We start from the raw sequence: 57,671 nt of genomic DNA, 5'->3' as shown, positions 1-57,671 counted from the left end.
AGTACTGGATAACCGCCGATGGTTATGATTTCGACCATACAAATAAATACGAGACTAGGTAAAAAGGTTTAGATTATCCCTTATTGTATCACGTATCAAATCACAGTGAGTACGTAGACTTCAGCTTTATCTAATATCTTTTTTATATGATGCCTAATACTTTATACAGACAACAATGTCTTTTGTCTCTCCTTATTACATCCTTGTTTTGTTTAATTTTACTAGCTTGATTGTAGTGTACTTTCTAAGCGGGAACACATCCCACCTTTTGGTAGGCCCCCTTATAAGTGGTTAATATGAGCGGTGCCGTCTACGAGAATAGGTTCTATTCTGGGTATCGCATAGTCACATTGACGTCTCCTCGTCATGGAAGTAAGAAATGTTGCCTTCTAAATAATCTTTCCCACTATCAATTCTGTTACCATTTGATGAGCAGTCGAGTGGATCAGAAGATTACTTGTCTAAAGAAATGGGGTTTTATCAACAGGTACGAGCTCTACTTTAAACCTTGTGGTTTTGACATCTTCTATCATTAGTAACTAACCGCATAACCTTCTTTACGTATTATAATCTTGAAGCAACCCAGAAAAGAATTACTTTCATTATAAAAGTTTATATATTTGTCTGGAAATTATTTGAGTATGGTTACTAAAGATGATGTAATAAATATTATAACGAAATACACCGGTGGAGATAAGAAAAAGGAGTTTGCTAAGACTACGTTAGCCGAATTTCTTGGTATGAAGAATAAAAGAAGTGCTTTAAAGGAGTTGGATAATATACTCGACGAGCTCTTGAAAGAGGGTGTAATTAAGTTAAGCAGAACTCGAGGTAAGGCTAAGTATTATACTTTAGGTGATGGAAAAAAAGAAGAAGTAACAACTCTCGAAAGCGGTGATTTTAAGGATTTGAAAAAAGTTGTCGGTGAGGCTGTGAGGGAAGTTTATGAAGAGTATTATGATGCTATTAAAAAGCTTTTCGAAGAGTATTTCGGTAAGCCAAAAACTATTGCTGATTTCGACCGTGTTTATGATTTTGTTAAAGACGACTTGGGGCTTGCGTCAATTAGAGACATCAGGGAGCAGTTGGGGATGACTATAGAGCAATTCATGGATAAGTTCCGTGACTATATCATACAAAATTATGAACTACACAGCGGCGGTAAGGAGGGGATTGTGAAGGGAGGTATACTATATGGGATAATAAGGAAGAAGAGGTGAAAGTTACGAACTGTAATTTCCAAGAGTATACTGTAGTCAAATACAATGACACCGAAGTAAAAATTGCGGGCAAAATATGGGTTGAGGCTGTAAAGCTAATAGAGGACTACATAGTTACTGGAAAAGACGTCGTGATAACAATAGTTGGAGAGCCCGGGATGGGAAAAACTACGATATTAAAGGCTATTAAAAAGGATTTAAGTGAAAAAGTTTTCATAATTGACCTTGAATTAGTAAATTCCGATTCCCTTTCCACAGTAGCTTGGAAGCATATGAGAAATCCTTATGAAGGTAACACTAGCCTTTACGAAAAAGTAAAGGGAGCAGCCTACAGTATATTGGAAAGTAATAAGGAGAATATAGGTTATACCGGCTGGGCTAGGATAAGTAAGGAGTTCAGAAATTGGTTGAAACACGTATGCGATAAAAGAAAATGGGACGAGAGACTTGGATACGCGGAAAGGCTCTATTGCATGAGTTATGAAACTAACGTTGACGGGTTTATACAGTTCCTAAATGATTTAGCTAAGATCGGGAAAATAGGACTTCTCGTGGACGAAATCAAAGCGTTAGATGGACACCTCCAAGAACTGCATAAAATGATAAACGAGAGCAGAATCCCGATCGCTGTTACAATGACTACTGATGTGTTCAATGAAATAAAGGATAGAGCTTTAAAAAGGAGGTTAAGTGAAATTAAGGTCGAGCTAAAGCTGAATAATGAGGACAAGCTAGATATTCTTAAAGCCTACTGTCCAGATTTAGCTGAAGAGTTGATAAACTTAAAAGATATAAGGGACGCTGACACTGTTAATAAACTCCTTGACATCGCTAGGGATACCGTTAAAATTGCTCTTGAGAAGTGTAAAGAAGCCTATAGGGTATTGGAGTGTGTGAAAGACAACGTAAAAGATAGTTGGAATATAGAGGACATTAATGAGGTATCCGTGAAGCTGGAGAAGGCTATTAGGGAGGGGCTTTTGGAGCTTAAGGATATTTATAAAATCACATATGTCCATGATAAGGGTAAGGAAATTAAGGAAAGACACGTAAGGGTCGATATTTTCTTTATATGGAACAACATGGAGTTTATAGGCGACATTAAGCTGAGTAATATGGAGACGTTAGAAGAAGGTAATATTAAGAATATAAAGAAATTAGAGGATTTCGATAAGGACGGTAACATAAAGGTTGTTAAGTTTATAGTGACAAACGTGAATAACGTTAACCTTCCGAAATTCAAAGTAATCCTTGTTGATAATAAGACTATCTATAAGATCGTTAACGGAGATAAAGAGACTAGGGATAACTTCATAAAGAGAATGTTAAGCGAGTTAACTACATGAGAATCAGGGAATAAAGAGAATAAGGAATATAGAGTCGCAAAGAAACGTTATAGGAATTAAAAATGAATGAGACAAGGAATAATATATTGTTGTTTATACATATTATGTAAAAATTTTCTCCTTGTAGCTGGTGTTAGGCCTCCGAGTATATAGAGGCACATACTTCAAAATGATAAGCATTCCATTTAGGATCGAAATTTTGACACATGAAGATTTAAACGAAACTCATTGTCTTAATGATTAAACCTCATAGAAACCCATAAAAAAGCCTCTCTAAAGATTAAGCTGTGATAAAAGTTGAAATGGGTTAAACTCGGGCTCATAACTCTCTTAATACTCCCGTCACTTTATCCGATATTATCAGCTTTTATAATCCCAATCCCAGAACCGTTTGATGTAGTCAACGTAACACCGTTTAACCACGGCTTTTTGATAGCCGGTTATAGAGTTAATAGTGTTTTAGGAGTAACATTCTTAAATAATAATGTCAATTTAACCGCCAACCTAAACGTCAGTATATTTTACACTAACTTATCATCATATCAACTATTATTTACACAAAACATTCCGAACATCTTTTTAGTCAACAATTCACCGTTAATTACAATACAACTAGATGGTAATGAACTTCTAATACACTGGGTTTCGTTATTTAACACGTCAAACACGCTTTACGAAAACTCTTACGTTACTGTGTACTCGATAAGTGATAACGGAGTTAGACAAGTTTATTCTACTAATCTAACATTATTCTCTACCCAGATATTCTACCCTTCACAGATATTTCAGCTTCTGCCCTACTTTATCTTACATGCGGTGGTCACTGCCTCAATATTTCAAAAATTCGGGATATATTTTATTGAAATTACAGCACTATCATCCGTGAAAGAATACACAACCATAATTAATAATACTAAGGTAACCGTAGAAATGCCAATAATAGGAGAGGAGTTACTTTACAGCCTAAATGGTGAATATAATTTGAGGTTAATGAATACTACGGTCACCGAGGTCATACCTCAGAGATTAGTAAATAATACACTCTGTGTTGCCGAAATCGGATTAGAGCAACTAATAATCGGAAATATGACTATGCAACAGTCTGAAGCAAATAACGTAATCCAGGCAGAAAATATAACTTATGTTGATATAGGTAACGGTAAGGTTTCATTTATAAACTCTACAATACTTTACCACCCTTACTTGATATTTGATAATGTTTTCTACATGATAACCCCAACAAAAACGGTTAACCTCTATAATTATAACACGACATTTGAGATCGTTAATAACAGCCTTAAGATACTCTCACAATACGTAATAACGCCGAAAGGAGAAGTACGACTCCCAATCTTCCCAGCAACTCTTGTAGTCGGTGGTAATTACGGATATTTTCTTGGTTATCAGAACGGGACTTATTATCTAGAGACCGAAGGAGGACAAATTCTGCTCGCTACTCATAATAAAATCTACGTGATAGGTAACTTGGGTTTTGAGAACTACATTGAAGTATCATTTAACAACGGGACAAATGAGATAATATACAATAACGGTAGCACGGTGAGTTACTTTTACAATTTCACTGCATCTAGCGGAAATGCTCAAGTACTTAATACTAGTTACGCCTTACTACCCTTGGGTAATACATCCTACTTAGTACTTAACCAAAGCGGGCTACCTTACGGTTTGTTCATAGCTAAAGGGGGCTACACACTGTTTTACAATAACATAGCATATACTTTTAACGAGACAATTTACGGTTTGAATATAAGCCAATTATCCCTTATTCCAGTCAAAGTGGTCGTCCCTGAATACAGCTTAAGAGTAATATTATTATCGACAAACGGTGTACCGATACAAGGGCTTGTGTTCATTAACGGTGAGGAGTTTAAAGTAGGCTTAAACGGCTTATCACTTACCGCGTCTGGAAGTTTAAAGATAACGGCTGAGGCTAACGGTTACTTACCGAATACTACTACGCTGTTCGTCAACTCTAACGGGAGTTTAGTAATTTATTTGAAGCCGGTTAGCTTTAATGTAACAGTCAACGGGTCTAGAGTAAATGTAACTCAGATAGCTCAAGGAATTTATTCCTTTAATGCCACTCAAGGAGAGGAAATTAGTATTAGCTTAAGGGTTTCGAATTACACTGCCTACCTTAACGGTAGTGAGGTAAGCGAACTGACATTCAACTTTACTAAACCAGGGGTTTACAACTTGACTATAGTATACAATGACCCAGAAATGACATTCCTAATCCACGTGAACAAAGCCGAAACTATTACGACAGCAATATCGACGAATACTACATCAGTGACTACAAGTTACAACACTTCGACAACTACAAGTACTTCAACAACAAACAGTTCTCCCTCAATAACTACAACTTCGACAACTACAAGCTTTACCCCAACGACGGGTACACAAGGTAGTGTAGTAGTCCCTCCACCCGTCGTTACTACGACTTCAACACCGAACTTACTTCCGTTAGTGGTTATCATCGTTATACTGTTAGTTTCAATAGTAGTTGCCTTAATTATTATTAGAAGAAAGTAGCTTTTTTGTTTGTGTATGTATATATATATAATTCATTTAACTTTTTATACTCTTCACATTATCCTTATGAACACTAAATAATGATTATCACGTGCTACAAAAGATCTTTTCAACCCTTTATAGACCAAAGAAATTTTTGATGCATAGCACAGTCATTATTAACAACCGCAATGTGAGTATCTGTTAATAGCTACGATCTATCCTCAATAGGTCCAATTCCCGACTTTCATAATGATCTACTCGTGTTGGCAAGTATCCCTGAATTTATAAATTTGAGGGTTAAGGAAGCAAAAAGCTTCACCCTTCAAGGCAGGGAAGAAGTCAGAACAAAATAAATAGACACTATAATACACGCTCTAATATAACAGATATAGCCCTTTGACTCTGTTATTCATTAAAGTTTATTTTCCTATAGCATGTATATATGATATATGAAGACGATAATGATAAAGGATGAGGTGTACAAGAAGTTAGTTGAAATAAAAGGTGATAAAAGTTTTAGTGATGTAATTGAAGAGTTAATCGAGGAATCCTTAAGTTTAAGGAAGAAAAGGTTAGAAAGATATTTCGGTATACTCAGTAAGGAAGATGCTGAAGAATTAATGAAGAAGATTAAGGAGATGAGGGAGAAAAACGATGAAAGTATTAGTAGAAAGCTCAGCGATTATTGAGTATTTAAAGGGGAATGAAAAGGTAAAGGAAGTTATTTTTAAGGCTGAGGATTTTTACGTGAGTTCTCTAACAGTCTTTGAGGTTTTATTAGGTAAGATTGAAGAAAGTAAAATTCTTGATTTCTTATCGGCATTTAAGATCCTGAATCCCACTAAAAGGGATTCAGTAATTGGTTCGAGAATTTATAAGAGGTTAAAAGATAAGGGTAAGCTAATAGGAAGTTTCGACATATTGATTTCCGCTCAGGCTATTAATAAGGGCTTAACTTTGGTGACTAAAGATTCTGACTTCTTAAAAATTAAAGAAGAATTTAATGAATTAAACCTATTAGTCCTTGTTAACTGACTCCCTCTTTACCTTGGGAGGTCTATGATTCCCTCTCATCGATTTGTTATTGACAACAGTTTCAGATAAACCGTGAATTTTACGCCATTTGATATTATTTAACATTCCTAATCCCTTTAATGCTATTAAGTAAGCTGAGGCTGTGTGCTTGTCGAATCCCTTCTCCCTCATCACCCTATCGTGATCCTCAGAATTTGTAGTACCCTTAGGATCAACTAACACGACGTTAAAACATAACCTAAGTGCTTTAATAACACCGTGAATTAACATTTGCCTCTTAGCGAAACGTGAAACCTTCCTATTACCGCTCTTACTCCTAGTGAATTTCCTCTTCTTCACTAAGAACAAGTCCTCAAAAACTACATAATCAACACCAATCCTCGATAGGAAATTAAGGGCTTGTGATAGAGCGTTCAAACGTAAAGCCCTAGCTTTCCCTTTAGGAAAACCCGGAAGGTTTTATAAGTAGGGATATATGTGGCATTAATTATATCTTTATTACTATTGTTCAAGGTTTACATAATCTACGACGTTGTAATTTCTGTATCCCGATAGCTTATTACTTCCTACTACTCAGTCAATAAATTTTACCTCTTCTATGCTTTTCTTTGCAAGCTCTTCTTCTCTCCTAAATAATGCCTTAGTCTTAAGGAATTTAGCAGTAGCTATACTAAAACAGTCAGCCAATGAAATTGAATATGCACACTTGCATTCTGCAGCATATTTTAAAATTATAGGTTTAACACCCATTATTTCATAATAACCGGATTTTATTATACTCTTGATAATCTCTTCTGCCTTTTCTTTTCCTATTTTTCTACGAAGTACATAATATACTTCTGTAAGATTAACAGCGTTGATGTAGGGTATAATCTCTTCATTCAATATCCTTTCATAATAATCTCGAAATTCTCCTTCAAGAAACGATAAGATAACTCCAGAATCAAGAACTATTTTCGTCTTCTTTACGTCCATTTAAGAGTTCCTCGTATAAATTCACTCCTTTAGCTATTCCAAATAATTTTTCAGCTGCTTTCCTATCCTTAAACCTCTTCTCAATTAAATAGTTTATAACGTCGTCATAGGATACTCTCTTGCCGGTCTCTTTCTCAAGCATTCCGGCAATTTCCGTGAGCTTCTTCTTAGTTTCTGGCTTTATTTTTATGCTTTCCACATTTTCTACTTTTTCCACCAGATACTTAAGCATTAGGTAGAGGTTTTTAGAAATTGCTTATATACAAGCAGGTTTAGAGATTAACAATAAAAAGGTCTAGCTAAATAAATACGCGTGAGAAAAGAAGAATTCTTGCTTTTACTTTCATCCTCATTGTTAGGATTGATAATGGGTAGCGATTCAACAATTATTTCACCTTATCTTCTCTCTTTAGGTTGTCTGCTTTAGAAATTGGAGAATTACTTTCTTTAGGAGGTTTAGTAGGTTCTTTCGTTTCCCTAATTTTATCATTTCTTGGCGACCTCTACGGGAGGAAGAAATTTGCTATAATTTCTAGGTTGATAAGTACGGTATCCTTCTCTTCCTAGGCATGGGGAGCTGGACAAGGGGAATGAGGACGAGAGGTTGAATACGAGTTAATGAAACCTCAGTAAAAGTCGACCCCTTTTTCACACCAAACCGCTTTTAACTCTATTTCTCTCAAATCTATCAACTATGAACAAAAAGTTATTGATCATAATAATAGCCGTCGTAATAGTGATAATCCTAGCCTTTTTATTCCTTAATCACCACGGAGGTAAGCCAAGTAAATTACCAGGGAGTCAAACAAATACATTGATTTTGAATACTACGAATTCATCCACCACCGCCGTGCATATGGTTTACACAAACTCAACAACTGTAGAGACAACGAGTTACACCACCTCAGTAGTTACAGCAGTTCTAGTACTCCGTAACGATACATATTTCCTCACTATACTAGCAAATGAAATTCCAGCGAAAGCTTATTTATACTATTTATCAAACGATAGTATGAGTTTGTTTAATACTTTTAACATAACTTCAAACGTGACCTTACTTCCGTTAATAGATCATAATGGCCTGCCTTTTTCCCCAGGGAAATATAATCTGGTCGTAAATGGTACCGGAATCACGCTTAACTTCGGGTTTACCTTAAACGCCTATACTGGCGATATAATATACACTAACGGATCTTATTCACTGATAGTCCTACCTCAACCACCGTTAAAGATTATTATAAACAACACAACCTACGTGTTGAGTAGCGCTTCTGGTACTTATAATGGAGTAATACTGGTCAAAGGATACATACCTCCTACTACCTCAATAGAAATCTATAACGGGGTACAGTGGATAAAAGTTAAGGTAGTTTATGTTCCACGTATGGTATATTTGCCCTATTCTGAAGTCTTCGTAAAGTCGAGTTAGCTTGTCTTTTTTTTTTTTTAAAAACGCAACCATAAAGACAACTAAAGGGAATTAAGAGACTACATTTGATGAAAAGCTAATTTATTAGTGGGTCAATTAGTTTTTAATGTCGACTGACCTCGAGTTCCACGAGTTCCTCCTTCCAAGGACATACCTCACCCTTACTTCGGCTTTATACCCTGAAGGATTATCCCACGTCAGGAAAATCAAGCTGATCATTGTAAGCAAAGACTACTGTAGAAACGCCTTCGAAGACGTTGACAAGGTGAAGGAAAGGGAGGCAGTGGTTTTTATGACTGCTGCGAGGAAATTCCGCTTTGAAAAGAGGGAGTGGGGAGAGTTATTCATTTCAGCTGGAATCGATAAGAGCGGCGAGGACGCAGGGTGTACCATCAACATAGGAGCTTTCGTGAACTATCCTCTTTCGGTAAACGGCTTAGTGGACTTGGTCAGGACTGTTACAGAGGCCAAGAGCGGAGCATTAAGACATCTTAACCTGACTGGGACTGTGAGTGACGCAATCGCCGTAGGAGCCTTACCGGGGAAGGAGTTTTTCGCAGGACCTGGAACACCCCTCGGTAAGAGCGTTGCTAAGGACGTTAGAAATACGTTGAGAGAATTATTATAACTCCTCCACGTGAGAGATAAAATCTTAAGTCAGATGACCGCCACTTAGATTTACAATACATACTGAATTTTATCATTTTAGTATTTGATATAATAGCCCAATGGAACAAAATACGGGAAGTCAGATAATGGTATTCAAGTTAGAAAACATGTTTTGTGAGAGACTGACTTCCTCTCTGCCTTGGAAGGGCGAAGGTTCCAATCTCATCGTTCCCACTATTGATTCGGGATTACATATGGTGGGCAGTCGGGTGGATCAGAGATCCACTCCCACTTGAAAGGGGGACTTTCATTGCCGAGCTCTAGTCCCTTGAAGGAAAGAGGCGTCACTGCTTGCTCCTCCCACAGTCCCATTAAGCTGGGGAGCTTCTGGTATAAAAACTTTTCCTAAAAATTGAGCATAGTCCACACTACTTACGCCATGAAACCTGCTTTACTCACAAATGTTAAACTGCTTATTATAGTACAATTAATTTATCTTTTGATACGTCTATTCCTGCAACTGGGGGCCTCCAATTACACTCACCCTTATGTTTTATTCGGGCTTTTTGCCCAACTTCCGGTCCGAGTTGGAGGCGGCCAAGCTCCCCACCGGGCTTTAAGCCCAAGGAGCGTCACGGCCTACACCCCAGTCAGATCTGTATTACCCAGATCTGACTAATATGTTTTATATAAGGAGCGTCATTAGCATCGCTAAGAGAAATTTTGACAAAGAAGTATTTAAACAAGGGGCTATCCATCCCCTTGGCAAGGCTTTCCGCCCCCTTAACCCCTTTCTTTGTAATATCTAAATTTTTATCGTTAATTCTCTTAATAAGCCCTACGTCGAGTTTACGTCATGAATTTTGGTAAAAGCTTTTTTTGGTTAATCAATCTAATGACTTGTGCCTTCGATATCGAGTAGAAGAAATTTCCTTAAAATGATGTTAGCTACTACTTCGCTGATAGCTATGTGGAAACTAGGGACAAGTAATATTTTAATTTCTCATACGAATAAATCCTTAACTCCATTCTCAGCATGGTATGTAGTACAGTATAGTAACTACACTCCTACCTTATCCAGATCTAATTATATTCTAACAGTTGATGGACAAGTTGAAAATCCTTTACAATTAACATATGAGGATCTAATGAATATGCCATCAATTTCAGTAAAAGATACTATCCAATGTGTTTCTGATTCTTATTTCTTACAAGCTAACGTGGAGTGGACTGGGGTTCCATTAAAGTATATTCTAAATAAAGCTGGTGTTAAGCCTAATGCAATTAAAGTAGTAACTTTCGGAGCTGACGGGTATACAGCAGACTTACCTTTATACAAGGCAATGGAAGATGATACCGTTGTAGCATATATGGTAGATGGGAAACCACTACCAGAACTTCACGGCTATCCAGTAAGAATGGTTGTACCACGTTGGTGGGGGTACTGCTACACTAAGTGGTTAGTGAGAATTCATGTTACGGATAAGAACTATCTTGGTTATTGGGAGTCAAGGGGGTATCCAGATGTTGCGAGGAAGTAAATTAACGTTATTATTAGGTACGTTGATAACGTCTACAGCACCTTATTTCCTCCCCTTAGCTTTACCCGGATTCATAATGATAGCGGCATCAAGAAAAGCTTTTAGTCCTAACCTTAAAGATTCTATCTACACCCCGTCATTTCAGAGGTTAACCTCCTGGTTCCTGTTAGTATTAGCACTTCTTGAGGGTATAACAGGTTTTGGAGCTGGTCCTCAGACCTCCACTTTGATCTCAGACTTGACTCTTGGCCTGTTAAATAGGGGTAACAGTTTGCAGTTCCACATACTTATGATAGGACCTTTAACGTTCTTCTTCATCCTTCATTCAGCTTCTGGCTTAGGCTCAATGTTATTGAGGAGAGGAGTAAAAAATATATTAATTTACGAATTCGTAATACCCACAATAATGATCACACTATACGCTATAGCAATCTACATGTATGTGCTACTTTTATAACAAATTCTTCGGATTATATTCTACTATTTACACTCCTATTACTTCTAATGAAGAGGACAATGTTACCATGTCTCACTATGATAATCGTTATATTCACCTTCTCGTATGGGGCTTCAAACAATATACTAATGACAACACTAATCATCATTAACTAAAGATTACTTCCTGATTTTCAGCTTAGAAATGGGAATAAACCTTGTCACTTTCATCGATCTCTAGATGCTTTATGGAAGAGGAGCATAGTGAATAGTTATTTTCAGTTGTAATGATCGGGTTAACTGCTTTCCTACCATCGATAATATCTAATGTTATGAATTCTCAGCATGTATCTTAGAGATTCTTCAGAAGTCAGAAGATGAACTAAACAATGTCTTATTGTTTTCGCTCTGGTAAAAAAGTGTTCTTACCATTTCACCCGAACTATACTTATATTTTTTGACCTCTTCAGTCTTATCGAAGATGTATAATTTCTCATGGTATATTAACAGAAAGTCCCTTTTACCTTTTCTCCATACCTCTCTCGTTGTCTTCATTTTATGCTGTATTTTGATTACTTCCTCCCTCAATACGAAGCCTACTTGAAGAAGAGTTAGTAAGGCGTACGACGTAATCGGCACGTAATGTTTCTTTATCCTAGTGTCTCCCAACAGGACGGCAAACTGTTTTTCCTTTTTCAACACTCTGTATATCTCCTCACCGATTTCTTTTAGAGCTGAGATATAGTTTTCCAGCTTGGTATATGAAGACAAGTCCCCATCAATCCCGCTAGTATAATCTATTATGTTAAAGTAAGGGGGATGAGTCACTACTAAGTCAACACTCTCGTCATTCAGTTCTGTCAGTTTTCTAGCATCTCCTATATACACGTCTACTTTAGCCTTTCTTATGTCCTCACAACTGACTTCTTCCAGAAAGTCCTTGCATTCGTCTAAGTACTTTTCGAGCCAGTAAAGCCTGTGTAACGTTAGCATTACTGCGTTTATGTTTACATCTACAGAGATACAGTTCCTACCCAAGAGCTTAGCTTCTACACACGTAGTACCACTGCCTACCATCGGGTCAAGGACTGTATCACCCACATCGGTGTACTTCAAAATTACTGCTCTGGGTATTTGAGGAGCGAAATTTCCCCGGTAGTCACCTTTATTAGTAGCCCAACTACCCCTTTTCGGGAAACTCCACACAGTGGTCGAGATGTTTGTAAGCTCATCTTCTTCAGGCTTTAGCCTATCCACCTTAATAGGGTCTAAATGTATGGCGTTTTCTCCAAACTCGACTTTGTCATGTGAATTAAGGAATTTAAGGTAGTCGTCGAATGTGACTTTTTTCACAAGAACATGTGTAGAGAGGAGATTTTTATATTAGTCGTCTGAAAAAGAGAAAACACGAGGAGAGTCTACACGTAAGGTATTTCCTTGTTTAGGGGTCGGACTTTCATTGAGGTTTCATGAATTTGTATTCAATCTCTCGTCCTCATTCCACTTATTTCCCTCCCCATGCCGTCTACGGGAGCGGTAGTTAAACCACTCCCTTCAAGGACATGGGGAGTTTCATTGAGCACCTTCCCTCCCCCTCACATTGCTCATCGAGTTCACTGTAGGGCTCTCTTCTACATTTTAGTGTGTGACTACAAAATTTATAAACTCTCATGAGAAGAGCTAGGAATGTCAAATGACATTAAATGACATAAAATTCACGGTTTATCTGAAACTGTTGGCAACGGCTAGGCATTTAAAAGTTTGAATATGTTTGCCCATTGTCTAATCTACGACAATGAATATGTATTATTATGCCTAAAATCACCTCTACTTATTACTGAGCTCTTAGAAGATATTATTTATCATTATAATCATTTTAAAAATGTTTTTATTTATACATTACATTTTTACCTGTCATAGTCAATTTTTCGTTACCAAGCAATAATTAACATATTTAACGTCTTCTTAGAAAACATTTGAATAAAATACATTTAACTTAGAAATACAACTATTATTTGAAATGTTAAAGACAATAATGTCCACAAACTTAAAGACATTAGACGTTAATTCAACTCTAAAAGATGCCGTAAGTCTAATGACTACTACAGGTGTAAGGAGAGTACCTGTAACAGTTGCGGGGAACATAATAGGAGTTATCTCAGCCAGAACTGTGATCAAGGAAGCCTTAGGCAAACAAAACTGGACCGAAGAAAAACTCTCGGATATAGCGAAACCTGCAATTAGTGTAGACCCCGAGACGTCATTTAGAGAAGCTGCAAAACTCATGGTAAGGCTCGGAATAGGCTCTCTAATTGTGAAAGGTCAGGGAATAGTTACCGAACGTGACTTAGCTAAGATTATTCCTAGAGTAAACATTCCCGCAATGGCTATAGGGAGTAGCAACGTGCTAACATTAAACTCCGACTCACTTGTTACTGACGCAGCAAAACTAACGGTTTCTTTAGGGATATCCCACATACCCGTGATCTCTGGTTCTGACATCATAGGAGTTGTATCGCTGAGGGACGTACTTAAAGCGTTAAATGAGAACGCTATGAGTAATAAGCTGGGAGATTTAATAGGTAAACAGCAATTGGTTTACGCTGACGAAGATGCTACAGTGGCGGATGTAGCGAACTTGATAACCATGAAGAATGTAGGGTCGGTGTTACTCTTCGATGGAGAGCCAAAAGCCCCTAACTTGAGGGGCATTGTCACCGAGTGGGATCTCGTGAGAACGTACGCCAGTATGGTTAGAGCTCATGTGTTGGTTAAGGCTGAAAGTAGCAAGATAAGGGGAATCGCAGCAACACTAATGGCGATGCCAAGGGTTTATGATGTTGCAGTAGTTTACGGACCCTACGACTTACTCATAACTATCGACGTTGAAGATCCTGATCTTGTCGCTACTACAGTACTTAACTCTATAGCTAGCTTGTCCGGGGTCAAGGAGACTATGACTTTAATTGAAAGTGAAGTTATATGATTTTTCCATCCGCTTTGTTTATCGTTTCACTCCTTAACTTTCTACCAAAGTTACAATTCAAAAACGTTACAGATAACCAAAAACTGGCAATAATATCCGGTATGACACTAGGAGGTCTGATGATCATATATCAGGGGCAATCACTTTTTATGCCAGTAAAGCTTACAGCTTACGAAGTCAAATAATTGAGTCAGCAATAATTTTGTTTACACTAGGTGTTATAGCAGGCTTATTACACGTGAGATTGAGATTTAGAGAAATAGTGATGTAGTCTGGAAATTTTTCAAAATAGATTTGCTCTTATTCTTCTAATCTATTTTCTTTCTTACACATGATTTTCTATTTCTGTCAAGGGTAAAGATGATTTATCTTACTCTCCATGACTATTTTTAACCAATTGATTAAGCGAGCACTTACCCCTTCCTTAACTGAAAAATAGTCTACACATTTTTAACTTATTTTTGCAGAAAGGGGTTAAGGGGGCGGAAAGCCTCTCCGAGGTGATGGATAATCCCCTTATATTTTGATATCGTTTTACCGAGATATCCTTTAGTGGTGCTAACCGCACTCCTCCTTAGCTTAATTAGACTGAGGAAGGAACATCTAAAATCTCTTTAAAGGACTAGATGTCACGGATGATAGTCCCCCTTCAGATGAAGGAATTCTGGCGCCGTCTACTGTACACCAAAAGTAGTCCCGAACCAATGAGGAGAACGATTAGGGGAAACTTCGTCCTTCCAGGATGGGGGAGACGTTAGTCTTTATACCCTAATCTGCAAAATAATATGTGGTCAACTCTTGATATTCATGTTTATTTGCCGTTGTCAGCAGCTTCCGATAAACCGTGAATTTTATGTCATTTGATATCATTTAACATTGCTAACTATTCCTTAATGAAAATTTACAAGCTTTTTCAGTTAATGTTGACATGTAGAAGAGAGCCCTACGATGAACCCGAGGGGCAATGTGAGGGGGAGGATGGGTTCAATGAAGCTCCCTAAGTCGTGGCCGGGAGTTCACACTCCCTAACCTAGGCGTGGGGAGCCGGACAAGGGGAATGAGGACGAGAGGTTGAATACAAATTCATGAAACCTCAATGAAAGTCCGACTCCTCTCTAGGTATACTCTATTTTTATCTTGGGTTTTTCTTCGCTGAGTATCTTCTTTATCGCCTCATCCCCTACTATATTTCCGCACTCTGCACTAACTATTTTGCCTTTCCGTAACGTAACTTTGCACTCATCAACAGTTATCATTATTTCTCCGTCATAATCCTTACTTGCTTCTATCTGGTATTCCAAAATTTGCCTCATGTTCAAACCTTCACTCCTTCCCTTATATTTGTCCTCTAAATTCTTTGCGAAGTTTCTCAAAAAAACTTCCATCGGAGTTCCCGCAAGCCTCTCTAGGGGTCCTGAGTACTCACCCTTTACATATATATCTACGTCTCCGTTCCTTCTTGGAAATACCTCTACGGTAAAACGAAAGTAAGCCTTAGGAAACTTCATTACTCCCTCATGTACTACTTTATTAAGTCCTATATTCCTCCTCATATGAAACTTAAATGGCATAAAGACACGGAACTTAGCAATGTAAGTGTCTTCATTCTCCATCTCTACGTCCTTTAGAAACATCCACCATTCCTTCAAATTCCTCAAGTCATAAACATCCTGAAGTATTAGCTTCGCATCAGCGTGGAGCGTGAGCATTATCCGTCTTTCGATCATTATAAATTATATTTATGCTAATTGTATTTAAAATTTTCCTTAATTTAAGATACATAAAAAAGTTATGTCTCAATAAAAAATAAGGAAAAATGGAAAAACTTAACGTTAAGCTACCTTAGTTTCCCTCAATTAAAACCGTGTTATTTGTCTCTTTAAGAGGTACTATAGCTAAAGCTGAGATTAAACCTCAAAACTACCAGAAAATTTATCACTATCTATCATTTCGCCAAATATTAACTCGGTACTCCAGTAATCCTATTACCAAGATTAGCATTATTTCGCCTTCAACAACAGCGGCTAACTGTAAGCCATAACTGGCTCCACTGTATCTATTTTTCTAGGAAAGATTTCATGATAAAAGGCAGCCATTGAAGCATAAGAACCGTGAGCAGCAAAGCCTATAGCAAACATCAGAACGATTATCGGTTTCCACGCGTATTTGAATATCTCTATAAATGACACTTTGCTTACTTTCCCTCACTTGATTTTCTCGAAAGATAAGATTTCAGATGCTAAATATCTCAAGAAATCACCCATGAAAGCCATAACCCCACCTATTAAGAAACCTATCCTCCAGCCTACCATGACGAAATTGTGGCTGAATACCAAAAGCATTGTAGCAGATCCCATAAAACCTAAAGGCGAAGTAGTTTGTATAAGAGATGTTATTAGAGGTCTCTTCTTTTCCGTGTGTTCTGATACCCATGTTGAAACTTCTCCCCATTCTCCACTAACTCCTAATCCTTGTGATATCATAATCTGATCATTGTTTTACCGAGAATAGTTATCCATCTGCCCTTGTAGAGATTTTTTCCATTATTTAACTTATGGATTAATATAGTAAGTAAGAATATGCATATAAATATTTCCCTCATGTCCTTTCAAGTCTGTTATGCGATAACCCTTTAACTCACTTCTTTACTTTTCGTAATTGTGAAAAAGAAGTTATCATTATATGAAGCAACAGCAATAGGACTAGGGAACATCATAGGGGCCGGAATCTTCGTTATGGCAGGGAGCACAATCTACTTAGCTGGTCCTGCAGCTTTGATTTCCTTCATAATTACTGGGCTTTTAGCCATGAGTATCGGTCTAAATAGCGCTGAACTTGCCTCTAAATACCCCGAGAGTGAAGGGGGTGTTTATTCTTTCGCTAAACTCACTATGGGAGACACCCTAGGGTTCTTAGTAGGATGGATGAGAATGATATCCTATTCCGTATCGGGTGCTGCTACAGCACTTGGTTTTGCTAGTTATTTACAGATTCAAAGTTATACTTTAATTATTGCCGGACTCCTCATCTTAGTCCTAGGAGGATTATACTTAGCGGGGCTAAAACTAGTCTCTGAAGTAGAATCAGTCCTTGTGGGCTTAAACGTCTTAGGATTAGTTCTGTTTATAGTATTTGCTTTAATCTCAGGCAGATTTAACACCTTACACTTTACACCTATTGCCCCTCACGGATTATACGGTATATTCACGGCTTCCTCCCTAGCTTTCTTCGCATACTCTGGTTTTAACACGATCGCGACTCTGACTCCAGACGTAGAAAACGGGGAGAAGACAGTACCTAAAGCTATAGTCCTTTCTCTGGCTATTACTTCAGTACTTTACATCATGGTGGTCTTCTCCATGTTATATCTACTCCCATGGCAAATCTACGGTCAACAAGCGAATCCACTTTCCTTTGCTCTACAAAAAGCTAAAGCCCCATTTCTATTAATTCTCGCAGTGTCAGCCACAGCAATAATTGCGACCCTTACCGTGACAATGTCTACTATAATAGCTACAGTTAGAACGTTAAAGCAAATGGCTGAGGATAACTTAATACCTTCTAAGCTAGGCAGAAAAGAGAGTATAGCTACATTATTAGTAATTTCAATGATGGTCTCGTCCTTAGGGTTAGGCAATGTAGAGGTGATAGGGCTCGTTTCGAATTTTGGTACCATATTTTCTTACCTAACTACGGCTCTAGCCGTAGTTATCTCTAGGAGAAGAGGCATCATGGGTAGTTTTAAAGCTCCCCTCTACCCTTTCCTTCAGATTCTATCAATCTTACTATCATTATTAGTGATCGGGACTCTGGGTGAGGAAAGTTTAGTTCTGGGTGTTGTATCACTGCTAGTGGGGTTAATAATTCATGTTATCCATGTCGAAATTAACGTGGTAGAAAAAGGGAAGAGGTTGAACCCTCATGGAAGGATTCAGAATGAGTGAAAATTTTAATCTTCCTTTAGCTTATAACCGAATCTTTTTACGTATAGGTCTTTCTCTTCTTTTATCTCTACTATTTCTAATACCGAATATATTTTTCCATGAAGAGCCTTTTCCATCCATGCTATAAGAACTATATTTAAGATATTTGACAAGGGGTAAGAAACTACTACTCCTAAGGCTATAAATAGGTTCTCTGGGACTGGGAAGACATAAAGTGCTATGAACGGAGCTAAAAATAACAATGGGAACAAGATTTTGTCCCTTTGACTTTGTTTTATTGCTCTAGAATGTTTGTACTCTTTCATGTACTCTCTACTAGATTTAAGCGAGTTAAACGCCTTGATGAGTTCTCCCTTCCTATAAAACATCAGTAAAAGTGATATTACGATCATTGACAGGAAAAAATATATACTATATCTTTCTATAACTGAAAACACAGAAAACGAAACAACTAGTATCAAGGAAAAAAGTTCTGCCTTTCCTATCTTAAACTCCTTCTCTTCATCAATATAGGTGGCATGCGACATAATGACCCGGCTCTACTTCAACAAGTTTAGGTTCTTCTTTTCTACAAATATCTTTTCTAAAAGGACATCTAGGGTATAAAGGACAACCGTTAAGTGGATCTGGTTCCTCAGTGTCATTGAGTTTCACTTGCAAGGTATATCCAGGCTCAGGAATGGGAATAGCAGCGATAAGGGCTTGTGTGTAAGGATGTCTAGGATTTTCAATTATTTGATCGGTCTTACCATATTCAACTAAGTTACCGTGATATAAAACGAAAATCCTCGATGATATATAAGCTGCTGTAGCTATATCATGAGTTATCATAAGTATTGAAGTGCCTTTTTCATTTGCTTTCGTGAAAAGATCCAAAATGCTAGCCCTAATTGATACATCTAACATAGAAACCGGTTCATCAGCCACAATAAATTCTGGGTTTAAAACTAATGCCCTTGCAATCGCTACTCTCTGTAATTGCCCTCCTGAAAGTTGAGTAGGATAAGAAACGCTAAATTCTTCAGGTGGTGTTAAGCCCACCTCTTCTAATACCTCGTAAATCATTTTCTTCTCTTCTTCTCTACTTTTTGCAAGCCCATGAAGTCTAATACCTTCTGCTACAACATCGTATACCTTCATTCTAACGTCTATGGCATCAAAGGGGTCTTGGTATATTATCTGATTCTTACGCCTAAACACCTTTAATTCCCTCCTCTTTAACTTGAAAACGTTCTTGTTATCCCAGAGTACTTCACCTGATAATGGTTTAATGAGTGCCAACATAGTCTTCCCTAATGTTGTCTTACCGCTTCCAGATTCGCCTACAACTGACACTATTTCTTTATTTTGTACTTTGAGAGAAACATTATTCACAGCCTTTATTATTAAATTCTTAGTCTTAAAATAGACTTTTAAGTTCTTTACTTCTATCATTTTCATCACTTCCTGAGGTGGCAAGCTACGTAGTGCGTGGGGGAAACTTTAACAATTTCGGGCTCTGTAGTCTTACACACGTCCATAACAAACGGACATCTTGGATTGAACCTACATCCAGTTGGAGGGTTTAATAAATCTGGCGGAGAACCCGATATGGACTTTAACTTACTCCCTCTTTTTCTGATATCAGGAATAGATTCTAAAAGCAGTTGCGTATAAGGATGTAGAGGTGTCTTATATACTTCCTCTACTTTTCCGAACTCGACTATTTTCCCTGCGTACATAATAGCTAGATAGTCACTTAAACCAGCGAGTAATGCTAAGTCGTGACTTACAAATAACATGCTGAAGTTTTTCTCCTTTTTAAGCTGTCTTATAATACTTATTATTTGAGCTTGTACTATTACGTCCAACGCTGTAGTTGGCTCGTCAGCAATTACTAATTTTGGGTTTAACAGGAGAGCCATAGCTATCACTACTCTCTGTTTTTGCCCGCCTGAAAGCTCATGAGGATATTTTTCTAGAATCTCAGGCATTAGGTTAACAGACTTGAGCATTGTATAGATCCTTTCTAGTGCCTCTGCTTTAGAAACGTCTTCATGAGCTAGTATAGTCTCTATCATTTGATCTTTTACCTTATACACAGGATCTAATACGTCCATAGATACTTGAGGAATCCAACTTATCTCTTTCCATCTGATGTTTTTATTAAAATTTTGTTCGTCTATTTCGAGAACGTTTTTGTCTTGATAAAATATTCTCCCACTTTTTATCTCAGCGTTTCTGGGAAGTACGCGAAATATCGAATTGATAAGTGTGGACTTACCGCTTCCAGATTCTCCTGCCACACCTATGACCATTTGGTTTGGAACGTATAAGGAAACTCCGTCCACCGCCTTTACGTAACCAGTTTTTGTCTTAAAATAAGTCTTGAGGTCTTCTATTTTGAGTATAACACCGTCTACTACCAAGTCTTATTCACCTCTCGCCTTGAAAGGACTTAAGACTTCTTGTAAAGCTGTGCCGAAGTAATAAAACGCCACTGATAGTAAAACTATTGATAGACCGGGAGGTATGACCCACCACCAAGCAAAGGAGTTAGCACTTGAAGCCGCATCTGTAGCTGCTCCAAGCATATTCCCCCACGTGGGAAAAGCCGATAGTGGTATCCCGAAACCGAGAAAGTCTAAACCCGATTCTATCAGAATGACTACTGGTACATCGTAAGCTAGTTGTGCAAAAACTACACCGAGTATGTTAGGTAAAATGTGTTTCCTTATTACGTGTAAAGTACCTCCTCCCAATGCTCTCGAAGCTTCAACGAATGTCCTGCTTTTTACGCTGAACGTAACTGACCTAATTATCTTCATGGTTCCCATCCATGACAACCCTCCTATTATAAGTAGTACTAGCTCTGCCCTACTAATGTTAGCCGCTATCCCAGTAACAATAAACACAGTTTCAAGAGTTATAAACAGAGGAAGACCTGGAATAGTAAGGAAGAAGTCCGTTATAGAGTTCAAAACTAGATCAGTCTTACCGCCTACATATCCTGCAACTAACCCTACTATTAAACCTATGCCTACGATAATTATCGATGCAATAACACTTAATTCGAGATCAAACCTAGCACCTATGACGTACTCTGCATACACACTTGCACCGTTATCATCAGTACCTAAAATCCCGAAGGATCTACCTAAATCGCTAAAGTGAACTGGGGCTATGTAAACTTTTGCAGAAGTGGAACCAATATTTATAACACTTATCATGACAGATGTGGGCCCAGACTTCCCTAAGAGCTCAGTTGGAAATTGTAATCCTAGTAATGCTTGTTGACTTATGGGTAAAGAAGCTACATAAGGACTATTAGCCGAATTTAAACTAGAAGGAGTCATAGAAATAGAATTAGTTTTATTCAAGTTAAGTACATTTGTCGGATAATTATACTCATACTGATATTTAATAGGCACGTAACTCAGAAGAAAGAATTTGTAACCCGATGAGTTTTCTGTGTAAAAGTTAACTTGTACTCCTTGAATAGTGTAAGGTGTAACTGTGGTAGAAAAGGTAAATGAATAAGGGTAACTGTACTTCCAGAATAAAGTAAAAGTAAGGTTTTCGGACTGATGCGGTTTAAGATACACGACGTAATATGAACCGTTGTAAGTTACATAGCCGTTTCCTGAAGTAGAGGTTAAGTTAAGGGTAGTACTCATATCGGGAGGATAGTCCTTATATTGTGGGAAAATCGTAGCCCATGAAGGTACAGCGTAAGGACCTGCTACATAATACTCTGAAGAAGAATAAGGGTTTTTATATGGAGTCGTCATAGGACCTATGATTGCCACTAGAACGAAAAATACCAAGATACCAATAGATATAACAAAAGACTTCCTATGAAACAAATCTCTTATTATCTTGTTTTTAAAAATGTTCATTCATACTTCACCCTGGGATCAATGAAGGGATAGATTAAATCGACTGCGAACAAAACTATTATTGCATACAGATTGATGAAGTAGAAGGCCGCTTCGAGGACTGGTATATTTAAGTTTTCTGCGGCTTGTAATAGAAGCTCGCCCATACCATAAAAATTAAATATTTCTTCAACGAAGACAGCGCCAGCTAAAATAAAAGCAAAGTCTATACCAGTTCTAGTAACAGCTGGTATTATTGAATTCCTCATTACATGCTTCAAAAGAATTTTTCTTGAAGGTATCCCTCTAGCTTTTAAATATAAGATAAAATGACTATGATTAGCTTCTACGCCGTAACTTCTCGTAAGTATCATCCTTACCCCATAAGACAAAATAGTGAGAACTATGATAGGTAATGATGCGAATTTTAATAATGAAGCCACGTACGTTATCCCAGAAGTCCCGTTTATAGCCTCTGCTATATTAGTGGGGAACCAATTTAATTCAAATCCAAAGTAATACAATACTATTGCAAATATCCAGAACGCTGGTATAAAATATGTAAATATTGCGACTGTGCTGTTTATTAAATCTGTCAACTTGCCCTCCTTAGCTACGGAGATAAGACCTAAAACTATCGCTAATCCAGTACTTAAGAGAAGACTTGGAACCAATATGATCAAGTCAACTGGTAGGGCTTGCATTATAAGGTTAGTTATAGGTTCGCCATAGTTAAGAGAGTACCCAAAGTTGAAAGTGAGCATATTTTTGATGTAATCGACATACTGGATATAAAGAGGCTGAGTAAGTCCCCATTGTCTATCTATAGCTTCGATTAATGTGCTCCTCGATATGCCTTTATAAGTTAAAGGAACGTAAAAATCAGCTGGATTATAATGAAATATATAAGGCATTACATTAAACAAGAAGAAGAGAAAATTAATTATAGCGAATAGCAATAGAAACCTTTCTATAACCCTTTTTATAATGTATCTAGTCGGAATCCTCAAAACTTATCACCACTTAAGTAAAATTCCCTTAACTAAATGATCTTTATACACGATCTTAATATTTTTGCTATCAATAAGTGATTTTTATTTAGTTTTAAAGTAATATTGGTTGATCCTTGACATTTTTAAAGTAAAATAGAAGCTCTTTTTAGACAAACATTATTGTATTGTAATGAAAATATTAATTTATACGGCAAAGTAAATTCCTAATTTAAGATGAAAAAAACCCTCAAAATCACGTCAATAGTAGTTATAATTCTATGTCTCATAATAATAATTCCTCTAAGCGTCGGATATATACAGTCATTACGAGAACACATAGACGTTAATTACATTACTCTTCCTTCTTTTTCTAAGATTTACTCATTAGCTCCATTATCGGACGGAAAGATTGCGATAGGAGGGGTTAAGTTCCTAAACAATAATTCAAATCCTGAAGGTATAGTAGCTTTATACTACTTTATAAATAAATCATGTATTATTTTACAAAATGTTTCTAATTATTTTAAGGGAGGGTACGTGTATGCTCTGGGATATAATGGTAGTGACGTAGTAATCGGAGGAAGTACAAGGATAAATGGCTACCTCCACACATCACTCGTAGAATATGATTTAAATACAAATACATTAGTCAATTTATCTAATATCTTATCACCTTTTTACAATTTAGGTCAAGTACTATCTATAGATTGGACAGGTAGTTATTGGCTAATAGGAGGAGACGTTTATATCATCGGAATTAATGGTCAATCCTGTTTAGTTCCATTCTTGATAGAGATCAATATATATGGGCATAAAGATCTCTCTTCATCGCTTCCGTTGGACATGAGAATTTTAGGAGGCTCTGACGAAATATATACTATCTCGACTTCAGACGGCAGATCAATAATAGGCGGTGCAAATACAATCAATATGACTGCATCTATATTTAACGGGACTAATTTTACTATTGTAAAATTTAACTATTATCATTTCGGAGTAATATTAACTTCCGCATGGTGGAACAGCATAGCTCTAATTGGGGGAGAAAACCAGACTCAGCCCGATACGCCAGTTCCATATCTCGCCGAAATCTTTAACGGAGATGCGACACCAATCTCGCTTAAATATCAGATAGGAGTGGTCTCAGCTTTAGCATCTACTCCAGCTAATGTTTATATAGCACTGAAGGTTCCTTTCAATACTAATAATGGTATTGCTTATGGCACGGTAATCCTTGAAACTAACAATCTGAAGTCATTTACTACTTTGTTTTCAAAACCTTTTGTAACTATTGAAGAAATGATTCCTTATAACAATAATGTAGTAGGTGTAGGATATGAACAATATAATAATAGTGAATATACAGGGTTTCTAGTTATTTTATCAAACGCTGGTTAAATTTTCTTAACAGTTCATTTATTTAATTTTCTGATTTCTATGGTTACCTGAAAATTATTTAGTAAAACTGATTTTTTATCTGTTTTTAACACCCTAAATTAAATTTTCTATTAATGAAAATCATTATAAATGTATTCTTTATCATACTTAGCTAAGCAATTATACATGGGTTACAAAAATTATAATATTAAAGATATTAAATTATACTAAAATCAATATGAAAGTAGATGAAATATTTCTAAGTTCTTGTCTAAAAATAAAAAATTATAACTTATAGTAATTTTGTTCTCTGTTAATAGTTTCAATTAATCACGTATTATAATTTTCATTTTTTGTAGTGCATTACTTGATCTTTCATAAAAGTTTATAATACACATATACTTAACTTACTATTGATATGAAAGGAAACTATATTTTGTTAGCCTCTATATTTGCTCTACTAATTCTATTCGCTGTAAGCATGGTATCAGAACCAATAATAGCAAGCGGTTATGCAATATCAGACTTTAACGCACCTATACTTAACTGGTATCAAGCTAGGTATAGCGAGCCTTGGGTAGGGACAATAGTATATCTCTATTCCTATTCTTCACATACGGCTGAATATAATGCACTAATTCAAGGAAAGATTAACTTTGCAACATTAGACCACAGGGACGAAATAGAGACACTTTTATCAAATTATAAAAACAAAGTTTACGTAGCTATATCTCCAGTGACATCTTTCGGACAACTAGTGTTTGCTTTCGGAAACAACTTGACCGCAAACTTATACTTCAGGTATGCAATAAGTAGTCTGATTAATCCTCAAAATGTAACGGAGGACGTCTGGGATAGTGGACTTTTAGGTACAGACTATCCTTATTATGTATCACCAGTAGTTTACAAGTCTTGGTTTAACCCACAAGTGGCACAATACTATGAACAATATGAGTCATATAACCTAACTAGAGCTATAATGTATTTAGAAAAAATACCGGGTATCACTCATGTAAACGGACAATGGTATTATAACGGTAAACCTTTAAAGTTAACCTTCCTATACCCTACTGGAAGCTCGCCATTAGAAAGGCTAGCATCATACTTAAGTACAGAAGCTAGTATGATAAACTTAACTATTGTTCCAGAGGCTACCTCTTTCGGAACTTTACTCACAGCGGCTACAACACCTCCTTATAATGGCTTTAATATAACTACTTTCGGATGGATTGATCTAGGACCTCTAGTCCCATCTTGGCTTGAGGGTATATATACGAGCCCCACTAATACTGGAGGTTTCTCAAACACCACTATTGATACTGTACTTTCTGAAGCTGATACCGCTCCTACATCGCAACAGATGCTTAACTATACAATGGAAGCAGAGTACTTTTTACAACAACAATTACCTTACGTTATAGTAGTATGGAATAATGCAATACAAGGAGTATACTTACCAGATTGGGCCAATTATATTTACTTAAACGTTACTGATGTTTACGCTATAAGTATAGCAAACGTTCACCCGTATGGTTCGGCTTTAAACGGTACATTCTACTTCTCTTCAGTTAGTAGCGATTTACCAAGACATATTAACCCATATGCTAGCACAAGCTTATACGCTTTCAATACACTTAATGACTTGTATGATCCTTTAGCCGTTACTAACTATAGTATGCCAACGACATTTAACAGCCCCTATTATCTAATTCCTTGGGTCGCTAAGAACTGGACTACAGTTCCATTACATGACTATAAACTACCTAATGGTGGAGTAATAGTTAATGGTACAGAGTTAATAGTAAACTTAGTGCATAATGACACGTGGATCGACGGAGTACCTTTAACAGCATATGACGTTAACTTTACCATATGGTGGTACGACTTGCCAGGTATGATGGGAACAAATACCTTCGACGGACTTCATGTAAATTACACATACTTAGAGGATAACGGGTTCATAAATAGCGACCTATTTGGGACTATTCCTAGTTTAGTGTGGACTAATGTAACAAGTCCTTACCAGATAGAGATATTTCTAAATTCCACTAGCCCTATTCAGCAAATACTTGCCCTTGACGAATATCCTATAGTTCCAGCTCACGTATTTAACACTACACCACCGCAGTTAGTATACGCAGAGAAAATAGCGCCCCTAATATCTAGCGGTGCTTACAGATGGGTAGAATGGAATGTACCAGCTGAGGAGATAATTGTAACAGCTAATACACACTATTTCAGAATCGATCCGTACTTATTCTTACAGACCGTTAAGCAAGGACAAGCCGCAACATTCACAGCTAATGTAACAGCGTATAGCTGGGATAACTCATCCGAGATGCTGATACCCACTCAGATATCTAATGCTACAGTATATGTATATTTGAAGTACTTGAATGTTAGCGGTGAGCCTTATGGTAATGTAACCATAAATGGAAAGCCTTATGTAGTTATCGCTAACAATATGGGCAACGGTATTTATCAAGCAACCATAAACACGTCCATGTTAGAACCAGGTGTGTATGAGATAGTAGCTAAGGCTGTATGGACAGTAAACGGAAATATGAGAGAAGAATTCAGCTACGGTAGTTTGAACGTAACGCCTACAGTGACATCAACTGTATCCCCATCTACAACAACCTCGACATCAAGTACATCTACTACCACATCAACTGTACCCCCATCTACAACAACCTCGACATCAAGTATTAACCTTGGTCTAGTAGCTGGCATAGTAATTTTGGTAATAATAATAATTGCAGCTGCTATAGTTCTATTAAGAAGAAGATAAGTTAACCATTTATGCAATAAGACTAAAATTTTTTTTGGATTTTGATTTGTAATTATAAGAAGGAAATTTTTGTTATAAACTCACAAAACATGTGAAAGTATTTATTATCACACTGACAACTAATCTTAATGATCAGACTTTCGACAGGGATACATGATTTTGATAAGCTCATAGAGGGTGGTATCCCTCAAGGTTTTTTTGTGGCACTTACTGGAGAACCTGGTACGGGAAAGACTATCTTTTCCCTAAGTTTCGTGAACGAAGGCTTAAGACAAGGCGAGCCTGCAATATATGTAACCACAGAAGAAAGTAGGGACTCAATAATCAGACAAGCTAAGATGTTTAACTGGGATTTAGAGAAGTATTTGGAATCAAAGTTGATAATCATAGATGCACTTATGAAAGAAAGAGAGGATGAATGGTCTCTTTCAGAACTTGAGCCAGAAGCCTTAGTGCAAAAAGTGATCGAAGCCAAACAGAAACTAGGGCCTGGTTGGGCTAGGCTTGTAATCGATTCTGTTTCAGCCCTCTTCTTAGATAAACCGGCAATGGCAAGAAAAATAAGTTACTACTTGAAGAGAGTACTTAACAAGTGGAGGTTTACAATTCTCGTTACGTCACAATACGCAATAACTACGTCTCAAGCTTTCGGATTCGGAGTTGAACACGTAGCTGATGGGATTATCAGGTTCAGGAGAGTAATAAGAGATGGAATGCTACATAGATATGTAGTTATAGAAAAGATGAGGCAGACAAATCATGATAAGTATGTTTGGGAAATTGACATAGTCCCGGGAAAGGGCATAGTCCTCTTGGGGAGAATAAACGAGAGGAGGGAGGACTATGCTTTACCGAAAAAAGTAATGGACAAGATAAAGGAAGCAAACAAGGACGAAAGCGACATTCAGTAGTTACCACTTTCGAATCCTGAAAGTTACAGAAAAGGGAGTTAAGGGGGCGGAAAGCCTCGCCAAGGGGATGGATAGTCCCGTGTTTAAATACTCCTCTATCAAAATTTCTCTTAGTGATACTAACGACACTCCTTATATAAAACATATTAGTCAGATCTGTGTAATACAGATCTGACTGGGGTGTAGGCCGTGACGCTCCTTGGGCTTAAAGCTTGCCGGGGAGCTTAGCCCCCTCCAACTCGGACCGGAAGTTGGGCAAAAAGCCCGAATAAAACATAAGGGTGAGTGTAAGTGGAGGCACCCAGTTGCAGGAATAGACGTATCAAAAGATAAATTAATTGCACTAAAATAAGCAGTTTAACATTAGTGAGTAAAGCAGGTTTCATGGCGTAAGTAGTGTGGACTATGCTCAATTTTTAAGGAAAAATTTTATACCGGAAGCTCCTCAGCTTAATGGGACTGTGGGAGGAGCAAGCAGTGACGCCTCTTTCCTTCAAGGGACTAGAGCTTAGCAATGAAAGTCTCCCTTTCAAATGGGAGTGGTTCTCTGAGCCACTCGACTGCTCACCAGATGTAATCCCGAATCTATGATGAGAACGATGAGGAGGGAACCCTCGACCCTTCCAGAGCGGGGAGCTTCCGGTATAAAAAGTTTTCCTAAAAAATTGAGCATAGTCCACACTACTTACGCAAGTGATGAAACCTGCTTTACTCACTAGCATCAAAGGGCTTATTATAATACAGCACAGCCCAAGTAATAATAGCCAACTTTCTAGCACACGCAATAATCAACTTCCTTCCTCTAAGCCTACCCTTGTGCTCCTCATAAAAACGCTTGATAACAGGATTAACCTTAATAGCAGTCAAGGCTGCCAAGTAAAAAGCCCTCCTCAAAACGGCATCACCCCTCTTGGATATACCCCTTGTGATAACACTCTTGCCACTAGACTCAACAACTGGGTCAAGACCACAATAAGCAACAAACCTCTTCTTATCACTAAAGCGCTTAACATCACCAACCCTAGCCAAAATAATACAACCCAAGGTTTTACCAATACCGGGTATGGTGAAAATCAAACTATCCTTGGGAACTAACTCTCTAAGCCTATCCTCAATCTCCCTCTTCCTACCCTCAAGCCTCTCAAGCTCCTCCAAAAGAAACCTAACCTCAGACATGACAATACTATCCCCACCACCCCTCAAAACCTCCTCTAAATTCCTCTTTGACAAACTGCTATAGCCTAAAAGTACTAGATCCCTCCTCAACCTATTCTTAACCCTAGCAATACTCCTAGTAGTAAAATCCCACTGGCTTGTTAACTCCCTAGCATCACTTGTTACAAACTCACTACCCATACTTACAACTATTTCTGCTAGCTTTTTAGCATCATTCTTATCACTCTTCTTACCCCTAAAACCCTTGAACTTCTTGAGTATAAAGGGATTAATAATCCTAACATCATACTCATTATTCAAGTACTTTGCTAGGTTAACGTGGTAAACTCCGGTACTCTCAATACCTACTTTGCAACCCTTTGGCAAAATCTTCCTTATCTCCTCAAACCCTTGCCTATCATTAGTAAACTCGTAGAGTTTACCTTGAAAATACACGATTAATTTATCTTTTGATACGTCTATTCCTGAACTGGGGGCCTCCAATTGTACTCACCCTTATGTTTTATTCGGGCTTTTTGCCCAACTTCCGGTCCGAGTTGGAGGCGGCCAAGCTCCCCGGCAAGCTTTAAGCCCAAGGAGCGTCACGGCCTGAACCCCAGTCAGATCTGTATTACCCAGATCTGACTAATATGTTTTATATAAGGAAGTCAGACCAAACCAATCTGCCTTTTTACTTCATCAACTATCATCGGTAGGACTTTTTCGACGGAGTCTCTTATAACAACGTCTGCAATAAAGTCCAGAGGCGTTTCCTCCATGTTTAGGATTATCAGTTTACCTCCTCTTTCCTTTACGACTTGCGGAACCAAATTTGCTGGATACACAGTCAGAGAGGAACCTACCACTAAAGCCAAGTCCGAATCGTAAGCAATTTGTAATGCGTAATTTATTTCCTTAACTGGTTCTCCGAAGAGTACGACATCAGGTCTAATAATCCCACCACATGAGCACTTAGGAGGAAGTTCTCCCTCGTCTATTTTCATAAGAACCTCAGACGAATCGTAAGATCTGAAGCAAGAGGAGCAAAAGCTCCTCTTCATAGTGCCGTGAAGTTCTATCACGCTTTTTGAACCAGCTTTTTGATGAAGACCGTCGATATTCTGTGTAATAATGTACTTTATTAGCCCCATCTTCTCGAGTTCAGCTAAAGCAAAATGTGCAGGGTTAGGCTTCGCTTCAAATAGCCCCCTCATCCTTGTCGAGTAAAACTCCCAGAAACCTTTGGGATCCCTTTCAAAGTACTCTATACTCGCCAGCTCAGGGGAGTATTTTTTCCAAAGACCGTTAGGCCCTCTGAAGTCCGGTATACCTGAAGCTGTACTGATGCCAGCACCGGTGAAAGCTATAGCGTTCACTGAAGACAATATCATATCAACTATTATGTTTATTTTTTCATTCTCCATCACAAAAGATTGTAAAGAAAAAGTAAAAAAAGTAAAGCGAGAGAAAAAAGTGAGGATAAATTAAAAAGAAAAAGAAAAAGTTATGACGTTATAGTAAAACTCGCTACTGCTTCCCTACCGGTAGATATTGCTGGTGTGTATAATTTCACGTAATATTTACCGGAGGCTAAGTGTACTCCTTTTATTAGTAAGTGAAACTGTCCTTCGCTTCCCAATATTACTACGAATCCCGAATACCAGTTAACGGTGTCCTTTTTATTCGCGTTCCACGGGGCTTGTATTATTTTCACGGTATCGTTAGATATCTGTGAAGAGTTTAGGAACACCATAAACGTGTGATTTGTATTGTATATCTCCATTAGCGGAGCGGAAGCCGGGTAAGCGTCCGGACCATCGATATCTGTTATGTTCATTATAAGACATAGACCCTGAGGTGTATTATAAGCGTCTATATAAGTGATCTCTAGCTTCGGTAATTTTGAGTTATTTACTAAAGGTCCTACTACGTTTCCATAAGCCCACTGACCAGTAGCTAGTATCCAGCCCACTACCAAGATACTGAAAATTAAGCCAAGAACAACTACTTTTTCCATGCTTTTCACCACAGTTTAATCCACTTAAGTATCGGTACGTTAGCTATCGGCCTATCTCCGAATTTCTTATATAGGAAGTGATCTAATCCCCATACTCTTCCGGCAGCTGTTAGCATTAGTACTATTGAACCTGCTGTTAATAGAGCACCGATTTGCCACTCGTCCTCGCATGTGGAACCTAACCAGTATGCTGGAGCGAAACCCACAGACATTGCTAGAGCGCCTAGTGATGCCAATCTTGTTAACAACCCGATCACTATCATAATCCCCACAAGTAGTTCGACATAACTGAAGACAGTGAGGAATGTTACGTCTAATGTTCTGTTCTCTAGAGTCATTAGTAAGAGAGGCTTAAACGGACCAGCGTGTGGCAGGAAATTCACTAATTTTCCTCCCACGAATGAAGATGAGTTAGGGTCTAACTTTTCAGGCTTTAGTACAGCCTTCCTTAAACCACCGTCTAAAAACATCCAACCTACAGCGAAACGTATAGGCCATATGTACTCCATTCTCGTTGAATTTCCTTCATTTAACTCCATTTTAGCCATCCTTTTAACTCACCCATTTAAAATTGTTTAAAAAACAAATTTATAAGTTTTTCTAATTAAAAGTAATAAATCTTTTTAATCTTCAATTATTTACAAAGTTAAGACTTTTTTTAACTTCGATAAATAGAAAAGGATTAAAAAGAGAAGATATATAAATTATCTAGGTAGATCATTCAAATCATACGACGATTATTAACTATAAAATAAAAGTATAATAAAATTATACTGGAGACACTTTGTTTAAGAAAAAAGAATTTAATCAAGCTAAATTACGTCTTCAGGTCTTACGGGAGTCTTATTGAACCTCTTTCCAGTGGCGTCCTCAATAGCCCTTACTATAACAGCTGGTCCAACTATTAGTGCGGCTTCACCAACTCCCTTTGCCCCAGTGGGATACGCGGATGGATGTGGTTTTTCTACGAAGTGACTTTCAAACTTTGGTGTCTCAACAGCCGTTGGTATAAAGTAATCAGCGTAAGTTACAACTAACTGACCATCGTCGTTAATTATAGCTTCTTCTAATGTTGCTTGTCCTACAGCTTGCGTAGCCCCACCGTGAATTTGCCCCTCAGCTAAAGCCGGATTTATCACTACACCTATATCATCGTAAGCCTTGTAGTCTATTACCTTTATTATACCATAATCGTCTACTTCAACTACTGCCACATGAACTCCATAGGGGAATGTAACATCTCCGGGCAGAGTGACTTGAGCGTAAATACCTGGTTCATTTGAGGCATAAGAGGATGCAGCTACTTCATCCCAACTAACTTTCTTACCACCTGCACTGAACTCTCCATTGGAATATGCGACCTCCTCTACATCCACGTTCAAAATCTTAGCAGCTGTCCTCTTCATTTTCTCCAATACCTCCTTTGCAGCGACAAGTGCAGCACTCGCAGCAGCTGAGGCTGTTCTCGACCCGTAGGTACCCATGCTTGCAGCGACAATTTCAGTGTCTCCCCAGACCACTTTGACTCTATTAATGTCTATCTGCAAAGTGTCAGCTACTATCTGGGCGATTGCGGTTTCTGTACCTTGACCGTGGGGGGTTCCTCCGGTTATTACTAATACATCTCCAGTCTCGGATACTCTGACTTCGCCAAACTCCCAAGGCCCGAAACCGCTGATCTCCAAGTAAAATGCCATCCCTACACCTATCTTCCTGCCCTTCTTTCTCTCCTCCTCAGCCCATCCTTTGAGCTGATAATATTTGAGTGCTTTCAGTCCCTCCCTCAGTAAGCCTAAATAATCACCAGAATCATACTTCAAGCCGAATGGGTTCGTATACGGCATCTCGTCCGTCCTTACCATGTTCACTTCTCTGACCCTCACGTCGTCCAGCTTCAACTCGTCGGCAATAATACTCATTATTCTCTCTATTATGAATGTAGCTTCGGGCCTACTTGCTCCTCTGTACATTGTTATGGGTGGGGTGTTAGTGTAAACTGCCCTACTCCTTATATGGATATCTCTAACCTTATATGGCCCCGGGATCATTAAAGGAATAATTGCTGGTTGTAGAGGGGCAGTATAAGTTAGATAAGCTCCTAAGTCAACCAGTAAGTCTCCTCTAATTCCTAACAATCTCCCTTCTTTGCTAACTGCAATTTCCCCTTTGAAGGTATTATGCCTGGCTTCAGAGGCTAACATTTCCTCACTCCTAGTCGCTGTCCACCTTACTGGTCTCCCCAACTTTATAGCACTGGCTATGACGCTTATATCTTCCGGCAAAATATTCACTTTGCTTCCGAAAGCTCCTCCTACATCGGGCATTATGACCCTTATCTTGCTAGATGGAATGCCAAAAATTCTGGAGAACTCTGACCTAGCTGTGTGGGGAACTTGTGTAGAGTACCATACCGTCAGGAAGCCTCCTTCATATCTAGCTATAATGCCTCTGGGCTCCATGGGTGACGGGATGAGTCTGTTGTTTGTTATCTCGACTGGGATTACTTTGTCCGCGTTCTTAAAGGCGTTCTCTATGTCGCCAGCACTGTAAGTCCGGTCAAAAGCTACATTAGTCTTTAACTCCTCGTGTATGATCACTTTATCTTCTAAGGAATCTTCCATCTTAACTATCGCAGGTAATCTCTCGTAGTCAACGTTTACTTTGTCTATAGCGTCCCTCACTGAATACTTATCAGTTCCTATCACTATAGCCACCGGTTCTCCGGCATACCTAACTTTCTTATCCGCCAACGGCTTCCTTTTTACGAATTTCCATAACTTAGGATCTTCGTAAGTAGTCCATATTCCTATACCTTCCTTAACCTCTAAGTCCTTTGCCGTGAAGACCGCGACTATCCCTTGGACTTTTAGCGCATCACTTACGTCTATAGACTTAATCAGCGCGTGTGCGTAAGGGCTCCTGACAAACCCTGCATAAATGGCTGATATCTGTATGTCATCAACGTAAGTTGATTTACCGTTGACGAACTTATCGTCATATAACCTCTTTATTGGTTTACCCGTGTACATGACCGTCACCTCCTGCAACTTGCCTTATTGCCTTGACTATGTTTTGATATCCAGTACACCTACAGATGTTACCATGAATACCTTCCCTTATTTCCTCTTCCGAGAGATGTTGATGTTCCTTGAGGAGGTAGTGAGCTTGAACTATCATTCCTGGAGTACAGTAGCCGCACTGGAGGGCAAAGTTCTCCTTGAATGCCTCTTTAAGCTCCTTTGCGTCTAACCCTTCGATGGTAGTCACCTCAGCACCGTCAGCTTGGACTGTAAGCACTGTACAAGACTTAACGCTCTTACCGTTGAGGAGTACAGTACACGCACCACAAGTTGATGTATCACATCCTATCTTAGTACCGGTAAGCCCTAGTTCATCTCTCAGGAAGTGGACTAGTAATTGCCTAGGCTCTACTTCCCTTTCGTACCATATCCCGTTTACTTTTATTTTAATTTTTGCCTTTTCTCCCGGTCTAACTAACAATACCTAACACCTCCTTTAGGGTGTTTACCGTAAGAGCTTTCATCACCTTTCTTCTGTACTCGGAAGATCCTCTGGAGTCTGAAGGAGGGTTCACTTGAGAGGCTACTTTTTCTGCGAAGTCCCTAATTACGTTCTCAGAAGGTTTAGTATCGAGTAAAGACTTCTCTAACTCGTAAGGTCTGAACGGCTTGTCGGAAACACCGGTATAAGCAATTCTGATATCCTTTACTACTCCGTCTACTTTAGCTAAAACAGCCATTCCAGTCAATGCGTAGTCTCCAGCTCTCCTCACTATTTTCGCGTACTTATAGTTGTATCCCTTAAGTTTAGGGAAGACGATCTCCACTAAAAGCTCGTCCTCCCTTAACTCGGTTGTATAGGGCCCTTTAAAGAAATCCTTAGCCTCTACCTCCCTCACGCCTTTCGAACTCTGTAACCTTAACTTAGCGTTGTAAGCTGTAACTATAGCAGGATAATCTGCCGATGGGTCTGCGTTTGCTAACGAACCACCTATAGTACCCATATTTCTGACTTGCATATCACCTACCTTTTTTGCCGATTGGTGAAGTAGAGGCAAGTCTATCCTCACTATACCGCTCTTAACCAGGCTGGCATGTGTCACTGTAGCACCTATGATTACACTATCATCTCCTGACGAGATGTGATTTAGTTCCTTGAGAGGGTTTAAGTCCAGTAGAAACTTAGGCTTTAATATTCTAAACTTTAACATAGGTATTAAGCTCTGACCTCCTGCTAAGGGCTTAACGTCCTCATTACTTAAGAAGTCTAGGGCGTCACTAAGACTGACCGGTCTATAATAGCCTAGTTGGGGTGGATACATTATATGGTAATAGTAAGAAATTTATTAAATACTTTGCTTATCTCTTGATTAAATTGTTACAAAATCAAAAAATGTTCATTTAAACATATTTTAATTAATTAGGTCGACAGTATAATGTCTCCTTAGAATCGGTTTTGTTTTAGGATGTATATGGTTCGAACACATGTTGAAGACACTACGAATAATCAGAACTTACATTATTCATAAACTTAAAGAGAGTATATGAATTGTTTATATCGAGAACGAAGGAATCTTACGCGGAGGGTCGTCTATCTCAAATATCTGTTAAACCAGTCTAGCTTTCTTCTAAGCCTATCCTTCATGTTATTGGGCTTACCCCTTCTCGCATGTTCGTGACCGTCACCCTTATACCTGACCAGTTCGCTATCGATTCCATTCATTTTCAACGCCATAAAGAACTGTTCTGCTTGTTCTATGGGACATCTGTAGTCTTCCTCTCCATGTATTAGCATTGTAGGCGTCTTGACATTCTTTACGTAATATATGGGAGACATTTTCATTAACTTATCCATATTTTCAGGTTTCCACGGGTCGTCAATACCGGACTCTACAGTGTTGAACCAGAAGCCTATGTCACTCGTACCGCACATGCTGACGAGGTTAGATATACTCCTCTCGCTAATCGCCGCAGAGAACATATCGGTCTTTGTGACAATCCAATTGGTCATAAACCCACCGTAGGATCCCCCGGTAACGCCGATCTTACCCGTCAGCTCGTATTTCTCTTTGACAGTTTTAACGAAGTTTAAGATGTCCTCCATGTCCTTCCCTCCCCAGTCACCTACACATGCTTTAGCAAAGTCCTCACCGTAACCTTGACTACCCCTAGGGTTTGAGTATATTACGTTAAACCCGTGCTTTGCGAAAAACTGGAATTCTATGAAGTAGGAGTACCCGTAAGCAGTGTGTGGCCCTCCGTGGATAAAGAGTATCGTCGGAGCGTGCTTGTCCACTATTATAGCCCAACCCTCAACATCTCCCCTAACTAGTTCGGGCTTTAAACCCCTGACTGAGGGGTTAGGGTCGTATGTCTCCCCCTTGTAGTACATTATTGAAGGCTTTTCAGGAGTGGTGTAAACATAAACCAGTTCTCCGTCTAGATAATCGAAACTCCTGACTACCATATCCCCATCTGTCAGCTGGTCCACCTTGTTATCACTAACTTTGTAAACGTTTGTTTTAGCTCCGACTTGACCAGTGGTTACTATTTCTCCCCTCTTAAAGACTAACTTCTCCTTTGCACCGTCGAACAAGTCAGTGAGGACGCTATTACCACAATAATTTCCGCACAGATAACTCTTATCCTCCTCTGGTAGTATTACTTCTTTTACTGCCCATGGTGTTTTACCCTTTCGGTGTCCCAGATAGGCTATTTGACCGTCCTCATTCATAGCAACAGCCGTTATGTTCCCCTCCCCTCTTGTGATTCTCCTTAATTCATTTCCTTCAACCTCATAAATGTCGGATAGACCCACATCATCGTTTTCTTTTGTAGCAGAGATCACGATCCTCTTTCCGTTAGTTGCAACGTCAGTTACGTCGAAGTCGCCTTCAACAAGTGTCTTAACTTCTTTTCCGTCAAACAACAACAAGGACATCCTAGTTCTCAGTAGACCTCTTCCGTCAAACCTATACTTCAGTTTTTTAGCCACGAAGTGGCCTTCTTTTTTATCTTTCTTTTCTCCTATGACTAAAATCCCGTCCTTATGGAAGACGAACTTATGTATCTTACCGAGAGTAAAGAGTCTCTTAGGTTCTCCGTAAGGACTTTGCTTGACGAGTGTTCTTCCGTTTAAAACGTAGTAGAGATCCTCTCCGTTGATCGATGGTAAGGACTCCTTTCCGCCGAAAGTAATCCTATTCTTATCAAGGTAGATGCTTGACTTATACTCATTCCCTTCTATCCACGTCTCGGTATGTAATAGACCCTTCTGACTTAGTTTCACTTCTGAAACCAGTCTTATTGAATACGCTTCTTCTATCGTGTCCATAAAGTATTTTGTGTTTACTTACTTTATAATGTCAACTGAAGGTCCTAAGATCGGTATGCGATCGGCTTAGGCTCTTCTCGTTAAACTTTCCAAACAACGTACAACACCACATTTTTATCTCCGGTTATCTATAATTATAGATATGGTATTCATAAACGAAAACACTATAGCTAAGTATAAAGGTAGGGAGGAGGAGTTCCACCAAGAGTTTGAGAAAGCATTAGAAAGAGTAAGACTTGGAGAAGAGTACCCACTGATAATAGGAGAAGAGGAAGTAAAGACAAGTAAGACTTTCGAAGTCAGGTCTCCTATAGACGCTTCGATTCTCATAGGACGGTTTCAGATAGCTGATGAAAACGCCATAGATAAAGCTTTCAAGGCCGCAAAAGAAGCGTTTAAGAGTTGGAGGCTGACGTCATGGAAAGACAGGGTCGAAGCGGCTAAAAGGGCTGCTGAGCTGATTAGGAGGAGGAAGTTCGAGTTAGCCGCTACCATTACCCTCGAAAATGGTAAGAACAGATACGAGGCTATAGCTGAGGTTGACGAAACTATAGACTACTTCAACTACTACGCTTACATCCTCCTGATTAATAGGGGTTTTAATCATGAGATGGACTCAAGGATGTATAAGAATGAACACTCCTACTCAGTGATGAAGCCCTACGGATCTTGGGCTGTAATAGCTCCCTTCAACTTCCCGTTGGCAATAACTACTACTATGGCCCTCGGGGCAGTTATTACCGGGAACACAGCCGTGATAAAACCGTCTTCCGACACGCCACTTTCCGCATACAACTTAGTTAAAATAATGTTAGAGGCCGGTTTTCCACCGGGTGTGGTGAATTACATCACAGGGAGCGGAAAGGATATCGTTGATTTCATGTTAACAAGATCTGACGGAATGGCATTTACGGGATCTAAGGACGTGGGGCACTCCTTGGCAAAACGCTTCATTGAAAGAGACCCTAGACCGGTAGTGATGGAGCTAGGTGGTAAGAACCCCGTGATAATAACTGATAAGGCGGACCTTACCAAGGCTGTTGAGGGTGTATATCGTGGGGCTTTCGGCTTTGGTGGTCAGAAGTGCAGTGCAACCTCTAGGGTATACGTATTTGAAAGTGTATACGATAAGTTTGTAGAAAAATTGGTCGATAAAGTAAAAGAGACCAAGATTGGAGACCCTAGAAAAAAGGACGTCTTTTTAGGACCCTTGATAAACAGAGGTGCTGTAGAGAAGTACAAGAGGTTTGTAGATGAAGCTGTGAAAGGCGGAGGGAAGATAGTAATAGGAGGAAGAGTCGTGGAGGAGAACAAAGGATATTATGTAGAACCTACAGTCGTCACTGGCTTACCTTATGACCACTGGTTGTGGAAGACTGAACTTTTTGTACCCATACTGTTAGTTGGAAAAGTTAAGACGTTAGATGAGGCTTTAATGAGAGTTAGTGACGTAGAATACGGCTTAACCGCTGGTATTTTCAGTGAAGACCCGAAAGAGATCGAATACTTCTTTAACAATATAGAAGCCGGTGTTGTTTACGCAAATAGGACTGTAGGGGCTACTACCGGTGCAATGCCCGGAGTACAACCTTTCGGGGGTTGGAAGCATTCGGGTTGGACTGGGAAAAACGCGGGAGGACCCTATTACTTACTCTCCTTCCTCAGAGAACAAGCTCAGACGTATTACGAGTGACTTTTTTCTTTCACTTGCACTCCTCGTCTAACGTCTTTATACTCATGTCGTCTGTGTAATCGATTACACAGAAGAATTCCAGTTCTGAGTCACCGTTCACGAAGGAGTGTTTTACATTAGAATCTATGAAAATGAAGTCACCAGCTTTCATCTCGTAGGTCTTGTCGGCTACGCATACCTTGCATTTACCTTTAGTTATGATGACAGTCTCTTGGTATTTATGTACGTGCATCGGTATTACGCCATGTGGCTCTAATGTGAACTTTCTGACTGCGTAATGGGCTCCATGATCCTTTGTGACAAGCCACTGGATGTAAGCTCCTTTTGACCCCTTTATCGGAACTTGGTCTTTCTTTACAGAAGAAATGTTGGATAGATAATACTCCAAATTGTCCCCCACTATTATTACTTAGAGGAGATTTTAAATAGATTACAGCAGTTATGGGACTTTAACGTAACTTAAAGATTTTCATCAGCCCAGGTGGTCCGCCTAAATAATGTTCAACAAACCTGAGGGACGCCTCCACGCTCCTCAGGTTCAGCTCCCCTATCAGCTCCCTGACAACGTTGGTCATGATGGTGAAGACCGTGAGGTACCCCTGAAGCCTCTCTCTCCTCCAGAACGGTAGACCCAAAATCATACTACAAAAATATTTCTGATAGGATAATATCTAATCCGTGAAAGATAAGGAAATTTATAAGAATGTAAAGAATTGAAGAAAGGGTTTAAGGTGAGGGAGATAGAATATTACCACGTGAGATAGGAAGATGGTAACACCGGGTCTCCCTCACCAAACATTCAACAAATAGGATATAAATTACTTTCCATGCTTTAAGGGAAAGAAAGGAGAAAAGGTAGCAAAAACCCTCATCTCCGCTTGTTTGTGGAACGATTCAGTAGAGAACAAGTCCAGAGCGTATGACGTATCCCCACAGACCGTGAGGAACTACGTAGAGAAACAAGGGATAGAAGTAATTGAAAAACTATTGGAAAATGTTAAGAAAATATCCTTAGAAGTACTGAAGGGAGTAAAGGAGGTAGACCTCTCGATTGACTGGACAACAAAGACGTGGTACGGGAAACCGGTGAAAGGACTCGGAAGTTCAGAGAAGGGAAGCTCGTGGAACTACGCAACTGCAACAACCAAATATAAGGGGAGAGTACTTTTACTTGCCTTTATTCCGCAAGTGAACGGTATGACTAAGGACGAGATAGTGAAGGCTCTTGTGGAGCAAGTTATTGCAATGGGGTTCAAGATAAGGTTGATAACTCTTGATGCTGGTTTCTACACTGTGGATGTGCTCAACTTCATTTCACAGTTTAAGTACATAGTTGCCGTCCCAGTTGGGGATGTGAAGGTTTATGAGGAGTTTGATGGCGATTACATGACTAATAGTAAGAGGCATAGGAAGGATAAGCAGGTCAAGTTCAGGCTCCTCGTGTACAGCAAGGAGAAGGTTAGGAGAAAGAAGAAGAGGCTTGTTTATTTTGCTAGGGCTACTAATCTAGATCTGTCCAAGAGGGAAGTGTTGGATTTGTACAATAAGGTGAGAGGTCCCATAGAGACCTCTTATATGAACACAAGGCTTTTCTTCCTTTTACTAGTTCTACTAAGTTTGTTTTCCGCATATTGATCTTCGTACTAGCCCTTGTACTCTACTCCTTATATACCGTAATCAAGGGGGTGGTGAGGAGAGAGGAGTTTAGATTATTATTAATTCTCAGCAGTTATGGGAATCTTAGGGAGGTAATACCAAGAAGTCGGTATTAGCGAGAAGTTTTTAATTTTAGACGTCTTCATACTGAAAAGATGTCAAACGGAAAAGGACAAATCGAGTTAGCTAAGGAGAGGTTGGTCAAGGCGGTCAACCAAGTTCTGGGCGTGATCAGGAGGAACGGGAGGAGCAAGAAGGTCGAGTTAGCACTAGTCCTCATGACCCTGCTAGGTGGTAGGGCCAGCGTGAAGAATGTTGCCGAGACGTTCGGGTTGGACTACGCGAACCTACTGGAGGCGTTGGGAGAACTCGAAGACGCGTGGAAGGACTACTTGAAGGTCCTGTCGGGGCTGGTGAAGGGTGAGGTTGTTGCCATCATAGACGACACCGTGGACCACAAGGAGTACTCCAGAGGAAAGGACGTGAGCCCCCACGGAAACTACTGGATCTACTGCCACGCCCACCGGAGGTTCGAGAGGGTCAAGCTCCTCACGGTCGCCATAGTGGACCTCTCCACGGGCAGGACGTTCATGGTGGGGGCTTTCCCCTACGCCGTGAGGAAGATGTTGGACTTGGGGATTGTCAACGAGTTCAAGACCAAGATCGACTTGGCCAAGGAGATGTTGGACGTACTCAAGGGGTACTTCCGCGTGTCCAGGGTAGTCTTCGACTCGTGGTACTGGTCTGAGAAGCTCGTGAAGGACAACGTGGTGTCTGAGCTCAAGTCCAACCGGAGGCTCCTCAGGGTCGAGTCGGCCCGGGGGACCCTCGAGGAGGTGGAGGGACACCTCCGAGTGGGAGACTTACCCCCCGGAGTCTACTACGCCGACCTAACCTTGGGAGCCCAAGTGATTACGGTAAAATTGTTAGTCCAAGAATATAAAGGTGACTCCGGTACACACGTTAGGTATCTCTACACGACTGATCTCTCGCTCAGCGAGGAGGAGATCGAGGAGGCATGGAGGATGAGGTGGGAGATCGAGAAGCTTCACAGGGACGTGAAGGCCTTGGGACTGGAGGACTCTTCGTTCTGGAGGAGAGAGAGGCTTCAGGGTTACCTCACGATCTTCACCATCATGACCAATGTTGTCAGGGAGCTGATAGGGGCTCTTAACCTGAGGAGCGTGGAGGCGTTCCTCAGGTTCGTTGAACGTTATTTAGGTGGACCGCCGGGGCTGATGAAAATCTTTAAGTTACGTTAAAGTCCCATAACTGCTGTGCTGTAAATTATTACCCTATGGTGTACATTACTATGAGTTCAGAATCAACATGATCAGGTTAAGACTTTATGAGGGATTAATAGAGCTCTATGGTACATTTAGGAGGATCATCGCCTCCAGAGCGTATGTAACATGCTTAGGTCTTGCCATAGAGGCTATTGAGAATGGTTATGAGCTATGGGAGGTGAGGCGGAGATTGCTCGAGATAGAGCTGGAGGCTAAGGCAAAGTATGGGAAGGTTTCGAGGGACTATGGTCATTAATGAGTACGGTAATCCTTATTTATCTGTTGTTTTATGATTATTCAATGACTGTTGTTGTTGGTTTTAATTGGCCTGTTGAGCATGATCATACGGTTGGTGTTATTGTTGATGGTGAGCTTGTCTTTGCGAGTGAGGAGGAGAGGTGGACAAGGCACAAACACTCAATAGGTGAACCACCAAGAAACGCCCTGAGGCAAGCCTTCCTCTTCCTGAGGAGGAAGTATGGGATAAAGCCAAGAGACATAGACGCATACGCAGTAAACTGGGACCCAAGGCTCATGGCATTGAGTGATAGAAATGAAAAGTGGATATATACCTTAGGGAACTTATTTGGTAAGGGTATTCGTCTTCGCTTGTTGAAGGGTAGTATCATTAGTAAGGGTCTTGGTGCTTTGAGGCTCGGTCTGCTTTATCTTCGCGGTGATTATCTTGATCTTGCTCGTAGGTTTGTTAGGTTTGTGATTTACTCCATTGGTGAGGATGCTCCTGAAAACATTAGGGTCATCCCCGTCCCTCACCACCTTGCCCATGCTGCCTCTGCCTACTACTTCAGTGGTTTTGATAATGCAACCGTCCTCACAGTCGATGGTTCTGGTGAGTTTGAGGCCACTGTTGTTTGGAGGGTGAGGGATGGTGAGTTTGAGAAGGTAGCCTCAATACCCACCGTCTATGGCTCACTTGGTTTTTCATATGAGGAGGTTAGTGTGAAGATTGGTTATGAATATCTTGAGGGCCCTGGTAAGGTTATGGGCCTCGCGCCTTATGGTAAAGCCAGCAAATACTACGAGAAGCTTAAGTCCTTCATAAGGTTTGATGATGGGGATTACCCGTTTAGGTTTGTTGTCCCTGGTAGGTGGAAGATCAAGGGCACTGTTGGTGATTATAGACAGCCCTATAAAATCATTGCCAACTCCCTCTATCCTGATGAGAGGGTTCCTTGGGATGTTCGTGGTGACCTTCATCCTGATGCTGTTGATCTTGCTTGGGCTGTTCAGTCCGTGACTGAGGAGACCATGCTTCACCTCGCTAGGTGGGCTAAGGAGAATGTTGGTGAGGATAGGCTTGCCTTAGCCGGTGGTGTTGCCTTGAATGCCAAGGCTAACATGGTTATTCACTACTCCAAAACCTTCAACGACATGTTCATATTCCCAGCAGCAAACGATGCCGGAGGTCCTATTGGTGCCGCTGCTTGGGTTTATGAGCACGTACTTGGCGGAAAAATGAAGAGACAGAGGCTCAAGACTGTTTACCTCGGTCCTGAGTATAGCGATGAGGATGTCAAGAAGGTGGTGGAAAGAGGAGGTTGGAACGCTAAGTATATTGGTGATGATATTAATGAGGTTGTTGACTTAATAGTCAAGGGCTTTGTTGTTACTTGGTATCAGGGTAGGGCTGAGCTTGGTCCTAGGGCCCTTGGTAACCGCTCAATAATTGCTGATCCGAGGAGAAAAGATATGTGGGGTATTGTGAATAGGATTAAGGGTCGTGAGTGGTGGAGACCACTCGCACCCTCGCTATTGGAGGAGGATGCTGGTAAGTACTTCATAGACCCGGTACCACACCAATTCATGATTTTGATGTACAAGTACAGACCGGACATATGTGAGGTTGTTCCGGTTGTTTGTCACGTTGACCAAACAGCGAGACCACAAACAGTAAACAAGGAAATAAACAAGACCTGGTACGAGCTCATAAAGGCATTCAAGGACGAGACGGGAGAAGGGATTATATTAAACACAAGTTTCAACTTGGCAGGAGAACCACTAGTCGAAACACCACAAGACGCGATCAAGAGCTTCGCATTCGGCGGCTTCAAAGCGCTCTACCTTCAGGGATGGCTAATACAAAAATAACCACTCATAGCCCACTTCCGTTAGCGCGCCTTTTATTTAAGTTAAGGAGCTTACTCCATAATTGATCAATGATCAGCATTAAATGCCACTCCATATGAAGTAAAACTTTTGCATAGAGCTCACGTATCGCTTAATTGAAGGGATTGGTACATGCTTAAGTATTGTGTTCGGTGTTTTTAGGAAAATGAACGACCTAATGAGGCGATATAATCCGCCGATATTAACATTAACTAGATATGCATTTGCATAGTTCTTTGCAAGAACCTTAAGTGAGTATATTGCATCGTCTGAGCCTGGTTTGATTGAATCTGTTTGAATGATTGAACTATTTTGCATAATCCTAACCGATCGAAGTTAGTAATTTTTGTATGCATATAAAATTCTTTGTTCACTATCAGGATTATTTGAAGCAACTGGACTAGGGCCTAAACGTAATAACCATTTAATCCCCTGCTTTATTGTAGAGTAATTATATCAGCAGTTATGGGACTTTAACGTAACTTAAAGATTTTCATCAGCCCCGACGATCCACCTAAATAACGTTCAACGAACCTGAGGAACGCCTCCACGCTCCTCAGGTTAAGCTCCCCCACCAGCTCCCTTACAACGTTGGTCATGATAGTGAAGATCGTGAGGTACCCCTGAAGCCTCTCTCCTCCACGGTAGACCCAAAATCACCTCCTTAATAATAAATCTATAGTGTAAATAAGTGTCTCTACTAGATTAATTGTAAAATTCTCCGGATTGAATAAATCGGGATATAAAAGAATTACAGCAGTTATGGGACTTTAACGTAACTTAAAGATTTTCATCAGCCCCGGCGGTCCACCTAAATAACGTTCAACGAACCTGAGGAACGCCTCCACGCTCCTCAGGTTAAGTGCCCCCACCAGCTCCCTAACGACGTTGGTCATGATGGTGAAGATCGTGAGGTAACCCTGAAGCCTCTCTCTCCTCCAGAACGAGGAGTCCTCCAGTCCAAGGGCCTTGACATCCCTGTGGAGCTCCTCGATCTCCCACCTCATCCTCCATACCTCCTCGACCTCCTCCTCACTGAGCGAGAGATCCGTCGTGTAGAGGTACTTCACGTGTGTCTCGGAGTCACCTTTATATTCCCGGATTAACAATTTTACTGTAACCACTCGGTCTCCCAGGGTCAGGTCGGCATAGTAGACTCCGGGGGTATCCCACTCGGAGGTGTCCCTCCACCTTCTCGAGGGTCCCCCGGGCCGACTCGACCCTGAGTTTGGTTGGACTTGAGCTCAGACACCACGTTGTCCGTCACGAGCTTCTCCGACCAGTACCACGAGTCGAAGACTACCTTGGACACGCGGAAGTACCCCTTGAGCACGTCCAACATCTCCTTGGCCAAGTCGATCTTGGTCTTGAACTCGGTGACCATCCCCAAGTCCAACATCTTCCTCACGGCGTAGGGGAAACCATGAACGCCCTGCCCGTGGAGAGATCCACTATGGCGACCGTGAGGAGCTTGACCCTCTCGAACCTCCGGTGGGCGTGGCAGTAGATCCAGTAGTTTCCGTGGGGGCTCACGTCCTTCCCCCGGGAGTACTCCTTGTGGTCCACGGTGTCGTCTATGATTACAGCTACCTCACCCTTCACCAGCCCCGACAGGACCTTCAAGTAGTCCCTCCACGCGTCTTCGAGTTCCTCCAACGCCTCCGGCAGGTTTGCGTAGTCCAACCCGAACGTCTCAGCAGCATTCTTCACGCTGGCCCTCCCACCTAGCAGGGTCATGAGGACTAGTGCTAACCCGACCTTCCTGCTCCTCCCGTTCCTCCTGATCACGCCCAGAACTTGGTTGACTGCCTTGACCAACCTCTCCTTAGCCAGTTCGACCTGTCCCTTCCGGTTTGACATTTTCATCTTTTCAGTGGGACGACGTCTAAAATTAAAAACTTCTCGCTAATACCGACTTCTTAGTATTACCTCCCTAAGATTCCCATAACTACTGTAGGCGAAATATTTTAAAAATTATAAATAAATCTTTTATTATATTTGTTTAGATTATATACTATAAAAATAATTGGATTATTTTAGATCATAAAGATCATATTGAATAATTATGTAATAATGCTTCCAATGCACTTCTTTGTTTTTCATAAACTTTTTTAATAAATCTAAGTCTAAGGTTAAAAGGTAATAGAGATGCAAAAACTAATCCCTTATGAGATCCTATATGTGAATTCTTTAATACTCTTAAATAGTCAGAGATCGTAGCTTTACATTCGCTCATTGGCTTCTTTGAAAGAAACTTATGTCTAACTTTAGACAAAGATACTTCATATTTATAAACCGATTTTATTTCATCATCTAGCATCGAATATACAGTTAGATGGTCTAAACAATAGTTATATGATCTATAAAATGAATTTTTTATGAAATTTTCTATCGAATCTAGTGTTCTCATAGAAGATGAGTAAGATAACCTGTATAATGTAAGATTCTTATTATCATAGTATATTGGATTTTTATACGCAAATCCAATGGTAAAGTAAAGGAGATCAACAGCTATTATCATTTTGTATAAATATTCTATCTTATTTAGCAATAATTCCTTCAGTATTGAAAATGTTGAGTTACTATGATATCCAAATTTATTACGTTTAAACATTCTCACGTAATTTTCTCCATCTTTTTTTGTTATAAGCAAAGGGTCTATTTTTTCTTCAAACTCTTTTTTGTAAATAATTTTTCCATTAAAGAAATATCTTATTCTATCTCTATATACGCTGAGATTTTTATCCTTAAAGTTCTCGTAAACCTCTTCTAACTTATTTCTTTCAAACATATCATCATCATCAAGAAAAGATATAATTCTTCCTTTAGCAACTTTTATTCCATCTATTACTTGCCTTCCCATATATAATTCGTTACTATAAATAAATTTTATTCTTTCTTTTTTACAAAATTCCTCTGCATCTCTAAAATTGGAAACAAAAATTATTTCATATTTATCATTAGGCAACGTTTGATTAAGTACGCTTTTTATCGCTTCCATATAGAAATCTTTTCTATTATAAGCAGTAATTATTACAGAGATTTCTACCATTATTATCCTCAAATTACTTAGAAAGAGCTTATCATATAAAATTATTCCTATCTTAATAGATACACTTTTTCTGAAGCTTATTAGTTAAACTATGATATCCTCGTACACGAGACATAACTGTAGCTATAGATTATTTATAAATAAATTGCTTAATTCCATTAATCTTTTTGTTCGTGGATCTACATTATACGCTATGCAAGAAAAATATATGATGTAGTAATTGTAGGGGCAGGAATTGCGGGGCTAAGCGCAGCCTTAACTACTTCAAGGCAAAGGACGTCAACTTTAGGGGCGATTCAGGGCTCCTTTGTAAATTATAATATATCTCTCGGTTTAGACTTATTCAATGAAGGAATTACTGAATATATTTGATCATATCATGAAGAAATAAGGGTTCTTGTAATATTATTACAAGGATGAGATAACAGGTTGAGAGGTTGTAGTTGAGGGATATGGCCGGGCGATCCGGAGTATCCTTCAGGGGGAATGGCACTTTCCGAACTCTCCAGGGTGGGATTGAAGGAGGTGATTTTGGGTCTACCGTTGTAGACGGTACCGTAGAGGCATATCTCCACCATTTACTTTAAAGGTAGATTAAAATAAAATAAAGCCTTTGAGAGGGGTAAGGTGGGTTGAATCCTTTTTCACGTTAATAGAGATCTTTTTATATCTGTTTATAACAAATTTTCGTTGGTATATGATAATCTCTCACACCGATGTGGGCTATGCCCAAAAGGGTGGGAGTGATTGCAGAGATGTGAGTCCCGTGCCGTTGGGCTCGAAGGAGTCCCATGACCCACCTACCGTTGAGTTTAGTAGGTGGCTGAGGACTAACTCCCTACACTCGATCATGAATGAACATAAAATGATTGAAATGAAAGTGTAGGGACAAACGGAACTTATAACGGTTTGATTAGACTATAGCTCTTTTAGAAAGGTATTCTATTGCCCCTCTTAACTTGGCAAGAAAGGTGGATGGGAGGGTGGTTGTGTTTCCCTCGACTAGCCCCAATGAGTTAAGGGTGACTGTGTATGATTCCTTAAGAGGGGTGCCCCGTGGTGGAATTAGAAGTAATTAAAAGTAAGGAAAAGTTACGCCACGGGTAAACACTAACAATTAATGTTATTAGTTTATATTGCCACAAATTATCACACTATGAAAGTACTCTTTATAGTAGGAGATGAATATGAGGATATTGAACTGTTATACTCGTTTTATAGAATTATAGAAGAGGGCTTCACTCCGGTTATTGCGGGTAAAGAAAAGGGAGGAAAGATAGTCGGTAAACACGGTTATACTGTAGTAGCGGATATCTCGTTTAAAGAGGTAAAGCCCGAAGAGTACTCAGCTCTGGTAATTCCAGGTGGTAGAGGTCCTGAGAGAATACGGACTTTGCCGGAGGTCAAGGAGTTAACGAGGAAATTCTTCGAATTGAAAAAACCCGTAGCCGCAATCTGTCACGGACCCCAAATCCTCATCTCCGCCGGAGTAATAAAGGGAAGAAAAGTCACTTCCGTGGCTTCGATTAAGGACGACGTGATCGCTGCTGGCGGAGAATACATAGACAGCCCAGTAGTTGAGGACGATAATCTAATATCATCGAGGCATCCAGGTGACCTACCCTATTTTGCATCAACGTTGATTAAGGCATTAAAGGGAAGAAAAATTAGTTAACCACCTATTTAGAATTCAACCTCTATTTCTTTTTTCTTATCTATTTTCGAACTCTCTCAAAAATTGTTCTATGTCAGTTGTCGAGGGTAAGTTCTCTTGATCTCCTCTTATCATAACGTTAAGTGTTGCCGCTACTATACCATAATCTAAAGCCTTTTCTAAAGTAAAACCTCTGTAATATAAAGACAGAAAAGTACCTCCTAAAGCGTCTCCAGCACCTACTACATCTTCGACCGGAACCGTATATCCGTGAGAGTAGTATTTCTTACCTTCGTAGTACAATGCAGCTCCTTTAGCTCCCATCTTCATTACCACTACATCAGCATAATTTAGGAATACTTTAGCTGCCTTATCGGGATCCGACTCGCCCAACACTATCTTTGAGTCGTCAGTATCTGTTATCAGGAAGTTCAGGTGGAATTGGTTAAGTATCCTCATTATCTCGTATCTCGCCTTATCAGGAGACCAAAGTTTAAGCCTTATGTTAGTGTCAAAGGATCTGGCTCTAGCAAAGTCAAAAGCCTTGTATACAGCCTCTTTAGCAGTGTCTGAAATAGCGAGGGTAATCCCAGAGGAGTGGACTATGTCAGCACTTCTGACATATTTTTCATCAACATCATTCGGGGAAAGTTTGCTCCCAGCACTCCCCTTTCTGTAATAAATCGAATCGCTCTTGTAAGGGACTGGATAGTGCCTTTGTATGAAAAATATCCCAGTAGGGCTTGAATCATCAATCTTTATCTGAGATACGTCTACACCTTTTCCTCTCAACCACTCTATGGCGTTGTACCCGAACTCGTCTTTCCCGACACGAGCTATAATACCGCACTCATTCCCTTGCCTTATGAACGCGATACAATAATTTGCCTCGCTACCCGCAACATGTTTTTCGAAATAGTTAACATGCCTCAGGGGACCGGGAGTAAATGAGTTAAACTGAATCAGAATTTCTCCCAGCGTGACCATTTTAGCCATAAATTCCACCAATAATATCTTCTAATTTTCTCTTTAAAGGTTCAACTTCGCTTTTCAACATTTTAACTTCATCGTCTGTTAAGGGATATATTGGGGGTCTAGGATAACCCACCTTATAACCTAACATTATCTCCACCATATAGTATGTTGCCGAGAGCTGCCCGTATTTCCTGATCGCGTCTAGTAGCATGTTAATCAACATCTGGACCTTGAGTGCTTCCTCCCTCTTTCCTTCTTTTATCAGCTTCCTCATAGCCGATATTATGTGGGGAGAATGGTTTGCAAAAGAGGCTACTGTACCGTCAAGTGACGATAAAGAATAGTAGATTAAGCTATCGGATCCATTAAAAACGATTAAATTAGGATTTACTATCTTGTATTCAAGTGTGTGAGCTAAGTCCTGCGTAGTGTCCTTTAGTCCTTTGAGCCCGTGGATCTTTCCCACTACTTTGGCTGATATATCATATCCAGTCGCCGCGGGATAATTATAAAGGAAGAAGTCGTGTTCACTCTTGCTTATAATGTCATTAAAATAATTGACCAGCCATTTCTCTGGAAGTCTCTGGAAGTAATAAGGAGAGTAAGATGCTACTCCCAAAATGTCGAGCTCCTTAGAATATTCGACAAGCTCAAAGACATCGTACAAATTAAGACCACCCACTTGAAATATTACCTTGTGTGTGACGTCATACACCGCCTTTAACGTTTCCTTCTTTTCCTCTTTAGAAAGAGCCGGTCCCAAACCTGTTGTTCCATTAAGAAAAATTACGTCTACACCGAGTTCTAAAAGCCTCTTCACGTGGTCTTTTAAGGCATTTATGTCCACTTTACCATCTTTCGTAAAGGGAGTAATGATAGGGACTACGACTTGCATAAATCATATTTATTAAGTTAGGATAAAAAGTCCTAATGAAACTATCGATAAACAAGTATTACCTGCTGCTGATTGCCGGTGGGATGAGCTTTGGTACCGCTTCTATTTTCATTAAATTATCGGCGATGTCACCTGGGAGTATAGCATTCCTTAGGTTCTTTATTGCAGGTCTCATCCTCACTTTAGGGAGGGTCGACCTTAAGAAAGTCGTGAGGTATTCGCCATTTGGATTACTACTAGCAATGCATATGGTGACCTTTATTATCAGTGTTTACTCGACAACGATAATCGATGCTACTGTTCTCGTCTCTACTTCCCCTTTTTTCGTAATTTTGTTATCACCTTTCTTAAAATTCAAGACAAACTTAAGGGATATAATTGCTGTCATCACCGGGTTTTTGGGAGTGGTATTAATGAACCTTCCTCTAAAGCCCGGTTTACTTTTCGGAAACGCCATTGCAATATTGTCAGCCTTTTTAATAGCCCTTTATACGGCTGGACTGAGTAAAGTCAAAGACGAGCCGATAACCTTAACTTCTTCTATATATATTTCTTCTTCAATATTTACACTTCCGTTTTTCCTAATTCAGGGACTTGGCACAGTTACCATAACTTCCGTCCTAGCACTATTAGGTTTAATCACATTACCTACCTTGCTGGGTCATACGTCTATAATAGTAGCCTCTGGGAAGGTCAAACCTCAACATATCGAGACGATAGGGCTGTTAGAGCCAGTAGTCGCAACATTATTGGCTATCCCTATATTCGGTCAGATACCGACTGTCTTCGAAATCTCTGGGGGAATGTTAGCGATACTATCGATACTTATAGTCGTGACGAGTGCAGAGAAGAGGTAGAACACTGAGTATCTTCGTTTATTCACAAATACTCCCATATTCCCTTTCCTTTGTAGTTATATACCACTGTTTTATAAGCCGTCACATATTCAATAGTGTATCCTATACCTTCTCTCCCTATCCCGGAATCCTTTCTCCCGCCAAAGGGGAAGTAACCTATACCATGCTTGGGGTACTCGTTTATGTAAACCGCACCTACTTCGAGCATTCTTACTGCCTTTCTTATCTTATTTATGTCATTTCCGAACAATGCTGCGTCTAGTCCGTACCTCCTACCGTTAGATAACTCTATTGCCTCTTCTATATTGCTTACTTGAGTGAGTACAGCGATTGATAGAAATACCTCTTTCTTGTACAAGTACAAGTCCTTTACTTTCGATTTATCGATTTCAATAAGCGTCGGCTCAATATAAGTGGCGCCCAGTCTTTTTCCTCCGTAAAGTATAACTCCTCCTTTGCTTACGGCGTCTTTTACGGCAAACTCGAATTCGTCTACGGTCTTAGGGTCAATCACAGGCCCCATAGTGACTCCGTCTTGTCTCGGGTCTCCTACTTTCACCTTCCTTAACTCCTCTACTAAATTCTCCTTTAGTTTATCGTATATTGGTTCTTCCGCAAATACGAACTTTATCGAGTCACATCTCTGCCCGGAATAGCTCGTTATACCGGTGACTATTTTCTGGGCTGAAACTTTCGGATCAGCGTCAGCCATAACTAACGCAGAATCGCCACCTCCGAGTTCCATAACGTATTGCTTTATTCCACCTATTTTCATTACTTGCTCCCCAGTCTCGGTACTTCCCGTGAGTGAAATAACACCTATCCTTTTGTCCTGAACTATCTTGTCCATTTCTTTGCCCGGTATAGTGATTACCGCTAAAGCCTCTTTCGGAAAACCTGCCATCTCTGCAAGTTTTGCGAACATTATCGCCGGTAGGGGAGTGGCACTGGCTGGTTTAAGAATAAAGGCGTTTCCTGCTACGGTCGAGTATACGAACTTGTTTACCACGTCGAAAAGAGGGTAATTAAAGGGGGTAATGGCTAACACTATACCTAAAGGCTCCCTTCTCACTATTGCCTCAGCCTCCAAACTTTCGGTACTCCAGTCACCCGGGACGTACTCACCGTATAGTTTTCTCACGTCTAAGTCAGCCCTCTCTAACCTCTCGATAGCTGCATTAACTTCGCCATTTGCAGCTGAAGGGGTCTTTCCGTTACCGATTACTAACACGTTCACAAAGTCCTGCCTGAACTTTTCCAGTAAAGAAGCCAGTGTGTGAAAAACCTTTAATCTCTTCTCCCCTGGCATATCCCTTATTTCCCACCTGCCCTTCCTATAAAGCGTCTGTAAAGCCATGTCAACCATTTCATAGTTTAACTTTGGGACTTTTACATAAACCTCTAAGTCTATGGGAGATTTTACTTCTTCTAAATCTTTCGTTGATGTCCAGATTCCAGCTATATACGTCTTAAAGGAAAGCACCTCATCTGAGTTTACTGTATATATCTCTCTAAGTTCATCTGAAAGCTCTCTGAGTTTTGCCATAAGATATATTTATTCATTGTTCATTTAAATCATTTTTTCAGTCCTCTGGTATAGAAATTAAAATCTCAAATTATCATTCATGAATCGTTCAAATTATTTTAAGCAATTAGAAATTGTTCACCTTCAAACCATGATTAGATACCAAGGATTTATAAACTACTTCATATAGTTTAAACTTATGTCTGATAGGGAAATAAAAGGGGGAGCCAGAGATTTCGGAACCCAATCAGATAAATTGTTAAGAAGATCTCTAAATAAGTTCGAATTATTATATCTCTCCTTAGGAGGAGTAATAGGTTCAGGGTGGTTGTTCGCTTCTCTGAGTACTGGTGCATATGCTGGAGGTTCTGCAATTCTATCATGGATAATTGCGGGAATCCTAGTAATGTTCGTGGGTTTAGCTTACGCTGAGCTTGGAGCTGCTATACCGAAATCTGGAGGAATAACCAGATATCCCCACTACACTCACGGAGGCGTAGTAGGTTACATAATAACTTGGGCTTATTTCCTATCAGCCTCTTCAGTACCAGCCATCGAAGCGGCTGGAGCTGTTGAGTATATAGCCTCATATTATCCACAATTAACTACTACGGGAACCTTTAACGGAACCCAGATAACAATACTAACACCTGAAGGAATAGCACTCGCCGGTCTTCTATTGCTCTTCTTCTTCTTCCTAAACTATGCAGGCGTTAACATCCTAGGTAAGGTAACACATGGAGTAGGCTGGTGGAAGTTACTAGTCCCGACGCTAACTGTTATATTTCTGTTGATATTCGACTTCCATACTGGAAACTTTACAGCTGGCGGAGGATTCTTCCCATCATCTTCCAACGTAGTAGGAGGAGCTAGTGGAATTTATGGAGTCAATGCTGTGCTTTACGCAATACCTACTACTGGAGTTGTGTTCTCATATTTGGGCTTCAGACAAGCTGTTGAATATGGAGGAGAAGGTAGAAATCCTAAGAAAGACATTCCGTTTGCAGTAATTGGTTCGTTAGTAATTGCCATATTACTTTATACAATGTTACAAGTAGCTTTCATAGGCGGAATTAACTGGAACCAATTATATCTAAATGAGTCAGATAAGCTAGTCCCAATATCAGTTGGTAATTGGAGCGCTCTACCTACAGCTGAGACAAGCAGTGGTGCAGCCATGGCAAACGGTCCCTTCTTAATATTATTCCACCTAGCACCCGAGGCTGGAGCTATTGCTGGATTATTTGTGTTATGGGCTATAGTGTTAACAATAGATGCTGTTGTCTCTCCATCCGGTACTGGATGGATTTATACTGGAACTTCCGCGAGAACTATATATGCCTTTGCCAGTAACGGCTACTTACCAGAGATATTCCTTAAGGTAGGAAAGACTAAAGTTCCAGTATTCTCACTAATTGCTGCATTAATCATAGGGTTCATATTCTTACTACCCTTCCCGTCATGGTATGCCCTAGTGTCTTTCATATCCTCAGCTACAGTGTTAACTTACATAATGGGGGGAATTAGCGTAGCGGTATTAAGGAAGCATGCACCAGAGTTAAATAGACCCTTCAAATTGCCTGGTGTATCAATAATAGCTCCCTTAGCGACGTTAGCCGCTGGTCTGATAGTATATTGGTCAGGGTTTGCTGTTCTATTCTATGTGTTTACTGGTATTACCTTCGGATTACCATTGTTCTTCGGGTATTACGCATTCAAAGTATTAAAAGTGAACAAGACCATTTCCGCCTTAGTTGGCATTATAGACATTGTAGTTTCTATAATGATCGCAATAGATTTCTTTAACGCCACTTCAGGACTAACAACAGCTAACAATACAGCGTTTTTAATTTACATACTCATTTTCGCAGTTCTATTGATGGCAAATGTAGCTCTCCTTAACTTATCCGTAAAGGATGAGGCTATTAAGAGAGAGGTAAATGCTGGTTGGTGGTTGGTAGGCTTCTTTATAGCAATATATATTCTGTCCTACTTCGGAGGATTCGGCCTAAATCCAATAATACCGTTCCCAGAGGACACCGTGGTAGCAGCTTTAGTAATATTGGGGTTCTACTTTGCAGCTGTTAAGAGCGGTTTCAGGACTGAGGCAATAGAGGAAATACTAAGCGAGACTCCCGAGCTGCCTCAACAAAGGTGAAAGCTTTACGAAGAACCCCATTATAGCTTTGTTTCTTTTTTTACATTATTTAAAGCCGATTTACGACAGTATAGTCATTGCATTTGTTTTAATATTTCTCTCTTTAATACTTCTGTCCTTAGCTATGTTTTCCGTTCTCAAAAGTTTTTAAAACTGTGATTTTAAAAACTAGATATGAATTTAAGATTACTGTTAACTTTACTCTTGATCACTTCTTTTCTTCTAGACCTCATTACATTCACTCCCATCTCTTCAACACCTGCATTGATCCCTAAGGTTTACACCAAAGACCCTCCTTATTATCCCATTGGAGTCTCATCTAACGGTGTTAGTCCCTCGGGGGTAAAAGTTGCAGTTGAGACAAGTTCTGTAATGGGTTATGTATATATAGGATCACTGTCTACGAGCGGTGCCTCTCTGCAGCTGAATGTGGTGCTAGTGATGAGCTCCTTAAGTAACCTCCAGGAATATTGGATACAGAATGCAATACAATTCGAAGGATCTCAAATGCGTTTCATAGACAATATTTGGAACTTTACAGCAAATGGTGCCGGATTGAACCCAGCATATATATATGGTAATGGTCAGGTGACAACAACAACCACAAATAATGGACAAGTGGTATCATATTACTACTATTCGACATCTTATCAATCCTTCTCAACTCCCATGTCATTGTTACTTTTCATAAATGTGTCAAAAACCCAAAGTGAGGCGGAAGTTTGTATAGGATATGAAATGGGTGGCTCTTACGTTAAATATGACACCGTGATAATAACATTAAACAATATCCTTAACGCCTATATCTTAGTGGCACCCCAATTAACCGGAAATGGGGAGTATTTTGATGCTGAGCTTGTCTGGGGAGGGTTTTCAAACGGAGCTATAGCTACATTCTCGTCAATGAAATCTCAATTAGCAATATATTATAAGGTTACGGGAACTAACTTATACTCACCGTTTCCAGAAGTTTATAACTATGGCTTCGACACAGCAGAGACTTCATCTAACATACAAGCAACCTTGGGTAATAACGGTATGGTCTGTGTGACTATCGGCAACCCAAACCCGTCCTATTTGACGAGCTATTTTACACCTTTGATCCCGGGGTGGACACTAGTTACAGTACTCTCAAACCACTACTACTTAGTTAACGGGTATAACACTACAGCAAATGTACCTTATAACACTCAAGAACCGGATTACGGAGAGTCCTATTACACATCTTACACCTCACCCTCCAGTATTACCGTACAACTTCCGCTGTTTAATACATCACTTTACCGCTATTTGCCTATAAGCAAGGTGCTAAATAGCAGTGGTAGTTATAATACCACTAACAATATAATCACTTTGTCAAACGGCTATTATCAAGTGTTTGTGAGTTATATCCGAATACCTAACTTATTGAAGGTCACAATTAATATACCCATGTGGGGGACATTGAACGGAACCCCCGCACTCATCAAATCGGGTGAATACTATTACGGAGAAGTAATAGAATTACCCATATGCAATTACTCTGTAATAGCACCGGGGGAAAGGGAACTTCTAATTCCTAACGTAACATATATAGTAATTACGACTAACATAACAATACACGTAACCGTAGTTTTACAGTACTTGGTAAATATTAAGACCGAGTACCCTTTAATAGTAGAAGTCAACGGGAAAACATTGAACGTGACTGGGAACCAGTGGTTTAACTCCTCTTCAAAAGTAGTGATCCCACTGCAATATTATTATTTATCAACGGGTATAAGAGAAGAATTACTAAATCCCACCAGCTTCATTGTAAGTCAACCGAACATAAACTACACAGCCTCATGGATAACACAATACAGACTGATAATAAACTCTCCCCTGCCATTATACGAACTGGTTAACGGGATTAATATGACGGCTACACATATACAATGGATAAACCAGAGCTCAAGAGTCCTCATCCCTCCGCAAATATACTACAGCTCGAAAACCGAGAGGTGGATCTTAACCAACAACCTTAACGTAACATTGAACTCACCCATTAATTTCACAGCAAGATTCTTATTACAGTACTACGTTATAGTCCCTTACAAGGCGTTAGTAGAAGTAAACGGGAGTTACCAGAACATAACTTCAGGATGGTATAATAATGGAACAATGATAACGGTGCCGAACAATTACCATTACCTTTCCAATGACGAAAGAGTAGTATACTACATACCAACTCCTTTCCACGTTATAGTTAACTCATCTATGACGATTACCATAATCTCTAGTTACCAATACTACGTAAGTA

50 protein-coding genes and 8 pseudogenes (2 of these 58 cut by a window edge) are annotated in these 57,671 nt (G+C 39.7%); 27 read left to right on the top strand and 31 right to left on the bottom strand.

What is annotated here, in order from left to right:
- Positions 1 to 38, bottom strand: the 5' portion of a protein-coding gene (locus WIW72_RS06275) for a Rieske (2Fe-2S) protein (protein WP_337703394.1). Its footprint begins 289 nt before the window's first position; only the first 38 of its 327 coding nucleotides appear in the window; it begins with the start codon at positions 36 to 38; its stop codon lies off the left edge, out of view.
- A gap of 603 nt (positions 39 to 641) precedes the next feature.
- Between WIW72_RS06275 and WIW72_RS06270 the strand changes: the two genes are divergently transcribed.
- The 5 genes from WIW72_RS06270 (at position 642) to WIW72_RS06250 (ending at position 6,139) form a co-directional block, all read left to right on the top strand.
- Positions 642 to 1,220, top strand: a complete 579-nt coding sequence (locus tag WIW72_RS06270) for a hypothetical protein (RefSeq protein WP_337703392.1) — start codon at positions 642 to 644, stop codon at positions 1,218 to 1,220.
- Positions 1,217 to 2,566: an ATP-binding protein gene (locus WIW72_RS06265; protein WP_337703390.1), complete on the top strand. Its 1,350-nt coding sequence runs from the start codon at positions 1,217 to 1,219 to the stop codon at positions 2,564 to 2,566. Before WIW72_RS06270 ends, WIW72_RS06265 begins: the two co-directional genes overlap by 4 nt.
- A 297-nt stretch (positions 2,567 to 2,863) precedes the next feature.
- The gene (locus WIW72_RS06260) at positions 2,864 to 5,122 is read left to right on the top strand and encodes a hypothetical protein (RefSeq protein WP_337703389.1); all 2,259 of its coding nucleotides are present in this window, start codon (positions 2,864 to 2,866) and stop codon (positions 5,120 to 5,122) included.
- Positions 5,123 to 5,553: 431 nt separating this feature from the next.
- Positions 5,554 to 5,793, top strand: a complete 240-nt coding sequence (locus WIW72_RS06255) for an antitoxin VapB family protein (protein WP_337703387.1) — start codon at positions 5,554 to 5,556, stop codon at positions 5,791 to 5,793.
- Positions 5,759 to 6,139 (top strand): type II toxin-antitoxin system VapC family toxin, encoded by a 381-nt coding sequence (locus tag WIW72_RS06250; RefSeq protein ID WP_337703385.1) that lies wholly within the window; start codon positions 5,759 to 5,761, stop codon positions 6,137 to 6,139. The genes WIW72_RS06255 and WIW72_RS06250 overlap by 35 nt, the downstream gene beginning before the upstream one ends.
- An 87-nt stretch (positions 6,140 to 6,226) precedes the next feature.
- On the opposite strand, the pseudogene WIW72_RS06245 reads toward WIW72_RS06250, so the two are convergent.
- From WIW72_RS06245 to WIW72_RS06235, 3 genes and pseudogenes are all read right to left on the bottom strand, one after another.
- Positions 6,227 to 6,592: pseudogene (locus tag WIW72_RS06245) on the bottom strand (hypothetical protein); the annotation flags it as partial.
- 120 nt (positions 6,593 to 6,712) lie between these two features.
- Complete coding sequence (locus tag WIW72_RS06240) at positions 6,713 to 7,114, bottom strand: type II toxin-antitoxin system VapC family toxin (RefSeq protein ID WP_337703383.1); 402 nt, start codon at positions 7,112 to 7,114, stop codon at positions 6,713 to 6,715.
- Positions 7,083 to 7,331: a hypothetical protein gene (locus WIW72_RS06235; protein WP_337703381.1), complete on the bottom strand. Its 249-nt coding sequence runs from the start codon at positions 7,329 to 7,331 to the stop codon at positions 7,083 to 7,085. Before WIW72_RS06235 ends, WIW72_RS06240 begins: the two co-directional genes overlap by 32 nt.
- Positions 7,332 to 7,808: 477 nt before the next feature.
- On the opposite strand from WIW72_RS06235, the gene WIW72_RS06230 reads away from it, so the two are divergent.
- Together WIW72_RS06230 and WIW72_RS06225 are read left to right on the top strand one after the other, a co-directional pair.
- Positions 7,809 to 8,543 carry a hypothetical protein gene (locus WIW72_RS06230; protein ID WP_337721303.1) on the top strand — a complete coding sequence of 245 codons (735 nt, stop codon included), beginning with the start codon at positions 7,809 to 7,811 and terminating at the stop codon, positions 8,541 to 8,543.
- A 106-nt stretch (positions 8,544 to 8,649) separates the two neighbouring features.
- Positions 8,650 to 9,171: an adenosylcobinamide amidohydrolase gene (locus WIW72_RS06225; protein ID WP_337721302.1), complete on the top strand. Its 522-nt coding sequence runs from the start codon at positions 8,650 to 8,652 to the stop codon at positions 9,169 to 9,171.
- Positions 9,172 to 9,291: 120 nt separating this feature from the next.
- Here WIW72_RS06225 and WIW72_RS06220 read toward each other — a convergent pair.
- Positions 9,292 to 9,524 (bottom strand): annotated as a pseudogene (locus WIW72_RS06220) (hypothetical protein).
- A gap of 566 nt (positions 9,525 to 10,090) precedes the next feature.
- Between WIW72_RS06220 and WIW72_RS06215 the strand changes: the two are divergent.
- Complete coding sequence (locus tag WIW72_RS06215; protein WP_337721305.1) at positions 10,091 to 10,693, top strand: molybdopterin-dependent oxidoreductase; 603 nt, start codon at positions 10,091 to 10,093, stop codon at positions 10,691 to 10,693.
- On the top strand, positions 10,677 to 11,150 hold the full coding sequence (locus WIW72_RS06210) for a hypothetical protein (RefSeq protein ID WP_337721301.1): 474 nt from the start codon (positions 10,677 to 10,679) through the stop codon (positions 11,148 to 11,150). The genes WIW72_RS06215 and WIW72_RS06210 overlap by 17 nt, the downstream gene beginning before the upstream one ends.
- Before the next feature lie 341 nt (positions 11,151 to 11,491).
- Here the strand turns inward: WIW72_RS06210 and WIW72_RS06205 are convergent, their stop codons facing one another.
- Positions 11,492 to 12,481, bottom strand: coding sequence for a TRM11 family SAM-dependent methyltransferase (locus WIW72_RS06205; RefSeq protein WP_337721300.1), 990 nt, complete (start codon positions 12,479 to 12,481; stop codon positions 11,492 to 11,494).
- 667 nt (positions 12,482 to 13,148) lie between these two features.
- On the opposite strand from WIW72_RS06205, the gene WIW72_RS06200 reads away from it, so the two are divergent.
- Complete coding sequence (locus WIW72_RS06200; RefSeq protein WP_337721299.1) at positions 13,149 to 14,114, top strand: CBS domain-containing protein; 966 nt, start codon at positions 13,149 to 13,151, stop codon at positions 14,112 to 14,114.
- On the top strand, positions 14,111 to 14,299 hold the full coding sequence (locus tag WIW72_RS06195) for a hypothetical protein (RefSeq protein ID WP_337703140.1): 189 nt from the start codon (positions 14,111 to 14,113) through the stop codon (positions 14,297 to 14,299). The genes WIW72_RS06200 and WIW72_RS06195 overlap by 4 nt, the downstream gene beginning before the upstream one ends.
- Positions 14,300 to 15,229: 930 nt before the next feature.
- Here WIW72_RS06195 and WIW72_RS06190 read toward each other — a convergent pair.
- From WIW72_RS06190 to WIW72_RS06180, 3 genes are all read right to left on the bottom strand, one after another.
- On the bottom strand, positions 15,230 to 15,841 hold the full coding sequence (locus tag WIW72_RS06190) for a hypothetical protein (RefSeq protein ID WP_337721298.1): 612 nt from the start codon (positions 15,839 to 15,841) through the stop codon (positions 15,230 to 15,232).
- Between the two features lie 297 nt (positions 15,842 to 16,138).
- The gene (locus tag WIW72_RS06185) at positions 16,139 to 16,303 is read right to left on the bottom strand and encodes a hypothetical protein (RefSeq protein ID WP_337721297.1); all 165 of its coding nucleotides are present in this window, start codon (positions 16,301 to 16,303) and stop codon (positions 16,139 to 16,141) included.
- Positions 16,304 to 16,318: 15 nt separating this feature from the next.
- Positions 16,319 to 16,597 carry a hypothetical protein gene (locus WIW72_RS06180; RefSeq protein WP_337721296.1) on the bottom strand — a complete coding sequence of 93 codons (279 nt, stop codon included), beginning with the start codon at positions 16,595 to 16,597 and terminating at the stop codon, positions 16,319 to 16,321.
- A 177-nt stretch (positions 16,598 to 16,774) separates the two neighbouring features.
- Here WIW72_RS06180 and WIW72_RS06175 point away from each other — a divergent pair, with 177 nt between their 5' ends.
- Positions 16,775 to 18,058: an APC family permease gene (locus WIW72_RS06175; RefSeq protein WP_337721295.1), complete on the top strand. Its 1,284-nt coding sequence runs from the start codon at positions 16,775 to 16,777 to the stop codon at positions 18,056 to 18,058.
- Positions 18,059 to 18,063: 5 nt separating this feature from the next.
- On the opposite strand, the gene WIW72_RS06170 is transcribed toward WIW72_RS06175, so the two are convergent.
- From WIW72_RS06170 to WIW72_RS06150, 5 genes are read right to left on the bottom strand one after another with little or no spacing between them, the layout of a single operon-like run.
- Positions 18,064 to 18,585, bottom strand: coding sequence for a hypothetical protein (locus WIW72_RS06170; protein ID WP_337721294.1), 522 nt, complete (start codon positions 18,583 to 18,585; stop codon positions 18,064 to 18,066).
- Complete coding sequence (locus tag WIW72_RS06165) at positions 18,563 to 19,492, bottom strand: ABC transporter ATP-binding protein (protein ID WP_337721293.1); 930 nt, start codon at positions 19,490 to 19,492, stop codon at positions 18,563 to 18,565. The genes WIW72_RS06170 and WIW72_RS06165 overlap by 23 nt, the downstream gene beginning before the upstream one ends.
- A gap of 5 nt (positions 19,493 to 19,497) precedes the next feature.
- Complete coding sequence (locus WIW72_RS06160) at positions 19,498 to 20,466, bottom strand: ABC transporter ATP-binding protein (RefSeq protein ID WP_337721292.1); 969 nt, start codon at positions 20,464 to 20,466, stop codon at positions 19,498 to 19,500.
- A 3-nt stretch (positions 20,467 to 20,469) separates the two neighbouring features.
- Positions 20,470 to 21,936 carry an ABC transporter permease gene (locus tag WIW72_RS06155; protein ID WP_337721291.1) on the bottom strand — a complete coding sequence of 489 codons (1,467 nt, stop codon included), beginning with the start codon at positions 21,934 to 21,936 and terminating at the stop codon, positions 20,470 to 20,472.
- Positions 21,933 to 22,925: an ABC transporter permease gene (locus tag WIW72_RS06150; RefSeq protein WP_337721290.1), complete on the bottom strand. Its 993-nt coding sequence runs from the start codon at positions 22,923 to 22,925 to the stop codon at positions 21,933 to 21,935. Before WIW72_RS06150 ends, WIW72_RS06155 begins: the two co-directional genes overlap by 4 nt.
- A 216-nt stretch (positions 22,926 to 23,141) precedes the next feature.
- Between WIW72_RS06150 and WIW72_RS06145 the strand changes: the two genes are divergently transcribed.
- The 3 genes from WIW72_RS06145 to WIW72_RS06135 all read left to right on the top strand — a co-directional run bounded on the left by WIW72_RS06145 (position 23,142) and on the right by WIW72_RS06135 (position 27,986).
- Entirely contained in the window at positions 23,142 to 24,305 is a 1,164-nt protein-coding gene (locus WIW72_RS06145) for a hypothetical protein (protein WP_337721289.1), read from the top strand.
- 397 nt (positions 24,306 to 24,702) lie between these two features.
- Positions 24,703 to 27,075, top strand: coding sequence for an ABC transporter substrate-binding protein (locus tag WIW72_RS06140; protein ID WP_337721288.1), 2,373 nt, complete (start codon positions 24,703 to 24,705; stop codon positions 27,073 to 27,075).
- Between the two features lie 128 nt (positions 27,076 to 27,203).
- Positions 27,204 to 27,986 carry a KaiC domain-containing protein gene (locus WIW72_RS06135; RefSeq protein ID WP_337721287.1) on the top strand — a complete coding sequence of 261 codons (783 nt, stop codon included), beginning with the start codon at positions 27,204 to 27,206 and terminating at the stop codon, positions 27,984 to 27,986.
- A 708-nt stretch (positions 27,987 to 28,694) separates the two neighbouring features.
- Here WIW72_RS06135 and WIW72_RS06130 read toward each other — a convergent pair.
- The 8 genes from WIW72_RS06130 to WIW72_RS06095 form a co-directional block, all read right to left on the bottom strand.
- A complete protein-coding gene (locus WIW72_RS06130; protein ID WP_337721286.1) occupies positions 28,695 to 29,645 on the bottom strand; it encodes an IS110 family transposase in 951 nt (316 codons plus the stop codon).
- 164 nt (positions 29,646 to 29,809) lie between these two features.
- Positions 29,810 to 30,565, bottom strand: coding sequence for an NAD-dependent protein deacetylase (gene cobB, locus WIW72_RS06125; RefSeq protein WP_337721285.1), 756 nt, complete (start codon positions 30,563 to 30,565; stop codon positions 29,810 to 29,812).
- 80 nt (positions 30,566 to 30,645) lie between these two features.
- On the bottom strand, positions 30,646 to 31,158 hold the full coding sequence (locus WIW72_RS06120; RefSeq protein WP_337703124.1) for a TQO small subunit DoxA domain-containing protein: 513 nt from the start codon (positions 31,156 to 31,158) through the stop codon (positions 30,646 to 30,648).
- A 5-nt stretch (positions 31,159 to 31,163) separates the two neighbouring features.
- Positions 31,164 to 31,706: a thiosulfate:quinone oxidoreductase large subunit gene (doxD, locus tag WIW72_RS06115; RefSeq protein WP_337703122.1), complete on the bottom strand. Its 543-nt coding sequence runs from the start codon at positions 31,704 to 31,706 to the stop codon at positions 31,164 to 31,166.
- Positions 31,707 to 31,970: 264 nt separating this feature from the next.
- Positions 31,971 to 34,187, bottom strand: a complete 2,217-nt coding sequence (cutA, locus tag WIW72_RS06110) for a glyceraldehyde dehydrogenase subunit alpha (RefSeq protein WP_337721284.1) — start codon at positions 34,185 to 34,187, stop codon at positions 31,971 to 31,973.
- Complete coding sequence (locus WIW72_RS06105; RefSeq protein ID WP_337703119.1) at positions 34,174 to 34,659, bottom strand: (2Fe-2S)-binding protein; 486 nt, start codon at positions 34,657 to 34,659, stop codon at positions 34,174 to 34,176. Before WIW72_RS06105 ends, cutA begins: the two co-directional genes overlap by 14 nt.
- Positions 34,649 to 35,500 (bottom strand): glyceraldehyde dehydrogenase subunit beta, encoded by an 852-nt coding sequence (gene cutB, locus WIW72_RS06100; RefSeq protein ID WP_337721283.1) that lies wholly within the window; start codon positions 35,498 to 35,500, stop codon positions 34,649 to 34,651. The genes WIW72_RS06105 and cutB overlap by 11 nt, the downstream gene beginning before the upstream one ends.
- A gap of 269 nt (positions 35,501 to 35,769) precedes the next feature.
- Positions 35,770 to 37,512 (bottom strand): S9 family peptidase, encoded by a 1,743-nt coding sequence (locus WIW72_RS06095; protein ID WP_337721282.1) that lies wholly within the window; start codon positions 37,510 to 37,512, stop codon positions 35,770 to 35,772.
- A 142-nt stretch (positions 37,513 to 37,654) separates the two neighbouring features.
- On the opposite strand from WIW72_RS06095, the gene WIW72_RS06090 reads away from it, so the two are divergent.
- The gene (locus WIW72_RS06090; RefSeq protein ID WP_337721281.1) at positions 37,655 to 39,205 is read left to right on the top strand and encodes an aldehyde dehydrogenase family protein; all 1,551 of its coding nucleotides are present in this window, start codon (positions 37,655 to 37,657) and stop codon (positions 39,203 to 39,205) included.
- A 10-nt stretch (positions 39,206 to 39,215) separates the two neighbouring features.
- Here the strand turns inward: WIW72_RS06090 and WIW72_RS06085 are convergent, their stop codons facing one another.
- Positions 39,216 to 39,593 (bottom strand): cupin domain-containing protein, encoded by a 378-nt coding sequence (locus WIW72_RS06085; protein WP_337707836.1) that lies wholly within the window; start codon positions 39,591 to 39,593, stop codon positions 39,216 to 39,218.
- 61 nt (positions 39,594 to 39,654) lie between these two features.
- A pseudogene (locus WIW72_RS06080) lies at positions 39,655 to 39,828 on the bottom strand (IS701 family transposase); the annotation flags it as partial.
- Between the two features lie 145 nt (positions 39,829 to 39,973).
- Here WIW72_RS06080 and WIW72_RS06075 point away from each other — a divergent pair.
- The 4 genes and pseudogenes from WIW72_RS06075 (at position 39,974) to WIW72_RS06060 (ending at position 44,256) form a co-directional block, all read left to right on the top strand.
- Positions 39,974 to 40,977 (top strand): annotated as a pseudogene (locus tag WIW72_RS06075) (ISH3 family transposase).
- Positions 40,978 to 41,016: 39 nt separating this feature from the next.
- The gene (locus tag WIW72_RS06070) at positions 41,017 to 42,123 is read left to right on the top strand and encodes a transposase (RefSeq protein ID WP_337721280.1); all 1,107 of its coding nucleotides are present in this window, start codon (positions 41,017 to 41,019) and stop codon (positions 42,121 to 42,123) included.
- A gap of 67 nt (positions 42,124 to 42,190) precedes the next feature.
- Positions 42,191 to 42,403: a hypothetical protein gene (locus WIW72_RS06065; protein WP_337721279.1), complete on the top strand. Its 213-nt coding sequence runs from the start codon at positions 42,191 to 42,193 to the stop codon at positions 42,401 to 42,403.
- The gene (locus WIW72_RS06060; RefSeq protein WP_337721278.1) at positions 42,403 to 44,256 is read left to right on the top strand and encodes a carbamoyltransferase family protein; all 1,854 of its coding nucleotides are present in this window, start codon (positions 42,403 to 42,405) and stop codon (positions 44,254 to 44,256) included. Before WIW72_RS06065 ends, WIW72_RS06060 begins: the two co-directional genes overlap by 1 nt.
- 491 nt (positions 44,257 to 44,747) lie before the next feature.
- Here the strand turns inward: WIW72_RS06060 and WIW72_RS06055 are convergent, their stop codons facing one another.
- The 3 genes and pseudogenes from WIW72_RS06055 to WIW72_RS06045 all read right to left on the bottom strand — a co-directional run bounded on the left by WIW72_RS06055 (position 44,748) and on the right by WIW72_RS06045 (position 47,338).
- Positions 44,748 to 44,873 (bottom strand): hypothetical protein, encoded by a 126-nt coding sequence (locus tag WIW72_RS06055; RefSeq protein WP_443294877.1) that lies wholly within the window; start codon positions 44,871 to 44,873, stop codon positions 44,748 to 44,750.
- 171 nt (positions 44,874 to 45,044) lie between these two features.
- Positions 45,045 to 46,134: pseudogene (locus WIW72_RS06050) on the bottom strand (transposase).
- Positions 46,135 to 46,324: 190 nt separating this feature from the next.
- Positions 46,325 to 47,338 carry a glycosyltransferase family 2 protein gene (locus WIW72_RS06045; RefSeq protein ID WP_337721277.1) on the bottom strand — a complete coding sequence of 338 codons (1,014 nt, stop codon included), beginning with the start codon at positions 47,336 to 47,338 and terminating at the stop codon, positions 46,325 to 46,327.
- A 174-nt stretch (positions 47,339 to 47,512) separates the two neighbouring features.
- Here WIW72_RS06045 and WIW72_RS06040 point away from each other — a divergent pair.
- Positions 47,513 to 47,614, top strand: a pseudogene (locus WIW72_RS06040) (FAD-binding protein); the annotation flags it as partial.
- A 67-nt stretch (positions 47,615 to 47,681) separates the two neighbouring features.
- Here WIW72_RS06040 and WIW72_RS06035 read toward each other — a convergent pair.
- Positions 47,682 to 47,830: pseudogene (locus tag WIW72_RS06035) on the bottom strand (IS256 family transposase); the annotation flags it as partial.
- A 196-nt stretch (positions 47,831 to 48,026) separates the two neighbouring features.
- Between WIW72_RS06035 and WIW72_RS06030 the strand changes: the two are divergent.
- The 3 genes and pseudogenes from WIW72_RS06030 to WIW72_RS06020 all read left to right on the top strand — a co-directional run bounded on the left by WIW72_RS06030 (position 48,027) and on the right by WIW72_RS06020 (position 49,001).
- Entirely contained in the window at positions 48,027 to 48,212 is a 186-nt protein-coding gene (locus WIW72_RS06030) for a hypothetical protein (protein ID WP_337721304.1), read from the top strand.
- 40 nt (positions 48,213 to 48,252) lie between these two features.
- Positions 48,253 to 48,433 (top strand): annotated as a pseudogene (locus WIW72_RS06025) (IS200/IS605 family accessory protein TnpB-related protein); the annotation flags it as partial.
- A 49-nt stretch (positions 48,434 to 48,482) separates the two neighbouring features.
- Positions 48,483 to 49,001 carry a type 1 glutamine amidotransferase domain-containing protein gene (locus WIW72_RS06020; RefSeq protein WP_337703102.1) on the top strand — a complete coding sequence of 173 codons (519 nt, stop codon included), beginning with the start codon at positions 48,483 to 48,485 and terminating at the stop codon, positions 48,999 to 49,001.
- A gap of 36 nt (positions 49,002 to 49,037) precedes the next feature.
- On the opposite strand, the gene kdgK is transcribed toward WIW72_RS06020, so the two are convergent.
- Together kdgK and WIW72_RS06010 are read right to left on the bottom strand one after the other, a co-directional pair.
- Positions 49,038 to 49,976, bottom strand: a complete 939-nt coding sequence (gene kdgK, locus WIW72_RS06015; protein ID WP_337721276.1) for a bifunctional 2-dehydro-3-deoxygluconokinase/2-dehydro-3-deoxygalactonokinase — start codon at positions 49,974 to 49,976, stop codon at positions 49,038 to 49,040.
- A complete protein-coding gene (locus tag WIW72_RS06010) occupies positions 49,969 to 50,850 on the bottom strand; it encodes a bifunctional 2-dehydro-3-deoxy-phosphogluconate/2-dehydro-3-deoxy-6-phosphogalactonate aldolase (protein WP_337703097.1) in 882 nt (293 codons plus the stop codon). Before WIW72_RS06010 ends, kdgK begins: the two co-directional genes overlap by 8 nt.
- 35 nt (positions 50,851 to 50,885) lie before the next feature.
- On the opposite strand from WIW72_RS06010, the gene WIW72_RS06005 reads away from it, so the two are divergent.
- Positions 50,886 to 51,707 (top strand): DMT family transporter, encoded by an 822-nt coding sequence (locus WIW72_RS06005; RefSeq protein WP_337721275.1) that lies wholly within the window; start codon positions 50,886 to 50,888, stop codon positions 51,705 to 51,707.
- A 22-nt stretch (positions 51,708 to 51,729) separates the two neighbouring features.
- On the opposite strand, the gene gapN is transcribed toward WIW72_RS06005, so the two are convergent.
- Positions 51,730 to 53,253 carry an NADP-dependent glyceraldehyde-3-phosphate dehydrogenase gene (gene gapN / locus WIW72_RS06000; protein ID WP_337703093.1) on the bottom strand — a complete coding sequence of 508 codons (1,524 nt, stop codon included), beginning with the start codon at positions 53,251 to 53,253 and terminating at the stop codon, positions 51,730 to 51,732.
- 178 nt (positions 53,254 to 53,431) lie between these two features.
- Between gapN and WIW72_RS05995 the strand changes: the two genes are divergently transcribed.
- Positions 53,432 to 55,390 (top strand): APC family permease, encoded by a 1,959-nt coding sequence (locus WIW72_RS05995; RefSeq protein WP_337703091.1) that lies wholly within the window; start codon positions 53,432 to 53,434, stop codon positions 55,388 to 55,390.
- Positions 55,391 to 55,564: 174 nt separating this feature from the next.
- On the top strand, positions 55,565 to 57,671 hold the 5' portion of the coding sequence (locus WIW72_RS05990) for a thermopsin family protease (RefSeq protein ID WP_337703089.1). Its footprint extends 893 nt past the window's final position; 2,107 of the gene's 3,000 nt are visible here — the first part of the coding sequence; the start codon lies at positions 55,565 to 55,567; the stop codon falls past the right edge of the window.

Source organism: Stygiolobus sp. CP859M (assembly GCF_037389975.1).
Classification (GTDB): Archaea; Thermoproteota; Thermoprotei_A; order Sulfolobales; family Sulfolobaceae; genus Stygiolobus.
Note: the sequence above shows the minus strand (reverse complement) of the source record. Positions and strands in the feature narration are given on the sequence as shown.

What these genes read in the sequence shown, in the direction of transcription:
- WIW72_RS06270 (WP_337703392.1), top strand. Translation starts at nt 642, where the DNA reads ATGGTTACTAAAGATGATGTAATAAATATTATAACGAAATACACCGGT.
- WIW72_RS06255 (WP_337703387.1), top strand. Translation starts at nt 5,554, where the DNA reads ATGAAGACGATAATGATAAAGGATGAGGTGTACAAGAAGTTAGTTGAA.
- WIW72_RS06250 (WP_337703385.1), top strand. Translation starts at nt 5,759, where the DNA reads ATGAAAGTATTAGTAGAAAGCTCAGCGATTATTGAGTATTTAAAGGGG.
- WIW72_RS06240 (WP_337703383.1), bottom strand. Translation starts at nt 7,114, where the DNA reads ATGGACGTAAAGAAGACGAAAATAGTTCTTGATTCTGGAGTTATCTTA.
- WIW72_RS06230 (WP_337721303.1), top strand. Translation starts at nt 7,809, where the DNA reads ATGAACAAAAAGTTATTGATCATAATAATAGCCGTCGTAATAGTGATA.
- WIW72_RS06225 (WP_337721302.1), top strand. Translation starts at nt 8,650, where the DNA reads ATGTCGACTGACCTCGAGTTCCACGAGTTCCTCCTTCCAAGGACATAC.
- WIW72_RS06215 (WP_337721305.1), top strand. Translation starts at nt 10,091, where the DNA reads ATGATGTTAGCTACTACTTCGCTGATAGCTATGTGGAAACTAGGGACA.
- WIW72_RS06210 (WP_337721301.1), top strand. Translation starts at nt 10,677, where the DNA reads ATGTTGCGAGGAAGTAAATTAACGTTATTATTAGGTACGTTGATAACG.
- WIW72_RS06200 (WP_337721299.1), top strand. Translation starts at nt 13,149, where the DNA reads ATGTTAAAGACAATAATGTCCACAAACTTAAAGACATTAGACGTTAAT.
- WIW72_RS06195 (WP_337703140.1), top strand. Translation starts at nt 14,111, where the DNA reads ATGATTTTTCCATCCGCTTTGTTTATCGTTTCACTCCTTAACTTTCTA.
- WIW72_RS06190 (WP_337721298.1), bottom strand. Translation starts at nt 15,841, where the DNA reads ATGATCGAAAGACGGATAATGCTCACGCTCCACGCTGATGCGAAGCTA.
- WIW72_RS06180 (WP_337721296.1), bottom strand. Translation starts at nt 16,597, where the DNA reads ATGATATCACAAGGATTAGGAGTTAGTGGAGAATGGGGAGAAGTTTCA.
- WIW72_RS06170 (WP_337721294.1), bottom strand. Translation starts at nt 18,585, where the DNA reads ATGTCGCATGCCACCTATATTGATGAAGAGAAGGAGTTTAAGATAGGA.
- WIW72_RS06165 (WP_337721293.1), bottom strand. Translation starts at nt 19,492, where the DNA reads ATGATAGAAGTAAAGAACTTAAAAGTCTATTTTAAGACTAAGAATTTA.
- WIW72_RS06155 (WP_337721291.1), bottom strand. Translation starts at nt 21,936, where the DNA reads ATGAACATTTTTAAAAACAAGATAATAAGAGATTTGTTTCATAGGAAG.
- WIW72_RS06145 (WP_337721289.1), top strand. Translation starts at nt 23,142, where the DNA reads ATGAAAAAAACCCTCAAAATCACGTCAATAGTAGTTATAATTCTATGT.
- WIW72_RS06140 (WP_337721288.1), top strand. Translation starts at nt 24,703, where the DNA reads ATGAAAGGAAACTATATTTTGTTAGCCTCTATATTTGCTCTACTAATT.
- WIW72_RS06135 (WP_337721287.1), top strand. Translation starts at nt 27,204, where the DNA reads ATGATCAGACTTTCGACAGGGATACATGATTTTGATAAGCTCATAGAG.
- cobB (WP_337721285.1), bottom strand. Translation starts at nt 30,565, where the DNA reads ATGGAGAATGAAAAAATAAACATAATAGTTGATATGATATTGTCTTCA.
- WIW72_RS06120 (WP_337703124.1), bottom strand. Translation starts at nt 31,158, where the DNA reads ATGGAAAAAGTAGTTGTTCTTGGCTTAATTTTCAGTATCTTGGTAGTG.
- doxD (WP_337703122.1), bottom strand. Translation starts at nt 31,706, where the DNA reads ATGGCTAAAATGGAGTTAAATGAAGGAAATTCAACGAGAATGGAGTAC.
- cutA (WP_337721284.1), bottom strand. Translation starts at nt 34,187, where the DNA reads ATGTACACGGGTAAACCAATAAAGAGGTTATATGACGATAAGTTCGTC.
- cutB (WP_337721283.1), bottom strand. Translation starts at nt 35,500, where the DNA reads ATGTATCCACCCCAACTAGGCTATTATAGACCGGTCAGTCTTAGTGAC.
- WIW72_RS06095 (WP_337721282.1), bottom strand. Translation starts at nt 37,512, where the DNA reads ATGGACACGATAGAAGAAGCGTATTCAATAAGACTGGTTTCAGAAGTG.
- WIW72_RS06090 (WP_337721281.1), top strand. Translation starts at nt 37,655, where the DNA reads ATGGTATTCATAAACGAAAACACTATAGCTAAGTATAAAGGTAGGGAG.
- WIW72_RS06070 (WP_337721280.1), top strand. Translation starts at nt 41,017, where the DNA reads ATGTCAAACGGAAAAGGACAAATCGAGTTAGCTAAGGAGAGGTTGGTC.
- WIW72_RS06065 (WP_337721279.1), top strand. Translation starts at nt 42,191, where the DNA reads ATGATCAGGTTAAGACTTTATGAGGGATTAATAGAGCTCTATGGTACA.
- WIW72_RS06060 (WP_337721278.1), top strand. Translation starts at nt 42,403, where the DNA reads ATGAGTACGGTAATCCTTATTTATCTGTTGTTTTATGATTATTCAATG.
- WIW72_RS06055 (WP_443294877.1), bottom strand. Translation starts at nt 44,873, where the DNA reads ATGACCAACGTTGTAAGGGAGCTGGTGGGGGAGCTTAACCTGAGGAGC.
- WIW72_RS06020 (WP_337703102.1), top strand. Translation starts at nt 48,483, where the DNA reads ATGAAAGTACTCTTTATAGTAGGAGATGAATATGAGGATATTGAACTG.
- kdgK (WP_337721276.1), bottom strand. Translation starts at nt 49,976, where the DNA reads ATGGCTAAAATGGTCACGCTGGGAGAAATTCTGATTCAGTTTAACTCA.
- WIW72_RS06010 (WP_337703097.1), bottom strand. Translation starts at nt 50,850, where the DNA reads ATGCAAGTCGTAGTCCCTATCATTACTCCCTTTACGAAAGATGGTAAA.
- WIW72_RS06005 (WP_337721275.1), top strand. Translation starts at nt 50,886, where the DNA reads ATGAAACTATCGATAAACAAGTATTACCTGCTGCTGATTGCCGGTGGG.
- gapN (WP_337703093.1), bottom strand. Translation starts at nt 53,253, where the DNA reads ATGGCAAAACTCAGAGAGCTTTCAGATGAACTTAGAGAGATATATACA.
- WIW72_RS05995 (WP_337703091.1), top strand. Translation starts at nt 53,432, where the DNA reads ATGTCTGATAGGGAAATAAAAGGGGGAGCCAGAGATTTCGGAACCCAA.